Raw genomic sequence first — 57247 nt, 5'->3', positions numbered from 1 at the left:
CCGCGCTATCTGTCCGATCCCGACGGCGCCGACCGGGCCGCGCTGGAGGCCGGGCTGCGGGTGTGCGCCGGATTCGTCGGCCAGCCCGCGCTCAAGAGCGCGCTGGGGCCGCTGATCTACCCGCCGCAGGCGCCCGAGGACCTCGAGGGCGCCATCGCGCTGACCATCGAGAAGTTCTCACACACGCTCTACCACCCGGTCGGCACCTGCCGGATGGGCACCGACGAGGCCAGCGTCGTCACGCCGGACCTGAAGGTGCGCGGGGTGGAGGGTCTGCGCGTGGCCGACGCCTCGGTGATGCCGCTGATCATCCGCGGCCACACCAACGCGCCCGCCATCTTCATCGGTGAGCAGGCGGCGTCGTTCATCCTGGCCGACGCCTGACCCCGTGCGGTGAGGGCGCGTCGCGGCGCGCCCTCACCGCACCGCACCGATCAGAGCGCGGGTACCCGCGCGAATCCCAGCGGCGGCGTCGGCAGCGGGCCCGAGCGCAGGTCGTGCCGGAAATCGGGCAGCAGCGGCAGCATCTCGACATTGCGGGCGGCGTAGCAGCGCACCATCGGCAGCGCGCGGGCCACCTCGGCGCGTTCCACCGGCTCGGCGTCGAGGAACGCCAGCCCGTCCAGGCCGAGGCCCAGGGTGTCGGCGATGCGCACGATCGAGGCCGATTTGCGGCCCCAGCCGATCTCGACCGCCGAGAACATCTCGTAGAGGCCGTGCCGGTAGAGCGTGTGCAGCGTGCGCGCGCGGTCGCCGCGGGCCGCGACGGCATGCAGCACGCCGCGCTCGCTCAGCTTCCGCAGCGTGCGCACCGCGGGTGGGCGCGGCGCGGCGCTGGTCCCGTCGTGGACCACACCGTCCCAGAGGGTTTCGTCCAGTTCCCAGACCAGACAACGGACGGCAGGTCGCATCATGGGTGCCCCTATCGGTTCGTTCCGGCGCGGTGAACTCTACAACCCCCGATAGCGATCGACCAGACTTGTGAAGGGTCACCAAGGCTGCCCCGGCGCCTGTGCCGCCGACCTATAAGCAAGCAATCCTTTCCACTCCGCGCACCGGTTGGCTAGGGTGAAGTCGCTGGACGGCGGGGGGTACAGCCCGGAAACAGGCGAAGGGAACACAGATGTCCGTAGACAACCCACCCCGGCAATCACTGACGATCTCCGGGCGGCCGATGTCTTCGCCACTCAAGGACGTCCGAGCGCTGTCGCGGCAGATGGTGGGTCACTTCGTCGAGAACGTGGCGCCGTGCGGCACGCTGCCCGGTGACGCCATCTCCGGTGACGTCACCACCATCACCCGCATCTGCCTGGAATTCGCCGTCAGCATGCTCGACGGCCGCGACATCCCCAACACGCTGCAACGGCTGCAGGACGCGGCCAGCGCGTGGGCCAGGGAGGGCGTCCCGATCGACACGATCCACCACTCGATCGCCGAGGGCTTCAAGATCGGCCTGGATCTGGTGGTGTCGAGCGCGTCGGTGAAGGACTACGACAACCTCGTCGACGGCGTCAAGGTGGTGATGGAACTGCTCGACACCATCACCGCGCAGGTCTCGCTGGCCTACGTGCGCGAGTTGCGCGGCGTCGTCAGCGAGCACCACACCGCGGTACACACGCTGACCTCGGCGCTGCTCGGCGGCCACAGCACCTCCACCATGGCCCGCGAGTGCGGGATCGCCATCGCCGACACCTACGCGGTGCTGGCGCTGTCCATCCCCCCGCACCGCGAGGAGGCCAACCCCGCGCTCGACGCCAAGGTGGTGGCCCGGCGCAAACTGCGCCGCGTGCAGGCCGAACTGGCCAAACGCTGCGGCGAGACGGCGTTGTCGCTGCTCAGCGTGGACGGCGGCACGGTGCTCATCCCGGCCGACGCCTTCGATCGCGACGGGCTCGCCGCCCTGGTCGCCCAGCTCTCGCACGCCGCGCAGGTGGGAATCACCGCCGCGATGGTCGAGTCGAGCAGCACCGGCGTTCCCGACGCCGCCGATCAGGCCCACGAGCTGCTCGACATGGTGCAGCGGCTCGAGGTGACCTCGGGGCTGTACCGCTTCGACGAGCTCGCGCTGGAATACCAGCTGACCCGCCCCGGCCCCGGCCGGGAATTCCTGGGTTCGCTGCTCGACCCGCTGGACCAGTACCCCGAACTGCTCGAGACGCTGCAGCGCCACATCGCCAACAATCTCAACCGCCAGCGCACCGCGCGTGTGCTGCACGTGCACACCAACACCGTCGACTACCGGCTCAAGCGGATCGGCCAGCTCACCGGCTTCGACCCCACCCAGCCCTCGGGCCTGTGGTACCTGCGTTCCGCGCTCGTCGCGCGCAGCTACCGCAGCGCCGCCTGACCCCACACACGCCGAAGGCGCTGCCCGCCGATCACGGGCAGCGCCTTCGCGGTGTGTCACAGCGATCCACCACCTCCGATCAGCCAGGGATTGAAGGTGCAGGCGAGCTCGTGGTTGCCCGCCGGGTCCAGCGCGCGCAGCGCGATCGACAGCGCGCGCGGGGAGTACATCATCGTGAGATGGTCGGAGACGTCCTGCTCGCAACCGTCCTGGAGGGTGATGTTGTCGACCGTGGCACCCGGACCGGCCTTCAGGAAGGTCAGGTCGTAGGGGTTGGTCACCTCGTCGTAGCGGGTGCCGACCACCGTGTAGTCGACCCCGGCGACGGTGTCACCGCCCGCGTTGAGCTGGTTGACGAAGTCCGAGCCGATGGTCTGCTGGATGCCCGCGTGCCCGACGAAGATCTCGACCAGGCCGAGCACGTCGATGCCGAGATTGTTGATGGCGCGGCCCAGCGCGCCGATGCCGTCGAGGCTGGTGCCGTGCTGGGTGGCACCGAAGGTGATCAGGTTCTTCACCTTGGCCGCGCCGCCGTCGAACTTGGTGTACCAGTTGGCCATCGCGCCGCCCTGGGAGTGCGCGACGATGTCGACCTCGTCGGAGCCGGTGGCCGCGAGCACGCGGTCGACGAAGGTGGCCAGCTGGTCGGCGGAGTCCTGGATGTAGCCGGTGCCCATCACGCCGGGCAGCACCGAACCCAGGCCGCCACCCTCGACCAGGCTGGAACGGCCGTAGTTGAAGGTGAACGTACACAGGCCCGCGTCCTTGATCGGCTGACCCATGAAGGCGTAGCCGTTGTAGGCGTTCATCCAGGTGCCGTGCAGCAGCACCACCGGGCGCGGCTTGTCGGCGGTGGGCTTGCAGTGCCAGTCGTTGGCGCCGGGCGGGGCGGCGTCGCCGTTGCCCAGTCCGTAGGCGAAGGCGCCGAGGAACGAGGTCTGCGCCGGGCCCACACCGACGGTGTCGGTGGACTTGCCGCCCGAAGACCCCGAGCTGGAACCGGATCCGCCGTAGCAGTTGCCCGATCCGTTGCCCGAGCCCGCGCCGCTGCCGGAGGTGCACGCCGAGCCGGTGCCCGCGATCGGGCTGCCCGCCATCACCTCGGCGAGATCGTGTTCGGTGGGCGCGGGCGCCGGGGCCGCGCTCGCGCCCGCCCCGGACAGGGCGACGGCGAGTGCGCTGACGCCGGTGAACACCGCTGTCCGCACCGCGCGTCGGCGACTGGGAGATTTCATCGTCTGGTGTATCTTCCTGTGCGATTCGATAATTCGAGCGAATGGCTTGTCGAAACCGGACCGAACATAAGTCGCGGAATTCGGACCGATCCGGACCTCGCCTTTGTTCTGGGCAGGTCACCACACCTCACGAACAACCCCCATGACCGCACACAGGATTTTTTGCGCTCCCCGGACCGCCGCCGCACCCGGATCTTTGCCGGAAAACTAGTGGAATGGTCACACTTCACAGTCTGTGCGGGCTACGCTCGTGACCGTCGCCAACGACGGCGAAGAATGTTCGAAGGGCTGCACCACCGATGAGCGTCACGCGCGAAAAACTGGAAGAACTCCGGGGCCTGCTGGAACTGGCCGAAGAACCGGCCGGCGAGGTCGGTATCGCGAAACGCAAAACGAAAGACATTCCCAGCGCCAGACAGCGGGTGCGCGCGCTCCTCGACCCCGGCACGTTCGTCGAGATCGGGAAACTGGTCCGGCAGCCCGGCCGCACCGAGGCCATGTACGGCGACGGGGTTGTCACCGGCCGCGGCGAGATCGACGGCAGGCCGGTGGTGGTGATCGCGCACGACCAGACCGTGTTCGGCGGGTCGGTCGGGGAGATGTTCGGCCGCAAGGTCGCCGCGGCACTGGATTTCGCGCTGGCGAACCTGTGCCCGGTGGTCGCGATCAACGATTCCGGCGGCGCCCGCATCCAGGACGCGGTCACCTCGCTGGCCTGGTACGCGATGATGAGCCGCCGTCAAGAGCAGCTCTCGGGACTGGTCCCGCAGGTCTCGATCATGCTGGGCAAGTGCGCGGCCGGGTCGGTGTACGCGCCGGTGAACACCGATGTGCTCATCGCGACCGAGCAGTCCTACATGTTCGTCACCGGGCCGGAGGTGATCAGGGAGGTCACCGGCGAATCGGTGACCATGGAGGAACTCGGCGGCGCGCGGGTGCAGGCCGACAACGGCACCATCCACCATGTCGCGGCCGACGAGGCGGCCGCCTTCGCCTGGGCGCGGGCGTATCTGAGCTATCTGCCGAGCAGCTGCAACGAGCCGCCGCCGATCGTCAACCCGGGACTCGAACCCGGGATCACCGACAGCGACCGCGAGCTGAACACGATCATCCCCGACGCCGACCGCACCGGCTACGACATGTACGACATCCTGCTCCGCCTGTTCGACGACGGCGATTTCCACGAGATCGCCGCCGCCACCGCCGCCAATCTGATCACCGGATTCGCGCGCGTCGACGGCAGGCCGGTCGGTGTGGTCGCCAATCAGCCGATGGTGCTCGGCGGCGCGCTCGACGCCCGATGCTCGGATAAGGCAACGCATTTCATCCGGATCTGCGACGCCTTCCGGATCCCGCTGGTGTTCGTCGTCGACACCCCCGGCGTGCTGCCGGGTGTCGACGAGGAACGCAACGGGGTGATCAAGCGCGGCGGCCGGTTCTTCCGCGCGGTCATCGAGGCGACCGTCCCGATGGTGACCGTGGTGGTGCGCAAGGCCTACGGCGGCGGCTACGCGGTGATGGGCTGCAAACAGCTCGGCGCCGACCTGAGCCTGGCCTGGCCGACGGCGCGCATCGCGGTGATGGGCGCCGAGAGCGCGGTCGGCATCGTCGGCAAACGGCAACTCGAGCAGGTCCCGGCCGCGGACCGCGCGGGCGCCCGCCAATTCATGATCGACCAGTACAACGCCACCGTCGCCACCCCGTGGATCGCCGCCGAACGGGGCTACATCGACGCCGTCATCGAACCCGCCACCACCCGCCTCGAGATCCGCCACGCCCTCCGCCTCCTCCACGAAAAAGAGGCAGTGTCCCGCCCGAACCCCCGCAAACACGGCCTGTTCCCGGTCTGAGGGCCCTCCCGTCCGAGAAGGATCGAAATCGGGCGGCCAGAATATGCCTCCAGGACGAATTCAATAATCCACCGAGAGAGCGACTGGATAGAAAGGCCTACAGGAATCGCCGTACAGCACGCTCCCCCTCGGCATCGGATGGGCAATAGCACTGATATGAGTTTTAGGCGAGGCCGCCGTGGCCGCAGCCGAGTGCGGGGATGGCTACGGACCGGCGGTCAGCATTCGCTGTGGGCCGGGAGGCCCTGTAGGCGTTCGTCGAGCCACAGCATGGCTTCGGGGTAGCCGGTGACCGCGCCGATGACGTGTTCGCCGAAGACGCTGCGGTAGACCGCGTTCGCGCCGAGGGAGCACTGTTCGTTGTAGAGATTGCGGGCGCCGGCGGCGGGGATCCAGAATTCCTGTTCGCCGTTGTAGATGTAGAGCGGTGTCGCCGAGCGCATGCCTGACATGCGGGTGATCTCGTAGATCTCGGTGGCCAGGTCCGAGCGCAGTGGGTCGGTGATGTTGGCGCCGATGTCGATGGGCAGGTGCAGGGCGCCGGGCAGGGCGAAGACGCTGATGCACTGGTCCTTCATCGGCGAGGTCGCCACCCAGCGGGCGAGATTGTTCATGGCGGCCAGGATCTGTGGGCGTTCGCGGCCGATGGCGAAGGTCGCGGCCATGAAGACCCCGGAGGCCAGGTTGGCGTTCATGCTGCGGGAGAGGATCTCGAAGTCGGCGGGCACTCCGCCCAGCGCCGCGCCGACGATCACCTCGGCGAGTTCGGGTGCGTAGGACTCGATGAGTTTGGCCGCGCCGTGGGTGGCGATGGCGCCGCCGGAGTAGCCGGTCATCGCGACCGGGCTCGCGCCGTAGGCCGCCGGATCGTAGCCGCGCATCGCCCGGATGGAGTCCAGGACGGCGTGACCGGCCATGTAGGGCTCGGCGTAGGCCATCCAGGGGCCCTCGTGGTCGGGCACCAGCACCGCGTACCCGCGCAGCGCGGCCAGCTGGGTGGTCGGCGGGAAGAAGTCGGTCATGTTGGTGTCGAGCGTGAGCCCGTGCGAGAGCGTGTATCCCGGCGTGCAGGCCCGGCCGAGCGCATCGATGGGCAGGTTGTTGACCAGTACCGGGCGGTCCCCCGGCCCGGTCCAGTCGGCGGCGGGCACGATCAGGGTGGCGGTGGCGAACGACGGCCTGCCCTGGGCGTCGGAGGTGCGGAATTTCAGCAGGGCGGCCGAGCGCAACGGGACCAGGGTGAGCAGGCCCGCGGTCGCGGTGATGTCGCGGACCTCGATCAGTTCACCGGGTGCCAGCTCGGCCAGCCCGTCGGGCCACTGATCGAACATCGTGTCGCCGACCGGTGACGGCAGCACCGCCGCGTGCAGGGCGGCCAGTTCGGCCTCGGAATCCCCGGCCGCGGCGTCGGTCTGGATCGGGGACGGCAGGATCTGGTCGATCCAGCGCTGGATATCGGGCAGGAAACCGGGCGAACCGGGTTGTGGCACCGGGAATTCCGGCGTCGGCGGCGGATCGGCCGCGGCGGTGCCGACGGTGACCGAGCACAGTAATACGAGCGAACCGAGGAGAACACGCACAGATCTCATAGCACACACGCCTTCGGGTGGCGACGGAATCGTCGACAGACGTGACGCGTTGCGGTGCTTCGATTTCCGCCGAATCTCCCCCAAGAACGCCCGCCGTCAGTGCACTCACGGTAGCCCGCGCGGGCGCGCGGTCCGGCCATCGTGCCCGACTCGTGTGCGCACCGCCGCCCGATCGCAACCTCGGGCGCGCCCGATCAGCAGGTGCTGGGTGCGGGTTCTCCGCGCAGGCGCGCGTCCAGCCAGCCCACCGCCGCGGGCAGGCCGAGCACGGCCGCGGTGAGATGGTCCGGGGTCGGCGTGGATTGGGTGACCACCGGCGCGCCCGACGCACACCAGCGGCGCATGGTGTCGGTGATCGCGTCGACGGGGATCAGGCCGTCGATGGGCGAATGCCATTCGAAGACCGGCATGGTGGGCGCGCCGTCGTAGAGCGCGAGGCTGTTCTCCTCCACCACCGCGCGGGCCTGCGGGTCGTCGACCAGGGAGGTGGTCGCGGCGAAGTCGAGAATGCCGTGCCCCGCACCGGTACTGAGGATGTCGTTGGTGCAGGCGTTCGCGATGGCGGCGCGGGCGGCCAGGCCACGGGCGTTCATCTGGTCGCTGATCGGGAACCGTTCGGGATACTCGCGCTCCAGCCCGATCCCCGCGGCCAGCGCCAGCCCGAACACCGGGTGCGAGCCGAAACCGAGCCCTTCCAGCATCGAGACCAGGTTCATCGGCACCCCGCCCATGGCCGCACCGGCGATCTCGACCTCGGGCGCGTAGGTGGGTTGCAGGGCCGCCGCCCACGCGGTCGCCATGCCGCCGCCGGAGTAGCCCGCCATCGCGACCCGGCTGTGCTGGACGCGCAACTGCTCCACCTGACGGATGGCGCGGATGCCGTCGAGGGTGACCTGTCCGCCCAGCTTCGCCGCGCCGTAGGCGTAGTTCGGGCCGAGATGGTCGGGCAGGGCCATCGTCCAGCCGCGGCGCAGGGCCACGTTCCAGAACACCGCCTCGCGCACCATGAGATTCGGGTCGTCGGTGTAGAGCACCTTGGACACCGAGCACTGCACGCCGAGCCCGTTGATGATGTGCTGATACGACAGCACCGGTGCGTCGGGCTGCTGGTTGTTCGGCTGCAGCACGGTGGTGGTGGCCGCGATCGGCTCGCCCGCGGAGTTGGTGGAACGGAACTGGATGAGCGTGACCGTGGTGTCGGGGAACATCGCCAGCGGCGGCATCGACCGCACCGCGAGCACGTCACCGGGCCGGTGATCGGCCAGGCCGGCGGGCTGACCGTACATCGGGTCGGGATCGGCGCTCGGGTAGAGCGGGGTGCCGTGGCTCGCGGCAGGGGTCACCGCGAGCAGCGCCGCCACCATCGTCGCGAGCAGTGTCCGGCGCGGCCGACTACGTCGCGCCGCGGCAATCCAGGTCATCCGGCTGTCCCTCCCGTGTCGCTGCCGTCACCGCCGATCCTGACCGGTACCGTGGCCCGTCGGAACCCCATTCCGGCAAGATCGGCGCGGCTCACAATCGCCGCCCGGCGACGCTGTGGCCGGAAGCAAGCCCTGTACCGCGCCCGCTGGGGTCGACGCACGCGACCGGCCGGGCGAACTGTGAGATCTCCAGGCGAAGACCAGAACATGTTCCACTCGATGGCCGGGGTCCTACCGTCGAGTAGGAAGGCGCCCACCAGCGCCGGGGCAGAAGGAGCACGCCATGATTCGCACCGACGAGAACATCGCCGCGACCTCCCAGCCGGTCGACCGGAGCGAAATACCCACGCGGCGGATCACGGTCTACTTCGACGGCCCCACCCCCGCGGACGTGCTGGTGCTGCGCTACGCCGCCACCCAGGCCGAAGCCTGGGAGTTCACCTCCGCGGCGGTCGCGGCCGGGCTGCTGGTCACCGTGGACGGCCAGGTCGGCCCCGGTTTACGCCGCCTGCCCTGCCGCTCGCTCTGGCACTGAGCCCGCGCGAGCACCGGCACGGCCGCGGCCGCCGCACTAGGCTGGCCGGGCGGCCCGTACCGGTGCCGCGGGAACAGGAGGCGTTCGTGATCCGGTGGTACCACCCCGCGCTGGCCGTCTGCGCGGTCGCCGCGCTCGCCGGCTGCGGTCCCGCCGAGGAGCCCACCGCGTCCGCCTCGACCACGACCACGACCACCACGCCGACGCGCACCACCCCGCGCGTCCCCGCCACCATCGCACCGCCGACCACCACGGTCGATCCCTATGCCGGACAGCCGCTCATCGATCACGTGAGCTGGACCGAGAACGTCGACGGCCCCCGCCTGCAGATCTTCCCGACCGTGGCGGGCCGCAAGACCGCGGCACCGGGTGCCGATCAGCTCGCCTGGGGCGAGGTCCTCGCGGCGGACGCCACCGCGGACTCCCCCGGCATGTTCGACCAGTTCCGCTGCCACTGGGTCTGGGCCAGGATGGTGGCACCGGACAAGCCGAGCTGGAACCTCGAACCCTGGCGACCCGATGTCGGCTACCCGGCCACGGTGTCGGCCAACTGCAATCCCGGCGGCCCGGAACGCTGACCGCCCGAAAGGAGCACCTCGCATGCGCATCGTCATCGCCGGTGGACACGGCAAGATCGCTCTGCTGCTCGCCCAGCGGCTCACCCGCCGCGGCGACCGGGTCCATGCCCTGATCCGCGACCCCGCGCAGGCCGCCGACGTCGCCGCCACCGGTGGCGTCCCGGTGATCTACGACCTCGAACGCGACACCACCGACGACCTGGCCGCCGCCCTCGACGGCTCCGACGCGGTGGTCTACGCCGCGGGCGCGGGCCCGGGCAGCGGCGTCGAACGCAAGTACACCGTGGACCTCGGCGGCTCGGTGGCCTTGGCCGACGCCGCCGAGCGCACCGGCGTGCGCCGGTTCGTGCAGATCTCCACCATGGGTGCGGGTCAGCCACCGGCACCCGGCACCGACGAGGTGTGGGCGGCCTATCTCGACGCCAAGACCCGCGCCGAGGACGATCTGCGGGCCCGCACACTGGACTGGACCATCGTGCGGCCCGGCCGGCTGACCGACGCCGAAGGCAACGGTCTGGTCACGCTCGGTCCGCCGCCGATTCCGCGCGCCGACATCCCGCGCGCCGACGTGGCCACCGCGCTCGCGTCGATCTTGGTCGCGGACAACACCTTTCGGCACACCCTCGAGCTGGTCTCCGGCACCCAGCCGATCGACACGGCGGTCGCCGCGATCGCGATAGCCGAAAATTAACTATCGCAACAGTATTCGCCGGTCGGAGCCATTCCGGATTCCACCGGCGGGCATTCCGGCGACCAAGGAATACCTATGAACCGCCGGTCACGCCATCGCCCGGGAGATCCGCCCGGCCCGCACCGCGGGGCCGCCGCGGATTCGCCGCTCAGAAGCCGGGAAATGCAGCGCATCGAGACGGAATCGATCGTGCAGATGTGCTTGCATCTGAAAGTGTCCCCGTCCTAAACTCAGGGCCGCAACACAATTCAGGGGATAGTCAGGGGAGGCCGCGAGCGGCTCACCCGGGGTATTAGTTGCCCTGGGTTTGCCACTGCCTAAACACAGGGGCGCTCAATATGAACAACACCAAAGGCCGTTTCGGTCTCGCCGATCGCGCGGGGACCACCTTCCCGATCACCACCGGGTGCTCCAGGGAGACCGCGGTCGCCTTCGTCATCGACGCCGTGGAATCCACCGGCGCGGCGACTCGCAACGACTTCGACATCGACCGGATCGTGACCACCGCGCACGAGATGGCCGACGACTGGGACCTGCAGACGCTGGCCCCCGACACCTTCTGGCGCATCGCCGCAGGCTGTATCCGCTACTGACGACAAACGCCGACCGGCTCCTTGCCGGTCGGCGTCAGCGGTTCCCCCGTCGCTCAGTCGCGCTCGGCGTACTCCAGCAGGATCTCGCGCGAGCGGTCCGGCCGGGCGGCCTGCACGCTGAGCTGGTCCATGACCGACAGGTACAGCGCCAGGTCCTGCCTGCGCTCGAGGTACAGCGCGCTGGTGAGCTGCTCGAGGTAGACGATGTCGGGCAGCTCGGGTTCGGCGAAGCGCAGGATCGAGAAAGAGCTGCCCGCCGCCGCGTGCCCGCCCGCCGCGTACGGCAGGACCTGCACGGTGACATTGGGCAGCTCGGAGAGCTCGGCCAGGTAGCGAAGCTGCGCGCGGTGCACCTCGCGACCGCCGACCGGGCGGTGCAGCACGGCCTCGTCGATCACCGCCCACACCACGGGCGGGTCGACCCGGCGCAGGATGTCCTGACGCAGCTGACGGACCTGGACCCGGCGTTCGGTCTCGGCGTCGTCGAACCCGAGGGTGACCATCGCCCTGGTGTACTCCGGGGTCTGCAGCAGACCCGGCACCAGTTGCGCCTCGTAGGTCCGGATCTGGCTGGCGGCCTGTTCGAGCCCGAGGTAGGTGCTGAACCACGACGGCAGCAGATCGCTGTAGCGATGCCACCAGCCGGGTTCGCTTGCCTGCCGGGCGAGTTCGAAGAACGATTCCCGCTCGGCGACATCGTGCACCCCGTAGAGGGTGAGCAGGTCGCGGATGTCGCGTTCCTTGAATCCGGTGCGGCCCAACTCGAGCCGGCTGATCTTCGCGTGGGAGCCACGGATCGCGTCGCCCGCGGCCTCACGGGTGATGCCCTTGCCTTCGCGGAGCTTGCGCAACTGGCCACCGAGTGCGATACGCAGCACGGTGGGGCCACGGTCGACAACCGGTTGTACGCGACCGATCTCGTCGGGTTCAGCCGTCATGGACGCCGATATTACCGATCACTGGGTCAGATAGTCGAACTCTCCGGCCTTCGCGCCGCGGATGAACGCGTCGATCTCGGGGCGGGTGTAGAAGATCACCGAGCCCTTCGGATCGCGCGAGTTGCGCACGGCCACCGAACCGTCGGTCGCCTCGGCGAGCTCGACGCAGTTGCCGCTGGGGTTGCTGAACGTGCTCTTGCGCCACGCGCCGACGCCCGGGCGTTCGCGCTGATCATGCTGGATTCCGGACACGCCACACTCCTCGTTCTCGAATGATGCCCATCGGTACGAAATTTGCAGATGCACGCTCAAACGTTCTTGCATCTGCATGATTCGACGCGGACACTAACACGCGGCGGCACCCGGCGCACCGGTCGGTACTTACCCGACCTCAGGACCAGCCAGGCCCCGCCCACAGGGTTGTCCAGCCCCCTGAATTCGCAAGCGCCACAAGCCGATCGGTGACGCGACACGCCGCGAACGGGCGTGCAGATGTTCTTGCATCTGCAAACGAAGCGACCGTAGACTCAGCCCTCGAGATCACCGGAAGGTCGACGGCACACCGGCCGGACCGACCCACCGGCGCCGGATGTGAGGGGCCTCGGATGAGCAGTCCGTTTCGTACACCCCGCCGGATCTCGGCCGCCACCACGGTGGGCCTCGAGATCCCGCGACACCTCGGCGCGGCGGTAGCCCCGCCCACCGCCTGCGGCGACGAGCCGCACAGCCTCACCTATCGCCAGGCGCGCGAGATGCTGCGCCAGCACGATGTGCACGGTCCCCAGTGCAGGCAGTGGCTGGCCGCGGCGGCCTATCTCTCGGCCGGCCTCGACGACGAATAGTCCGTAACTTCTCCGTGCTGGTCAGCGCCGCGTTCGCGGGGCATGCTGGTAGTCGTACGGCCCGTGCGACCCGAGTGAGTGGCCCATGCGGATAGCGGAGATCCTGCGGAACAAGGGAGCGGCGGTGGCGACCGTGCCACCGCAGACCACGGTGCGCGCCCTGCTCGGCGTCCTGGCCGGGCACAATATCGGCGCGGTGGTGGTCTCCCCCGACGGCGCGACGATCAGCGGAATCGTCTCCGAACGCGATGTGGTGCGCCGCCTCGACCGTGACGGCGCGGCCCTGCTCGATCGCCCGGTCACCGAGATCATGACCGTGCGGGTGCGCACCTGCGGGCCCGACGACCACGTCTCCTCGCTGCGCCACATCATGACCGAGCACCGGATCCGGCACATGCCGGTGGTGCGCGAGGACCGCCTGGTCGGCATCGTGAGCATCGGCGACGTGGTCAAGAGCGAGATCACCGAACTCGCCGAGGAACGCGGGCACCTGGTCGACTATCTGCAGGGCAGATACTGACCACCTCGACCGTTGTCGAGGCCGAAATGTGTTGTCCGCGCGTATCGTTGAACGCGTGCACCCCCTCCGGCCCGAGCTCGCCGCCGTTCCGGCGACCCGGCACGCGCCGGTGCCCGCCACGGTCCGGGCGCGCTTTCCCGCGCTGGGCGAGGCGGGAGTGGTCTATCTCGACAGTGCCGCCACCACGCAGAAGCCGGAGTCGGTCATCGCGGCGGTCACCGGCTACCACCGCGCGCGAACGGCCAACGCGGGCCGGGGCACCTACGGCTGGGCGACGACCCTGGCCGCCCGGATCGAGGCGATCCGGGCGCGTGCGGCCGGTTTCCTCGGGGCACGGTATCCCGACGAGATCGTGTTCACCGGCGGGGCCACCGCCGCCCTGGGCACGGTCGCGCACAGCTGGGGCCTGACCGGGCTCGCCGACGGCGACGAGATCCTCTACAGCCCCGCCGATCACGCCGCCAATGTGCTGCCCTGGCATCAGTTGCGCGACACCCTCGCGCATTTCGGCCGCCGGATCGTGCTGCGGCCGTATCGCAGCACCCGCGCCGGCGAGTCCGACATCGACGACATCCTCGCCCAGGTGAGTCCGCGCACACGGTTGATCACCACGACGCACCTGCATCACGTGTACGGCGGGCTGACCACGCTCGAGGAGCTGCGCGGGCGGATCGATCCGGAGATCCTGCTGTGCTTCGACTGCTCGCAGAGCGGCGGTCACCTGCCGGTCGACCTCACCGCGCTCGGTGCCGATTTCGCCGTGTTCGCCGGGCACAAGATGTTAGGCGCGCCCGGGGTCGGGCTGCTGTACTGCCATCGGCGCGTGCACGAGCGGTTGCGGCCGTTCCTGCCCGGGGGTGGGTCGGGCGTGCGGGTCACCGAGGCGGGTCTGCGGGGGTCCGGGATGCCCGCGCTGCTGGAGGGCGGGACGCTGAACCTGCCCGGAATCCTCTCACTCGCACCGGCTTTCGATCTGCTCGACGAGATCGGCCTGCCCGCGATCGCCGCGCACAACCAGGAACTGACGCTGCGTCTGGTCGAGGGCCTGCGCCCGCTGCCCGGGCTGGAGTTCCTGCCCGGACCCGCCCACGCGGACTGTGCTGTCGGCTACGGGATCGTCTCGTTCACCCTCGACGGGATCAGCGCGGCCGATCTCGGATTCGTGCTGGCCGAGGACGGTTTCCTGGTCCGCACGGGTGCGCACTGTGTGCCCGCGGCCGAGGACGGGGCCGGTTCGGTGCGGGTGAGCACCCATCTCTACAACACCCTCGACGAGATCGACCGTTTCCTCGACTGTGTGGCCGGTATCGCCGGTCACCGGCGCTGAGCCACGACCTGTCCCCGAGCCGAGGAGCACTGATGGGTACGCCTCCCGCGCAGAACTACGATCGCCGCGCCACGGCCCGGATCCTGGCCCGGCTGGCCGAGCCCGGACTGTTCGCCGCCACCCAGGCCGCTGTGACGGTGCGGATCACAGTGCGCGCCAGTGCCTTACGGCCGGAACCCGGGCGGGCGCTGACCGAATCCCAGCGGCTGTATCTGGAACGGTTCATGCGGCCGTGCCTGCCGGAGCAGGTCACCAGCGCCACCCACCGGCTCACCTGGACCGATTCGGCGGGTATCCCGAACACGGGGTACGTCCACGCCGCGGGTGCCGGGCCCGAACTCGCCGTCGTCGCCAGGGAGACCGTGCTGGCGCTGTGGCGCGCGGTGGCCGGATCGGGCCTGGCCGAGCGGGCCGCCGCGCTCCCGGCGCCGGACCGGGCGGTGCTGCTGGGCACCACGACCGATCACGAGCCGGTCGAGATCGTCCGCGTCGGGATCGAGGCGGCGGGGCGGGCGCTGGTGCAGCACGGGCTCATCGCCGGGGACACCCCCTATCGCGGCATCGTCGAATTCGCCACCGGCCTGCGGGATTCGGGGATCTTCGCCGCGGTCGCGACGCGGTGGTTCTGGGAACTGCAAGCCTCCACGTTCCGTCGCGGGATGATCCCGGTGCGATTGGAGACCCTGCCCGGCGGCCGGGTGCGCTACACCGCCGAGTCGCTCGCGCTGCTGCGTGCGATGAAGGACACCACCGTCGCCGACGCCCATGCGGTGATGCGCCGCGCCACGACCGAGGAGGGACTCGACACCGAGGCCGCCGTCGCGAAGTATCACGACGACCTCGATCTGATCTCGCGCCAGTACGCGCTGCTGGCGCCCGGCACCGTCCCCGCGTGCCCGGCGGCGGCCGACACCGGCGGGTCATCGGTGCTCGCGGCGGTCGTGGACCGTTTCGTCGAGACCTTCGCCGACCTGGCGGGCACGGTCGAACTCGTCACCGACACCTCCCCGGCCCCACCGGCCACGTCGCACGGCGACGACGGTGTCTTCTTCGTGCCCGACATGAGCTGCAAGCACTGCGTGCGCACCATCACCGCGCTGCTGGAGTCGATGCAGATCCCGGTGCTCGAGATCGATCTGGAGTCCAAGCGGGTGGCGGCGCGCATCCGCAGCCCACGGCATCGGTCCCGGGTCTTCGAGGCACTGCGCGACGGCGGCTACAACCCCGTCGACGAGGCGCCCGCGCCGCTGCCCGGCGCGTCGGTGGGATGACCCCGCCCGCCGTTCCCGCCGCCCTCGCCCCGCTGGTCGCCGCGTTCGTCGACGACCGGGCCGCGGTGCGTGAAGCGCTGCGCCGGTTCGGGTCACCGCTGCACCTGGTGTTCCCGCAGGTGTTCGCCGCCAATCTGGCCGCCCTGCGCGGCGTGCTCGACGCCGCCGGACTCGGCTACCGGATCTGCTACGCGCACAAGGTGAATCGCTCCGCGGCCTTCGCGCGGACCGCGGCGCAGGCGGGCATCGGTATCGATGTCGCGTCGGTGCCGGAGCTGCGGTCGGCGCGGGCGGCGGGGTTCGCGGCCGAGCGGATCGAGGTCACCGGACCCAAGGGCATCACGCTGCTCACGGCGGCAGGCGCGGCGGGAGTGACGGTCAATGTCGACAATCTCTGGGAGCTCGAGACCCTCGCCGGGCTCGGTCCGGCCGCGGTGCTGGTGCGGGTGTCGGGGTTCGCGGGCAGCGCGCCGAGCCGGTTCGGGATCGACCTCGCCGAGATCGACAGCGCGCTGGATCTGCTCGTGCGGCATCGGGACCGGCTGCGCCTGCGCGGGTTCGCCTTCCATCTCGACACCGCCTCGACCGCGGAGCGGGTGCGCGCGGTCGCGGACTGCCTGGAACTGGTGGAGCGTGCCTACGCGCGCGGCCTGGCACCGACGGTGCTCGACATCGGCGGTGGGCTGCGCCAGGTCTTCACCGGCGACCCCACCGGGTACGACGCCTACGACACCGCCCTGCGCGCGGGCCTGCTCGGTCAGGGGCCCGCGCTGCACTGGGGCGGCAACACCTTCGGCTATCACGTGAGCGACGGCGCGGTGCACGGGCGCGCGGTGTTCCACAAGTACGCCAATATCGATCCGGCTCCGGCCCTGCTCGCCGAGCTGCTCGCGGCGCCGCTGCCGGGGCACGGCGGCCGCGCGTTGAGCCGGGTGCTCGCCGACAACCTGCTCGAACTCTGGCTCGAACCGGGCAAGGCGCTCGTGGATCGGGCCGGGATCACCGTGGCCCAGGTCGAATTCGTCAAATGGACCGGTGCCGGCGCGACGCTGGTGCATCTGAATCTGAGTCGCGACACCGTCACCGCCGCCGATCAGGAGGTGCTCATCGACCCGATCGTGCTCACCGAAGCGACCGGAACCGGTCCCGCCGGGGTGTATTTCGCCGGACACCTGTGCCTGGAACGGGACCTGGTGACCCAGCGCCAGGTCCGCGTCGAGCAGCTGCCCGTGCCGGGCGACGCGGTGGTGTTCGCCAATACCGCCGCCTATCTCACGGACCTGTCGGCGGCGAGCGCCGCGATGCATCCGATCCCGGTGAAGGTGGCGGTGACGCGCGCGGACGCCGGATACGTGCTGTGCCCCGATGCCGGATACCGGCCCGGGGAGCGGTGATGATCTACTCCCACATCACCGAGCTGATCGGTGACACTCCCCTGCTCCGGCTCGATCCGGCGGTGCACGGGCTCGCCGAGGTCGAGCTGTACGCGAAGCTGGAGTCGCACAACCCGTTCGGTTCGGTGAAGGACCGGGTCGCCTGGGCGATGATCCGCGACGACCTCGCCGGGATCACCGCCGAGGGCCGATCGCTCATCGAGGCGTCCAGCGGCAATACCGCCAAGGCGTTGCGGGTGCTCGGTGCCCTGCACGGGGTGCCGCTGCGCGCGGTGACCAATCGCATCCGGGTCACCGAGGTCCGTCAGCTGTTGCAGCTGCTCGGCACCGAGATCGTGGAGCTGCCCGGACTGTCGGAATGCCCCGATCCGCAAGCGGCCGACGATGTCTCGGCGGTGATCGAGCAGACGATCGGTCAGGCGCCGGGGCGCTGGTTCCATCCCTCGCAGTACACCAGCGAGCGCAATGTGGCGGCCCATCACGACGGCACCGGCGCCGAGATCGCCGCCGACCTCGCCGCGGCCGGGATCGCCACCCTGGACTATCTCGTGGGCGGCCTGGGCACCACCGGCTCGACCCGCGGCACCGCGACCGCGTTGCGCGCCCACCATCGCGCGCTGCGCACCGTCGGGGTGGTCTCCGACCGGTTCGACTTCATTCCCGGCATCCGGTCCGAGCGCGAGATGTGGGAGGTGGGGCTGTTCCAGCCGGGGTTCTACGACGAGATCGTCACCGTCGATTCCGCGACCGCGATCGAGGCCACCCTCACCCTGGCCCACGGCTTCGGGGTCCTCGCCGGACCGACCAGCGGCGCGGCCTACGCGGCGGCCCTGCGCGCGCTCGCGGCCGCGCCCCGGCCCGCGGGCAGGCCGCTGGTGGCCGTGCTCATCGTCTGCGACCGGCTCGAACCGTATCTGTCCTATATCGCCCAGCGCAGGCCCGATCTGTTCGGCAAGCCCGCCGCGCCCGCGGCGCCGGGTCCCGGGGACGCCGCCCCGGCGCTGTCCCCCGCCGAACTGGCCGAGCTCGACCGCACCGGCAGGCCCACCGTCGTCGACACCCGCGGCGCGATGGCCTATCGGGTCGGGCACGTCCCCGGCGCGGTGAACATTCGCGACGACCAGCTCGACGACCTGCTCACCCAGGGCATTCCGTTTCCCCGGTCGCGGCCGGTGGTGTTCGTGTGCCCGGTGGGCGAGACCTCCCAGCGCTTCGCCGCCGTGACGCGGCGGGCCGGATTCGACGCGTTCAGCCTCGACGGGGGCATCGTCGCCTGGCGTGACGCGGGGCTGCCGCTGGAACGGGGCTGATCAGAGCAGTATCCGGGCTGCCCGGCGGGCGGTGCCCACCGACCGGCGACGGCCGGTGGTGGCCGGCAGCGCGGTCAGCGGGCCGCGGTAGCCGTCGGCCAGCAGCGCGACCACGCCACGGAAGCGGTCGACGAACCGCGCGGCGGTCTCCTCGTCGAAGCGTGCGAGCGGATAGCAGAACGAGCCGTCGATTCCGGCGGGCGCGCCGAGCGGGTCGTAGTGGTCGGTCAGGCCGAACTCGAGATCGTGTTTGGCCCGCACCACGCCCGTGGGGATCTCGGTTATCGACAGTGCCTGTGCGGCAGCGGGTTCGGCGGAGGCGACAGCGGGCGTCGCGGCACGCTGCAGGATCAGTGTCGCCTGGAACAGCGGGAGGGCGGCGTCCTGGAGCAGGCAGCGCTCGAGCCTCGGGTTCGGGGTGTCGGGGTGGGCGTAGGCGGCCAGCGCGACCCGCCGGACCTGCTCGAGCAGCTCCTCGACATCGGCGGCGCGGTCCAGGCGCACGCGCATCAGTACATCGTCGGAGAAGTTGCCGACCAGCTCGTCGAGCAGCCGGTGCTCGCGCCCGGACACCGCGGTCGCCACCGTCACGTCGGCGCTGCCCGCGAACGCGCCGACGGTCACCGCGAAGGCCGCCTGCAGCACCATGAACAGGCTGGCCCGGCCGTCCTGGGCCAGCCGCAGCAGCCCCACGTGGGTGCGCGCGTCGAAGGACAGTGCGATCAGCGCGCCCGCCGCCGGGTCCGCCGGTGGCGAGAGGTGTTCGCGCGCGGGCAACCTCAGCGGCGCGGGCCTGCCCGCCAGCGCATTCGCCCAGTAGCGCAGCTGGTGGGTGGCCCGGCTCCACTCGTCGGTGAAGTCGCCGAGCCGGTCGTGCTTCCACAGGGTGTAGTCGATGTAGCTGAACGGCAGCGGCGCCCAGGCGGGGGCGGTGCCCGCGCGGCAGGCCAGGTAGGCGGTGACCAGATCGCGGATCAGCGGGCCCATCGACCGGCCGTCGACCGAGATGTGGTGCACGACCAGCACCAGCACCACCTCGTCGGGACCGAGGACGAGCACTCGTGCCCGCACCGGCAGGTCGCGGGTGAGGTCGAAGGCCCGGCCCGCGAGATCCGCGATCGTGGCGGCGAGTTCGGCTTCGGTGACGGCGCGTTCGGCCACGTCGAGGTCGAGCGCGGCGGGGTCGGCGACGACCTGGGCGGGACCGGCAGCGGTCATCGGATAGCGGGTGCGCAGCGGTTCGTGCCGCAGCACCAGGAGCTCCAGCGCCGATCGCAGCGCGGCCACGTCGATGCCGGTGCCGCGCAATCGCATGGCCCGCGCGACATTCCAGTCCGCCGAGCGGCCCAGGCGGGCGGCGTGCCACATCCGCTCCTGGGCCGGTGCCAGCGGCACGTGTGCCGGGCGCGGTCGCGGCACGGGTACACCGGGGTCGAACACTCGCCTGCAACCTCCACGCCACGCCGAACAGATTCGGAACGCTAACGAGTGGAGATCAACGCAAAGTTACCCGATTGTGACCGCCGTCTGTCGGCTGACCACTTTCCGGGTAAAACGCCCAAATGCCACGTTAGAGTAGGCGTCGGGAAGCGGAGCTGAGGAGCTGGTTGGTGTCCATCGGGAAATTGGTGTCGTTCGACGGGTCACGGGGATTCGGGTTCATCCGGCCCGACGACGGCGGGCCCGACGTGTTCGTCCATGTCAACGACATCGGCCTCGACGAGGACGAGCTGCGCCAGGGCCGGATCTTCGAGTTCGATGTCACCGAGGGTGACCGCGGGCCCAAGGCGATCAATCTGACCGCGGTCGGTCAGGCGCCGTCGACGGCCAAGGGCCGCAAGGCCGGTGGCCAGCGGCTCGGGTCCGAGGACATGCGCAGGCAGATCACCGAGCTGCTGCTGGAGGCCTCCCCGGCGCTCACCGCCGCCGAGATCATCACCATCCGCGACCGGTTCACCACCTTCGCCGACGAACACGGCTGGCTCGACAGCTGAGCTCCCGGTTCCTGTCGGTCCTCGGCCCTACGATCGGATCCACACCGATGAATCGGGCGTGCTCGCATCGTCGACACGGGTGAACCCCACCCGCGAGGAGGATCGATGGATCTACCGGTGCTGCCGCCAGTGCGCCCCATGCTGGCCAAGTCCACGCCGTCGCTGCCCCGCGATCCCGGCCTGAGCTACGAGCCCAAATGGGACGGGTTCCGCTGCATCGTGTTCCGCGATGGCGACGAGATCGAACTCGGCTCGCGCAACGACCGCCCGCTCACCCGGTACTTCCCCGAGCTGGCCGAGTTGCTGAAAGCCGCACTTCCGCCGCGCTGTGTCGTCGACGGGGAGATCGTCGTCGTCACCGACCAGGGCCTGGACTTCGACACCCTGCAGCAGCGCCTGCATCCGGCGGCGTCGCGGGTGCGGAAACTGGCCGCGGAGACACCGGCCAGTTTCGTCGCCTTCGACCTGCTCGCCCTCGACGACCGCGACCTCACCACCGCCCCGTTCACCGAGCGCCGACGCGCCCTGGAATCGCTGCTCGACGCCGCGCCGGGGCGCATCCACCTCACCCCGATCACCCACGACCCCGACATCGCCCAGGACTGGTTCACCCGGTTCGAGGGTGCCGGTTTCGACGGGGTGATGGCCAAGGCCGACGACCTGCCGTATCTGCAGGACAAGCGGGTGATGCTCAAGGTCAAGCACGAGCGCACCGCCGACTGCGTGGTCGCCGGGTACCGGATGCACAAGGACGGCGAGGGCGTGGGCTCGCTGCTGCTGGGGCTCTTCGACGACGAGGGCAACCTGCACCACGTGGGGGTCGCCTCGAGTTTCACCGCCGCGCGCCGCCGCGAACTGCTGGGTGAACTCGCGCCGCTGCGGGACAACGCGCTGGAGAATCATCCGTGGCGCGACTGGGCCGACGCGGTCGCCCAGGCCGAGGCCGGTGGCAAGATGCCCGGCGGGCTGAGTCGCTGGTCCGGCGGCAAGGATCTGTCGTGGGTGGCGTTGCGCCCGGAGCTGGTCGCCGAGGTGCGCTACGAGCACGTGCAGTCGGGGCGGTTCCGTCACGGCGGCAGGCTGGTCCGCTTCCGCGCCGACCGCACCCCCGAGTCGTGTACCTACGCCCAGCTCGACGAGGTCGCCCCGGCCGAACTCGACGCGATCTTCGGAGCGCACCGGTGAGCGCCGCGGTGGAGATCGAGGTCGACGGCCGCACGCTGTCGATCAGTCATCCGGACAAGGTGTACTTCAGCAAGCGCGGGGAGACCAAGCTCGACCTGGTCCGCTACTACCAGGCCGTGGCCGGGCCGTTGCTCGCGGTGATCGGGAACCGCCCGCTGCTGCTGGAGCGCTATCCCGACGGCGCCTCGGGTAAGTCGTGGTTCCAGAAGCGGGTGCCCAAGTCCGCGCCGGACTGGCTGCGGACGGTGGAGGTGTCCACCCCCAACGGCACCACCAGCGACGCCCTGGTCGCCCACGATCTCGCGCACGTGCTCTGGGCGGTGAACCAGGGCTGCCTGGGCTTCCACGTGTGGCCCAACCACGTGCCCGACCTGCGGATCGCCGACGAACTGCGGATCGACCTCGATCCCTCCCCCGGCATCGGCTTCGACGATCTGCGCCTCGCCGCGGTGCGCACCCGCGAGCTGCTGGCCGAACTCGGCATCGAGAGCCGGGTGAAGACCTCCGGCTCACGCGGTCTGCACATCTACGCCGCGCTCGAACCCCGCTGGGACGGCTACGAGGTGCGCGCCGCGGCGGTGGCCATGGCGCGCGAGCTCGAGCGGCGCTATCCCGAGGAGATCACCGCGCAGTGGTGGAAGGAGCAACGCGGGTCGCGGGTGTTCGTGGACTTCAACCAGAACGCCCCGCACAAGACGGTGTTCGGCGCGTGGTCGGTGCGGCCGAAGGTCGGCGGGCAGGTCTCGACGCCGATCGACTGGGCCGAACTCGACACCGTGGTGCCCGACGAACTCACCCTCGCGACGGTGCCCGCGCGCCTGGCCGAACGTGGCGACCCGTGGGCCGACCGCCCACCGCAGTCGATCGCCCCGCTGCTGGAGATGTCCGAGCGCGACCTGGCCGGTGGCCTGATGGACGCGCCGTGGCCGCCGCAGTATCCGAAGATGCCCAACGAACCCCCGCGGGTGCAGCCCAGCCGGGCCAAGAAGTCCGACTGAGCTATTCGGTCGTCCAGGGCACCCAGCTGCCGCTGCCCGCCTTGCCCTCGCACACCAGTGCGTGGTCGTCGGCGGTGCGGCCGGACTTGTCCACCGACGGATCGCAGCGCGCGCCCGCCTCGTAGTACGCGCCGGAGACCCGGAACGGGCCCGACCAGCTGTGGGTGTCACCCGAGCGCAGGCACAGCAGCGTCGCGCCGTCGGCGGAAACCCCGAGCAGGCCCGCCTGCTCGGCCGCGCACGGCGTGCCCTTCAGGACCACGCTGTTGGCCGCCGGGCTCGGCACCACCGCGGGCACCGCACCGGTCGCCGCGGGCGTGCCGTGTGCCGAGACCACCGGTGTCGGTGCCGTCGTCGTCGCGGTGGACTGGGCGAGGTTGGGCAGCGAGACCTCGAAGCCCCCGTACACGGCCAGCCCCACCGTCGCCACCGCGGCGACCTCAGCGATGCCGAGCAGCAGCGCCAGCACGGCGATCCCGCGTCCGCGCGGATGCCCGAACGACAGCAGCCCGAACACGATGGCGATCGGGAACAGCAGCACCAGCGCGGCCGCCAGCGCCACCATGGCGTACGGGTTCACCCGGGGCTGGTCGGCCGCCCGTCCCCCGTGGCCGTCGTCGGTGCTCGCGTGCGGCCAGCGCTGGCCGTTCCACCGGCGATCGTCCACGTCCTCCTCGGGGTCGTCGTCCCATTGCTCGTACCGTGCCATCAACCCCGGGTCCCTCTGTCGAAATCTGTCCCCGGCCACGCGAACGAGCCCGCTCGCGACGCCGGGTTACGCGACGAGGATAAGGACTGGTGATCGGTGAGTTCAGCACAACCGGCAAATGTGTCAGCGCGGGCACACCACCGGCTCGACAGACATCGACCCGGGTAACGAACCGGCAAACCCCTTTGCCCGACCAGCGGGTACGGGTCCATGCTGGTCATCAGGGGGACCGGCGCGCAGCCCGAGATCGCGAGGAGGACCCCATGTCCGGCAGCACCCCTTCGGCAGACCAGCGGGCCTGGCACGCGCAGGCGGGCGATCTGCTCGCCGACGACTACAACGTGCCCGGCATCATCGCGTGCGCGATCGGCGTCGTCGGCCTGGCGTGCACGCTCGTCGCCGCGGGCTCCGGCAATATCGGCTGGGCCGTGGTCGGCGCGATCGGGACCGCGGTGTTCCTGCTCGGCGGGGCCGGGGCACTGCTGTTCGAGCACCGCCGCGAACAGCACATCGAAGTGGCCTACGGCCGCAGCGGGCACGCTCCCGGTCATCGCGGACCGCAGCGCTACAGCGTCCGCGACATCGAGATGCCGCCGACGCGCGGGCACGACGGCTAGCCGCGCACCACCGGCATCGTCTCGGTCATCACGGTGAGCAGGGTGTCGGCCAGCAGCCGGTGCACCTGCTCCCTGGTCAGCGTGCCGCGGGTGATCCACTCACGACCGGCGACCTTCACCATGCCCGCGTAGGCGAGGATCAGTGCGCGCAAACGTGCATCGTCTGCCATATCGGCACGGCCGATCATCATCAGCATGCGTTCGGCGGCGGCGTCGTCGGCCTGGTCGAGGATCTGCTGGACCTCCGGGTCGTCACCGACGCCTTCGTGGCTGGTCACCTTCACCCAGGTGGTGCCGTGCTCGGCGATGGTGTCGAGCAGCCAGCCCACGATCGAGTCGACCCGTTCGCGCGGGGTGCCCTGCGGGATCGAGACCTTCTCCGCGCGCGGCAGGGTCACCATGCGGCGCACCACGGCCAGATACAGGTCACGCTTGTTGCCGAAATAGTGGTTGATCAGGCCGCGCGCGACACCGGCGCGCTGCGCGAGTTCCGCGGTCGACACCGCCGCGTAGGGGCGTTCGCCGAACATGTCGATGGCACAGGCCAGGATCTGCGCGCGGCGCTCGTCGGGTTCGAGCCTGCGCCTGCGTGGCGCGTCTGCGGTGTCGGTATCCAGCGGGGAAATCGGGCTGCTCCGTCGCGTTCGTCGGGGTGCCGCGCGGTTGCGGCAGCGGCAGACCACGATACCCAGCGGGTACGGCACGCGGCCAATGCGACAATAGAGGGCGCCCACGCCCCCGCACGAAGGAATGCCGCAGTCCCCGATGACCGAGAAGACGATCGATCCGGACGAGTTGGCGACCTGTTTGCGGGTGCTGGAACAGGCCGGACACCTGGAGAAGGAACACCCTGACTCGATCGCGGTGCAGCGCGCCGTCGGGCACATGTTCAAAAAGCTCAAGCAGCGGCGCCGCATCGAGGCGCGCGAGCAGGTCGCCAGCGCCGATCGCGCCGTGATCGCCGCCACCGCGACCGGCTCACCGCAGCGCATCGACGACGAGACCGCGGGCATCCCGATCAGCTCGGCCACCACCGGCGCGAGCGCGGGCACACTGCTCAAGCCGCGCCCCTGCTACATCTGCAAGCAGCGCTACACCCAGGTCGACGCGTTCTACCACCAGCTGTGCCCCGAGTGCGCGGCATCGAGCCACGCCAAGCGCGACGCGCGCACCGACCTCACCGGCAAGCGCGCCCTGCTCACCGGCGGCCGCGCCAAGATCGGCATGTACATCGCGTTGCGCCTGCTGCGCGACGGCGCGCACACCACCATCACCACCCGCTTCCCCAACGACGCCATCCGCCGCTTCGCCGCCATGGAGGACAGCGCCGACTGGCTGCACCGGCTGCGGATCGTCGGCATCGATCTGCGTGATCCCGCGCAGGTGGTCGCCCTGGCCGACGATGTAGCCGCCCAGGGCCCCCTGGACATCCTGATCAACAACGCCGCCCAGACCGTGCGCCGCTCGGCGGGCGCCTACAGCGCCCTGGTCGACGCCGAGACCGCGCCGCTGCCCGCGGGCACGCTGCCCGAGATGGTCACCTTCGGCAAGACGATGCAGGCGCATCCGACCGCGCTGACCGCCTCGCTGACCCCGTCGCTGTCGGCCGGTGACGTGGCCGAACTGGCCCTGGTCGCGGGGTCGGCGACGCCCGAGCGCATCGCGCGCGGCGTGGCGATCGACGCGGGCGGGCTGGTCCCGGACCTGGCGCACACCAACAGCTGGGTGCAGACCGTCGGCGAGGTGGAGGCCACCGAACTGCTCGAGGTGCAGCTGTGCAACTCGGTCGCGCCGTTCATCCTGGTCTCGCGGCTGCGGCCGGCGATGGCCGCGGCGGCGGGCAAGCGCAAGTACGTGGTGAACGTCTCGGCGATGGAGGGCCAGTTCGGCCGCGGCTACAAGGGTCCGGGCCACCCGCACACCAATATGGCCAAGGCCGCGCTGAACATGCTCACCCGCACCAGCGCGCTGGAGATGTTCGAGGCCGACTCGATCCTGATGACCGCCGTCGACACCGGCTGGATCACCGACGAGCGCCCGCACTACACCAAGATGCGCCTGGCCGAGGAGGGCTTCCACGCCCCGCTCGATCTCGTCGACGGCGCGGCCCGCGTCTACGACCCGATCGTGCAGGGCGAGAACGGCGTCGACCTGTACGGCTGTTTCCTGAAGGATTACCGGCCCTCGCCCTGGTGACCCGCGATCCAAGCGATGCCGAACCGGAATGTCGATCATGATTCCGGTCGGTGACGGCACACATATCCTGAACAGGTGCCGTACCGGGTGTTGGCCGATCTGATCGCCGTCACCCACGTCGCGTTCATCGCGTACGTGGTCGCCGGTGGTTTCCTGGCGTGGCGGTGGCCGCGCACGATCGGCGCGCACGCGATCGCCGTGGCCTGGGGGTTCGGCACCATTCTGATCGGCTTCGACTGCCCGCTGACCCACGCCGAGAACTGGGCGCGCAGGCAGGCCGCAGTGTCGGAACTGCCCGCGGCGGGGTTCATCGACCACTACCTGACCGGGGTGATCTATCCCGACAGCGCGCTCGGTCTGGTCCGGCTGCTCGCCGCGACGGCGGTGCTGGCGTCGTGGATCGGGTACGCGCGCCTGCACCACCGGCAGCGCCGGATCAGCTCAGGTGCGGTGTGATCGCCTCGGCCACCGCGCCGGGCTGGTCGTCGAGGTAGAAGTGCCCGCCGGGGAAGGTCCGCAGGGTGAAGTCGCCGTCGGTCACCTGGGCCCACTGTTGGGCCTGGGCCACCGTGGTGGTCGGGTCCGCGGTGGAGATCAGGGCGAGGACCGGGCAGCGCAGGGCCGGTGCCGGACGCTGCCGGTAGGTTTCCACCGCCTGATAGTCGGCGCGCAGCGCGGGCAGTACCAGTTCGGCGAGGCCCGGTTCGGCGCGCAGGACGGCCACCGACGCCGGGTCGGTGGCGAGGCGTTCCAGATCGTCGATGAGCACGGCGTCATCGGCCCGGTGCAGGGTGCCGGTTTCTTCGTAGGCGGGCGCGGGTCGCCCGGAGACGATCAGCGCGTGCGGCGGTTGCCCGGCGGCGTCGAGGCGCAGGGCCGTCTCGTAGGCCACCGTGGCACCCATGCTGTGGCCGAACAGCACCCGTGCCGGACCCGGCTGGGCGAGCAGGGCCGCGGCGATGTGGTCGGCCAGTTCGTGCAGGTCGGTGACGAGCGGGGCGCCGAGCCGGTCCTGGCGGCCGGGGTACTGCACCGCGCTCACCTCGGCGCCGGGCCCGAGGCGCGCGCTCAGTGTCCGGTAGTACGGGGCCGATCCGCCGCCCGGCGGGAAGCACACCAGTCGCCGGTGCGGCGCGGGCTCCGGCCGCAGCACCCGAACCCATTCCCCGGCAGCGGTATTCACGCCCACCTCACACTCCTCACCCGTTGTCGCGGTCGCTAGGCTGGTCGGGGTGACCGCCGCGCGAGACCTTCTGCACGCCTACGAGGCCGGGCTGGGCGTGCCCGCGTCGGACCTGCCCGACGGGCCAGGTCCCGGCGCCCGGCTCGCCGCCACGCTACCGGTCTGGGCACTGGCCGCGGGTTCGGTCGGCGCGCTGCAGGCGGCTGCGAACCGCTTGCGCGCGACGCGAGGTCAGGCGAGTGTGCCGATCCGGCTCGATCCCGACCGGATCGCCGCGGCGTTCTCCAGCGAGCGGCTGTTCCGCCACCACGACACCGCACCCCAGGTCTTCGCCCCGCTCTCCGGGTTCTTCCCGACCGCCGACGGCTGGGTGCGCACCCACGCCAACTATCCCCACCACCGCGACCGGCTGGCTGCGGTACTCGAGCTGCCCGCCGACGCGACCGCCGAGCAGGCTCGCGCGCGGCTGCGCACCTCGGCGGCGGCGGAGGTCGAGGCGGCCGCGGCGGAAGCCGGTGCCATCGCCGTGCGGCTGCGAACCGAGGACGAGTGGGCCGAAAGCCCGATGGGCCGGGCGGCCGCGAGCGGCGCGCTCGTCGCGATCGAACACCGCGACCCGGCAGTCGGGCCGTCACCCGGCTCCTGGACCGAACGCCACACTCCGGAATCCCCGCTGCCGCTGCGCGGTCTGCGAGTGCTCGACCTGACGCGGGTTCTCGCGGGCCCGGTCGCCACCCGCACCCTGGCCCTGCTCGGCGCCGATGTCCTGCGCGTCGATCCGCCCCGGCTACCCGAGATCGACTGGCAGTTCCTCGACACCTGCCAGGGCAAGCGGTCGACGCTGCTGGATCTGCGCACCGATCTCGCGGGATTCGAGACCCTGCTCGACGCCGCGGATGTGCTGGTCACGGGGTACCGGCCGGGCGCGCTCGCCAGGGCCGGGGTCCGCGCGGCCGGGCGCCCCGGACTGATCGTGGCCTCGGTGTCGGCCTGGGGCGCCGCCGGGCCGTGGGGTGAGCGGCGCGGGTTCGACAGCATCGTTCAAGCGGCAGCCGGGATCTCGCTCATCGAGGGCGACACGGATCGTCCCGGCGCGCTGCCCGCGCAAGCGCTCGACCACGGCTCCGGTTATCTGCTCGCCGCGGGCGTGCTCGACGCGCTGGCGGCGCGTTCCGGCGACGGGCTCGGCCGCACCGTCCGCGTCTCGCTGGCCCGCACCGCGTCCTGGCTGCTGGGTGCCGGTGGACGCGAGCCCGACCACCCCGCACCGGCCGCGCCGTCCGCCTCGGCGACCATCACACACGCGATGACGACAACGGCGGCACCCGCACTGCTCGGCTACGACGATTACCGCTGGCCCGCACCGCCTTACGGGTCCGCGCAGCCGTACTGGATCGACGCCGCGGACCACCGCCACTGACCAGCCGACGCGGATCCAACCCACATCGCGCAGGCGTTCAGTTGCCCGCGAGCGCCCGCACCGCCGTAGCCAGCTGATCTCCGTCGGGCCCCTCCCCCGGCGTCAGCAGCCAGAGCACGCCCAGCCCCTGGACCAACGCGAAATACAGCTGACCGAGGGCGGTGGCCTGGTGCTCGTCGAGTTCGGGATGCGCGGCCCGGACCGAGGCGGCGATGTCGGCGACCGCGCCGCCGAGCTGATCGCCCAGCTGGGCGCGCGCCTCCTCCGAGCGCACGATCCGCACGATGTTCTCCAGGCTGGCCAGCATCGCCTCGTGGTTGCCCGCGAAGACCTCGGGCATCCCGTTCCACAGTGTGGTGAATCCGGCCAGCGGTGACGTCCCGGCGCCCGCGGCGATCAGCGCGTCCATGCCGTCACCCATGGCGGTGCCGAGCGCGTCGGCGAGCGCCTCGGTGACGAGCCGGTCCTTCGACCCGAAGTGGTAGCCGATGGCGGCCAGGCTCACGCCCGCCGCCGCGGCGATGTCGCGCGCGGTCGCCTTGGCCACGCCGCGCTCCAGGATCACTTTGCGCGCGCCGGCCAGGAGATCTTCTCGATTACCCATGGTCACCACCCTACCCGAGCGTCTTAGACATTTGTTCTAGACATTCGTGCCAGCCGTGTGTTAGACATATGTCTAAGACATTCGTTCATCAGATGGGAACACATCATGACCACCACCTCCCTGCACGTCCTGGTCTCCGGCGGCGGGATCGCGGGCAACGCGGTCGCACTCCAGTTGCTGCGCAGCGGTATCCGCACCACGGTGGTCGAGCGGGCCACAGCCCCCCGCCCGGGCGGCCAGGCGGTGGACCTGCGCGGGCCCAGCAAGGACGCGGCCGAGCGGATGGGCCTGCTCGACGCCATCGCGAAGCACCAGCTCGACGAGCGCGGGATGTCCTACATCGGCGACGACGGCGAGCCGTACGCGCGGATGGCGATGGAGGACTTCGACGGCGCGGGCATCGTCGCCGACATCGAGATCACCCGCGGCGATCTCAACCAGGTACTGCTCGACGCGGTGGCCGCCGCCGACACCGGCCTGCTCGACTACCGCTACGGCGAATGGATCGAGCACATCGAGCAGGACGGCACCGGCGCCACCGTCACCTTCGCCGGCGGCGGCACCGAACGCTTCGACCTGGTGATCGGCGCCGACGGCGTGCACTCGGCCACCCGCAGGCTCGTCTTCGGCCCCGAGGAGCAGTTCAGCACCAATCTCGGTGGCTACGGCGCGTTCTTCACCATGCCCAGCCCCGACGGCATCGAACCGGGCTGGTTCCAGATGCGGATGCTTCCCGGCACGATGATCGGCATCCGGCCCGACGGCGACCCGGCCACCAGCAAGGCCATCATGACCTTCCGCACCGAGGTCGATCCGGCCCTGCGCCGCGACACCGGCGCGCAGAAGGCGCTGATCCGCGCGAAGCTGGCCGACGCGGGCTGGCGCGCACCGGAGATCCTGGCGGCCATGGAGACGGCCACCGACTTCTACTTCGACGAGGTGGCCCGCGTGGACGTGCCGGAACTGTCGGCGGGCCGGGTCACCCTCATCGGTGACGCGGGCTACTGCGGCTCCCCGCTGACCGGCATGGGCACGGCCATGGCCATCGTCGGCGCCTACGTCCTGGCCGCCGAGATCGCCGCCACCCCCGGGGATCTGGCCGGTGCGCAGCAGCGCTACCAGGCCGCGATCACCCCGTTCCTGGACAAGGCCAAGCAGATCCCCGGTGGCAGCATCAAGACGATGCTGCCCAACACCCGGCTCATGGCCGCGCTGGCGAAGGTGAACGTGCGGGTCATGATGTCGCGGCCGATGCGTCCGCTGACCAAGAAGATCTTCTTCGGCCACACCGAGGACTTCGCCCTGCCCACCTACTGATCACCCCGGGCGGGTGGCCGGGTCCGCCCGGCTACCCTCGGTGCGTGCCCCAGAAGATCTTCCTCGACGTCGACACCGGCATCGACGACTCCCTGGCCCTGCTCTACCTGCTGGCCTCGCCCGAGGCGCGCATCGTCGGCATCGCGGCGACGGCGGGCAATGTGCCCACGGCGCAGGTCGCGGCGAACACCCTGGCCATCCTGGATCTGGGGCGGGCACCGCAGATCAAGGTGGCTCTCGGCGCGGCCGGGCCGCTGGAGATCCCGCTGCGCACCACCGAGGACACGCACGGCCCGCAGGGTCTGGGCTATGCCGAACTGCCCGCCTCCGAGCGCCCGCTCTCGGCACACACGGCGGCCGAACTCTGGGTGGCGACGGTGCGGGAGTCGCCCGGGGAGGTGATCGGCCTGTGCACCGGCCCGCTGACCAATCTCGCGCTGGCCCTGCGCCTGGAACCCGAACTCCCCCGGCTGCTGCGCCGCCTGGTCGTCATGGGCGGCGCGTTCAACCATCCGGGCAATACGACCCCGACCAACGAGTGGAACATCCACGTCGACCCGGAAGCCGCCAAGGAGGTGTTCGACGCCTTCTCGGCGGCACCGGCCGACCGGCGGCCGCTGGTGTGCGCGCTCGACATCACCGAGACCATCGAGATGCGGCCCGAGCACCTGGTGGCGCTGGCGCAGGCCGCGGGCAGCCTGCCGCTCGAGCCGGTGGGGCACACCCATCCGCCCGAATGGCGTTCGGCGGCCACCGATCCGGTGCTGCGCTATCTCACCGACGCGGTCCGCTTCTATTTCGATTTCCACCATCTCTACGACCTGGGCTATCTGGCGCACATGCACGATCCGTTCGCCGCCGCCGTCGCGCTGGACCCCGGGCTGGCCGTCACCCGCCCCGCGACCGTCGACGTCGAGCTCACCGGCACGCTCACCCGGGCCACCACCGTGGCCGACTGGGCGGGCATGTGGGGCCGGGAACCCAATGCCGACATCGTGATCGGCACCGACCCGGCCGCCTTCTTCGACCGTCTCGTCACCCGCGTCGGCGCCCTGGCCCGCCGCCTGAGCCAGGAGCCCGCATGACCGTCGACACCGCCACCTATCTCGCCGACTTCCGCCGGCGCCTGGACCTGCCCGCGATCGTGGACGTGCACACCCATTTCATGCCCGACCAGGTGATGCGCAAGGTGTGGGCCTACTTCGACGCGGCGGGCCCGCTCACCGGCCGGCCGTGGCCGATCACCTACCGCGACGACGAGCAGGTCCGGCTGAAGACCTTGCGCGAGTTCGGCGTTCGCGCGTTCACCTCACTGGTCTACCCGCACAAGCCCGACATGGGTGCCTGGCTCAACGAGTGGACCGCCGAGTTCGCCGCCCGCACCCCCGACTGCCTGCACACGGCCACGTTCTATCCCGAACCGTCGGCGCCGGACTACGTCCGCGAGGCGCTGGACCGGGGTGCGCGGGTCTTCAAGGTGCACATCCAGGTCGGCGCCTTCTCCCCGCTCGATCCGCTGCTGGACCCGGTGTGGGCGATCCTGGCCGAGTCGCGCACACCGATCGTCATCCATTGCGGATCCGGGCCCGCCCCCGGCGAATTCACCGGCCCCGCCCCGATCGCCGAACTGCTGCGCCGCCATCCGTCGCTGCGGCTGATCATCGCGCACATGGGCACGCCCGAGTACACCGAATTCCTCGACCTGGCCGAGCGGTACCCGGACCTGTTCCTCGACACCACCATGGTCTGGACCGACTTCAGCGAGGGCGGTGCCCCGTTCCCGCCCGCCGAACGCGAGCGCCTGGTGCGCTTCGGCGACCGCATCCTGTTCGGCAGCGATTTCCCCAACATCCCCTACCCGTACGCCGAGGCGATCACCGCGCTGGAACGGCTCGACCTCGGCCCGGACTGGCTGCGCAAGGTGTTCCACGACAATGCGGCACGGCTGTTCGAACTGGACTGATCAGGCGGGCATCTCCATGCCCTCGGCCAGCAGCGGCCAGGAGTTCTTGAACGCCTTCTGCCAGTAGCCCCACGAATGGGTGCCCTGGGTGGACAGGTCGAAGGTGGCCGGGATGTCGAGTTCGGCGAGACGATCCTGCAGGTTCTGGGTGCACCAGTTGGTGGCCGCCTCGATCACCCCGCCCACCACGATCTGATTGGCCAGGCCGACCGGACCCCAGGTGATCAGGTGCGGGTCGCCGAGCTTGTCGTACTCGCCGGGCAGACCGTTGCCGTTGGAGATGTAGAGCTTGGTGCCGCGCAGGCCCTCGGCATTGACCACGGGATCGTTGGCGGCCCAGGCGGGATCGCCGGGCGGGCCGTACATGTTCGAGGCGTCACCACCGCCGGTCCCGACGACCACGTTCACGAACTGCCTGCCCACCGGATCGCTGATCTGCGCGCACCCGCTGTAGGCGGCGACCGAGCGGAACAGGCCGGGCTTGGCGATGGCCAGCTGCAGCACCGAGGTGACCGTCATCGAGTTGGCGGCGATGGCATTGCGGCCGGTGGTGTGGAACATGGCGTCGATCAGGGTGGGCAGTTCGTCGAGGAAGAAGGTGCGCCACTTGTTCACGCCGAGAGTGGGATCGGGTTCGCGCCAGTCGGTGTAGTAGCTCCACGCCCCGCCGATCGGCATCACGACATTGACGTTCTTGGTCGCCAGGAAGTCCACCACATCGGTGTTGTGTTCCCAGGTGGCGGTGTCCTCGCCGCCGCCCGCGCCGTTGACCAGATACAGCGCGGGACGCGGCACCGAGGCGTCGGCGGGGCGCTGCACCTTCACCGAGACGTCGCGGCCCATGGCGGCGGAATGGATCCGCACCGTCACCTGGCGCCCGGCGACCGAGACGACCTCGGCGCGGGACCCGTCGATGGCGATGGCCCGGTTCGACACGGTGACACCCGGCCCCTCGGCGTGCGCCGCACCGGCCACCGCCGGACCCATCGCGACGACCATCGCCGCCACCACCGACACCGCGCTACGGCACCTCATCGATCGAACCTCCACACGCCACACTGAAAACAGACCGCTCAGTGCGGCCGGTCACAATATCGGGGCGGATCACACTGCCGTTACCTGTTTCACACCGATTCGTCACCATCGCGGCGAGCTCTGTGGTGGATCACAAAGCAACGGCCCGATTTTCAGCCTTCCGTGAGCTTGGAGGCGTACACCGCCAGGCGGATGCGATTGCCGGTGCCGGTCTTGTCGAGCAGGTTGGCGACGTGGGTCTTGACCGTGCTCACCCCGAGGTGCAGACGCTCGGCGATCTCCTGATTGCCGTACCCCTGCCCGACCAGCCGGAGCACCTCGCGTTCGCGGGCGGTCAGATCCGGTTGCGCCGGGGTGGATTCGGCGGTGGGTGCCTCGATCGCGCGGGTGATCAGGCGGCGCAGCAGGGCCGGGGAGAACATCAGGTCACCGTCGACGGTGCGCCGGATGGCGTCGAGCAGCACCGCGGGCTCGGTGTCCTTGACGAAATAGCCCGCGGCACCGGCGGCGAGGGCGGGGAGCAGGTGCTCGTCGTCGTCGAAAGTGGTGAGTACCAGGACTTTCGCGCGCGGTGCCGTCGCGAGGATCTGCCGGGTGGCCGCGACACCGTCGAGTCCGGGCATCCGCAGGTCCATGACGACGAGGTCGGGCGCGAGTTCGGCGTACTGCCGGACCGCGTCGGCTCCGTCGGCCGCCTCGCCGACGACGGCCAGATCGGTGGTGTCCTCGATGAGCATGCGCAGCCCGGCACGCACCAGGCGCTGGTCGTCGGCGAGCAGGATCGTGATCATGCGAGTTCCTCGTCTCGTGCGGTGCCGGGCAGCCAGGCGTGGACCGCCCAGCCCTGCCCGTCGGGCCCGGCCGACACGGTGCCCCCGGCCAGGGCGGTGCGTTCGCGCATCCCGACGATGCCGTGCCCGACGACGACCGCGGGTCCGTGACCGCCGCTGGCGATGTCGACCGCCAGTCCGCCCCCACGCGCGCCGATCGAGAACCGCACCGGCACCGTGGGATCGGCGTGCTTCATGACATTGGTCAGTGACTCCTGGACCAGCCGCAGCAGGGTGAGCCGGGTGATCGCGTCGAGCCCGCCGAGTTCGGCCGCGATCGTGGCCTCGACGGTGAACCCGGCGGCGCGGGTGCGGGTGAGCGCGGCGGCGATCTCGGTGCCGACCGCGTCGGTGTCGACGAGGGCGACGGTGCCGAATGCCGGATCGCGCAGGGCCGCGAGCAGGCGGCGGATATCGGCGAGCGCGGCCGCGGCGGTCGTGCGCACATCGTCGAGGACGGCGACCACCCGCGGGTCGGCGGTGCGGACGACATGTCCGGCCACCGAGATCCGCAGGATGATCGAGGCGATGTGGTGGGCGACCACATCGTGCAGTTCCCTGGCGAGCGCGGCGCGTTCGTCGACGCGGGTGCGGGCCTCGGCGTCGGCCGCGCGCATCCGCAGGTTCGCCGCCAGATCGCGCTGCCCGCGCAGGTACAGCCCGAGCAGCAGCGGCAGGCCCACATAGGCCGCGGCCTCGACCACCGTGGACGCGCGGCCGATGGAGGTGTCGTGCAGCCCCACCCGGCCCAGCACCACGGCGGCGGTCCAGCCCGCCGTGGCCACCCACACCGTCGACCTCCGGTGGGTGCGCGCGACGACGTCGACCAGCGCGACGGCCCCCAGATACGGCACCAGCCCGGACACGCCCCACGCGGGCGTCCGCAGCATCGGCACGGCCAGCGCCGACAGCGTCAGTGAGGTGACCAGCGGCCATCGCGCCCCGGCGAGGAACACCACACCCGCCGTCAGCGCCAGCGCCCAGTAGTGCGCGGGCACCCGGTACTGGCCCGGATACGTGCTGGCCAGCAGCAGGACCGGGATCAGCACCAGCGGCAGCACACGCAGCAGCCGGGCGGCACGGGTCGGGGTCTCGATCACGCCCCCACGGTAGGTGACCTGGTGACCTGATCTCGGCGCTAGGGGGTGTCTGACAACTCCGGTCTGATCAGCGAGATTCGGCTGAGCCGGCAATACGGAGGTGCGCCGATCGGCTGGGGGGGACTAGGCAGTGGCTACGAACGGCGGGCCAGTAGATGGGCGTCGAGGAAGCCCCGATCAGAGGATGGATTGTGGAGCAGCCGGGCGAAGGGATCGAGCCCAGCATCGCCCAGCAGTTCGGCGAGGCGATCCACCGGCCAGCTGTAGGCGGGCGCCACCTTGTGGTCGAACCGGACCGGTTCTTGTCCGTCAGTCCCGAAGAAGGAGACCAGGAGCAGACCGTCCGGTGCCAGGACGCGTACCTGTTCGGCGAGCAGCTCCGGTAGTTCTCCCGGAGGGGTGTGAATCATTGAGTAGTGGGCCAGTACGCCGCCGAGCGCGGCGTCCTCGATCGGCAGGGATTCCATCCGCGATTCTTGGAAGCGCAGCGCCGGATGGGCCTGCCGAGCGTGGTCGACCATGCCGGGGGCGAGGTCTAGTCCGAAGGCGTCCAGGCCGAGTTCGTGCAGCATGGCTGTCAGATGTCCGGGCCCGCACCCGACGTCCGCTGTCCGCAGGTTGCCCGTCGCGCGCACCAGTTCGGCGAAGGTGCCGATCATGGCCCGGGAGAAGGGCTGTGTCTCCAGCCGGTTTGAGAACAGCGACGCGTACAACTCAACGACACCGTCGTAGGCCGTCCTGGTCTCGTCCTGATGATTTGCCACGGGCAGGACTCTATAGCCGGTCTGATAATTGATCTTGTGGCAGGTCGAGGTGAGTTGACGGATGCGGCATGGAGGCGGATAGAGCCCCTTTTGCCTCAGGTGGACCGACGGGGCCGTCCGTAGCGTGATCACCGGCAGGTGGTCAACGGGGTGCTGTGGCGGCTGCGGACCGGGGCTCCGTGGCGGGATCTTCCCGACCGGTTCGGGCCGTGGCAGACCGCCTACCGAGTCCACCAGCACGCAGTCGGCGCCCGCAAAAAGGGGATGCGAACGGGGACGAACTGGAAGATCCGGGGCGCTCGCAGGCGCGTCAGGCCCTCGGCCGCTCCCGAGGCGGACTGACCACCAAAGTCCATCTCGCCGTCGATGGCCGGGGCCTGCCCCTGTTGATTGTGCTCACGCCCGGCAACGTCAACGACGCGACGGCGTTCGGCCAGGTCCTCGACGGCATCCGCAACCCCGCGCCTCGGCACGGGCCGCCCGCGCACGACACCGGACCGTGTGCTGGGTGACAAGGCGTATTCCGGCAGGGCCATCCGCCATCTGCTGAGGCGCCGGGGCATCGCTGCCACGATCACCGAGCGCCGCGACCAGGCGGCGAACCGCCACCGACGCGGAGCCCTCGGCGGCCGGCCGCCGGCCTTCGACAAGGTCACCTACCGCGACCGCAACGTCGTCGAACGATGCTTCGCCCGCCTCGAGCAGTTCCGCGCGATCGCGACCCGGTTCGACAAGCTCGGCGACCGCTACCGTGCCGAAGTTGTCCTGGCTTCCTTGATCCTCTGGCTCCGCGAGTCCACGGGTAATCATTTGTCAGACAGGACCTAGCACGCAGTCGGCGCGTCCGCAAGGGCCGGGCGGGCGGAATCCGGCACGGGAACCGGGCCACGCGGCGGAGTTTCCGGCGTCGCGCCTGGTCCAGGCTGGAATCTCCCCTCTGGATCGTCGGTATACGAAGGAGTACGCGTGGTCTCGCGACGAGGTTTTCTCACCGGTATGGCCCTGGCACCGGTGATCGCGGCGACGGGCTGCGCGGTGCGCACCGCGGCACCCGCCGCTGCCACGCGTCCACTGCCCGTTCCGCCGCTCGCCGCCCCGGTCGTGGGCGCCGACGGAGTTCGTCGCTTCACCCTGCGAGCCCAGCAGGGCGGGACCGAGATGGTCCGCGGGACGCGCACCCCGACCTGGGGCTACAGCGGTGACGTCCTCGGGCCCACCCTGCGTGCCCGGCGCGGGGAGCGGGTCGCGGTCACCGTCACGAACGCGCTTCCCGAAGCCACCTCCGTGCACTGGCACGGCATGCACGTTCCCGCCCGGTTCGACGGCGGTCCGCATCAGATGATCGCGCCCGGGGCGACCTGGTCACCGGAGTGGACCATCCAGCAGCCCGCCGCCACGCTCTGGTATCACCCGCATCCGCACGGTGCCACCGAAAAGCATGTCCAGCGGGGGCTTTCCGGGTTCTTCCTGATCGACGACGAGGACACCGACGCGCTGGACCTCCCGCACGACTACGGAGTCGACGACATTCCGCTGGTCGTCCAGGACCGCCGGTTCACCGCCGGTGGCGCGCTGGACGAATCCGATCCCACCGATGTCGGCCTGCTCGGCGACACCATCGTCACCAACGGCATCGCCGGCGCCCACTTCACCGTCACCACGCAGCGGGTCCGGCTCCGGGTGCTCAACGGGTCGTCGGGACGGCTCTACCGGCTCGCGCTCGCCGACGGACGGGGGTTCGATCTGATCGGCACCGACGGCGGATTGCTCCCGGAACCCGTGCGGCTCACCGATATCCAGCTGAGTCCCGGTGAACGGGCCGAGATCGTGGTGACGATGTCACCCGGCAAGAACGTCACGGTACGGTCCCTGCCCATCACCGAGCGCGCGGGTATCGACCGGGCGCGCGAGTTCGGCTTCGACGACGCTTTCGACATCCTGGTGCTGCGCGCCGCCGAAACCCTGCGCCCCGCACCGGCTCTCCCCGCGACCCTGATCCCCCTGCTCCCCCTCGTCGCCCCGGACAGTGCGCCGAACCGATCGTTCGACCTGCAGTGGTTCATGATCAACAACCGCCGCATGGACATGAACCGCATCGACATGACCATCCCGCTCGGCGCGACCGAGGTCTGGACGGTCCGCAACAAGGACAACTGGCCACACAACTTCCACGTCCACGACGTGCGATTCCAGATCGTCGCCGTCGACGGGAACCCGCCACCCCCGGCCCTGTCCGGCTGGAAGGACACCGTCTACACCGAGCCCTACCGCACCTACACCCTGGCCATGCGCTTCACCGATCACGCCGACCCGACGTTCCCGTACATGTACCACTGCCACCTGCTGCACCACGAGGACCAGGGCATGATGGGCCAGTTCCTCGTCCTGGCCCCCGGTCAGCAGCCCGCACCCATGGACATGAGTGCCATGGGCCACGGCTGACCCGCGACCTCGAACGATGCCGCCGGGTCCGGGCATTCAGGCCGAGGCGGCGGGCGTGAGACGCAGGCGGGTCAGCACGAGGGCGCACAGGGTCAGGGCGGTGAAGGTGCGCTTCCACAGGCGGATGACGGCCTGTTCGAGGATGATGCCGATGCGGTCGGCGCAGCTCGTGGCCTCGGCGATGGCCATGCGGTCGTTGACGAGGGCGGGGTCGCTGATGATCTCGTCCAGGCGCAGGCCCGCGATGGCCTGCTCGCGGGTGAGGGGGCGCTCGGGGAGCCAGGTGAGCCGCCAGCGGCCGTCGTCACCTCGCGTGGCGTACTCGGGGGTGCGATCGCTGCCGATCGTGCGGTCCCGGTGGAAGATCGCCATCGGTGCCTCCTAGAGCGCAGGCTGTCACTTCCACCTTCCACGGTCCACGAATTTCACCGCAGGCAACAGCTGGCAAATCCGGAGAGCGCGGTCTATCATGCCGTGCCAACTGGCCTGATGCCCGATCACCGGTCCGCGAACAGGCAGTGATCGGACGATTCAGCAAACCGGATCAGGAGTCGAAGGCTTCGAGAATCCGCTGCGCGGCGAGGGCGGGTGTGAGGGTGCCCTCGCGGACCGCGGATTCGATCCCGGAGCGCACGGCGGCGACCTCCGGATTGTCGGCCAGGCGGCGCAGGATCTGATCGTGGACCATGGTCCAGGTCCAGTCGACCTGTTGCCTGCGGCGCTTCTCGGCGAACTCGCCGGCGTCGGTGAGGACACGGCGGTGGTCCAGGACGGTGTCCCAGAACTTATCCAGCCCTTGGCCTTCCAGGCCGCTCATGGTGAGAACCGGTGGGCGCCACAGGGCGTCGTGCGGGTGGATCAGGCGCAGCGCGCCCTGGAGTTCGCGCGCGGCGCTCTTGGCTTCCATCTCGTGCTTGCCGTCGGCCTTGTTCACCGCGACCAGCTCGGCCAGCTCGAGGACACCCTTCTTGATGCCCTGCAACTGATCTCCGGTACGCGCCAGGGTGAGGAAGCAGAACACGTCGACCATATTGGCGACGGTCACCTCGGACTGGCCGACGCCGACGGTCTCCACCAGGATCACGTCGTAGCCGGCGGCCTCGAGCAGCACGATGGTCTCGCGGGTGGCCTTGGCGACACCGCCGAGCGTGCCCGCGGTCGGCGAGGGCCGGATGAAGGCGTCGGCCTCGAGCGACAGCCGCGCCATCCGGGTCTTGTCGCCGAGGATGGACCCGCCGGTCCGGGTGGAGGACGGGTCGACCGCGAGCACGGCCACCCGATGTCCCTTGCCCAGCAGGTACATGCCGAGCGCGTCGATGAAGGTCGACTTGCCGACGCCGGGCACTCCGGTGATGCCGACCCGGTTCGACACGACCGTGCCCGCCTCGGTGCCCAGCGCGAGCAGCAACTGCTGGGCCAGCTCCCGATGGTCGGCACGGGTCGACTCGACCAGGGTGATGGCCCGGGCCAGCGCCGCGCGCTGCCCGTCCCGAATACCCTGGGCGAGCGCACCGACGTCGATGGTGCGGACTGCCCTGGTCACGGCGCGTCCTTCGTTGCGCGGGGCGCCGACGCCCGCCGTGGTACCGAGCCGGGGATGCGCGTCCCCGCGCTGAGCGCTCATTCCGGGTTTCCGCCGCCGATCTCGTGGCCGAGCGAGGCACCCAGCTTACGCAGCAGATCGATGGCCGCGTCGGCGATGACGGTGCCGGGCGGGAAGATCGCCGCGGCGCCCGCCTCGTACAGCTCGTCGAAGTCACCGGGCGGGATGACCCCACCGACGATGACCATGATGTCGGGGCGGCCGACATCGGCCAGCGCCTGCCGCAGGGCGGGCACCAGCGTGAGGTGACCCGCGGCCAGCGAGGACACACCGACGATGTGCACGTCGTTGTCGGCCGCCTGGCGCGCCACCTCTTCGGGGGTCTGGAACAGCGGGCCCACATCGACGTCCATACCGAGGTCGGCGAACGCGGTGGCGATCACCTTCTGGCCGCGATCGTGGCCGTCCTGACCCATCTTGGCGACCAGGATGCGCGGGCGACGGCCCTCGGCGGCGGCGAACTCCTCGACCAGCTCGATGGCGGCGCCGATATTGGACGCCTTGCCTGCTTCGTCACGGTACACACCGGAGAGCGTACGGATCTCGGCCTGATGGCGGCCGTAGACCTTCTCCAGGGCATCGGAGATCTCGCCGACGGTGGCCTTGGCGCGGGCGGCCTCGATGGCCAGGGCGAGCAGGTTGTTCTCCATGCCGCCCTCGGAGGAGGCGGCGGCGCGGGTCAGGTCGGCCAGCGCCTGCTCGACCGCGACCGAATCCCGTTCGGCGCGCAGGCGTTCCAGCTTCTCGATCTGCTCGGCGCGCACGCGCGAGTTCTCGACCTTGAGGACCTCGACCTGCTGGTCTTCTTCCACCTGGTACTTGTTGACGCCGATCACCGGCTGCTGGCCGGTGTCGATGCGCGCCTGGGTGCGCGCGGCCGCCTCTTCGATGCGCAGCTTCGGGATGCCCTCCGAAATGGCCTGGGCCATACCGCCGTGCGCCTCCACCTCGGCGATGTGCGCGCGGGCGCGTTCGGCGAGCTGGTGGGTGAGCCACTCCACGTAGTACGAGCCGCCCCACGGGTCGATCGGGCGGGTGGTGTTGGACTCCTGCTGGATCAGCAGCTGGGTGTTACGGGCGATGCGGGCGGAGAAGTCCGTCGGCAGGGCGAGGGCCTCGTCGAGGGCGTTGGTGTGCAGCGACTGGGTGTGGCCCTGGGTCGCGGCCATGGCCTCGATACAGGTGCGCGCCACATTGTTGTAGGCGTCCTGCGCGGTGAGCGACCAGCCGGAGGTCTGCGAATGGGTGCGCAGCGACAGCGATTTCGCGCTCTTGGGCTCGAACTTCGAGACCAGTTCGCTCCACAGCAGCCGGCCCGCGCGCAGCTTGGCGACCTCCATGAAGAAGTTCATGCCGATGGCCCAGAAGAACGACAGGCGCGGGGCGAACTTGTCGACGTCCATGCCCGCGGCGATACCGGCCCGGATGTACTCCACGCCGTCGGCGAGGGTGTAGGCCAGTTCCAGATCGGCCGTGGCTCCGGCTTCCTGGATGTGGTAGCCGGAGATGGAGATCGAGTTGAACTTCGGCATCTTGGCGCTGGTGAAGGCGAAGATGTCGGAGATGATCCGCATCGAGGGCTTGGGCGGATAGATGTAGGTGTTGCGGACCATGAACTCCTTCAGAATGTCGTTCTGAATGGTTCCGGCCAGCTGCTCGGAGGTGACGCCCTGCTCCTCGGCGGCGACGACGTAGAGCGCCAGGATGGGCAGCACCGCGCCGTTCATGGTCATCGAGACCGACACCTGATCCAGCGGGATCTGGTCGAAGAGCTGGCGCATGTCGAGGATCGAGTCGATCGCGACACCGGCCATACCGACATCACCCTGCACGCGCGGATGGTCGGAGTCGTAGCCGCGGTGGGTGGCCAGGTCGAAGGCGACCGAGAGGCCCTTCTGGCCCGCCTGCAGGTTGCGGCGGTAGAAGGCGTTGGAGTCGGCGGCGGTGGAGAAGCCCGCGTACTGGCGGATGGTCCACGGCTGGTTGACGTACATGGTCGGATAGGGACCACGCAGGAACGGCGCCACGCCGGGCACCGTGTCGAGCGGATAGCCCTGCGCGACAACGGCGTCCCGGTCGGCCTTGGTGAACACCGGCGGCACGTCGATGCCCTCGGGAGTCGACCAGACCAGCTGTTCGGGGGTGGTGTGGTTGGCCGTGGCGGCCCCGGCCACGAACTCGCGCACCTGCTCGGCGCCGACCTCGGCCGCGATGGGCGCGTGCTCGGTGAGCGGGACCTCGGCGAAACTGCCGACGATGTGCTCGATATCGGACGTGGTCATCAGGCTCCCACCTTCTCCAGCAGCTGCGACAGGACCGCGACCGCGTCGATGCGCAGGGTCAGGTACCCGTCGGGCAGCTGCGCGCCACTGAACTGCGCGACCGACTTCTCCGGTCCGGCCAGCAGCACGGTCTCGACTCCGGCACCGCGCAGGGCGTCCACGGCGGCACCGGCCTGCTCGCCGTAGCGCTTGTCGGCACCGCACAGCACCGCGATGCGCGCGCCGGATTCCGTGGCGGCGGCGGCGATCGCGTCGACGGCCAGCGGGCCGGGATTGACCGACTCGATGCCGCCGGAGGCGAGCACATTCGCGGTGAAGATGGTGCGCGCGTTGTGTTCGGCGACCGCGCCCAGCGGCACGATCAGCGCCTTCGGGCGGGCGCCGGTGGCGGCCAGGTAGGCGTCGGACCGGTTGCGCAGATCCTCGAAGGCCGCGCCGTAGCGGGCATTCGGGCCCGGCTCGCGCGCCTGCTCCGACAGCGGCGCCTCGGCCAGGTTGGGGAACTCGTTGACGCCGGTGACCGCGGCGCGCCGGTGGGCGACATCGGCGGCGCGGGTGGCGGCGGTCTCGGCGATGCGCGCCGCGAGGACCCCGGACTCCAGCGCGGCGAGATAGCCGCCCGCGGCCTCGAGTTCCTGCATGAATTCCCAGGCCTTGGCGGCGAGTTCGTCGGTGAGCGCGTCGACGTACCAGGAACCGGCGGCCGGGTCCTGGACGTGTCCGAGATGGGATTCCTCGAGCAGCAGCAGCTGGGTGTTGCGGGCCATGCGCTGGGAGAACGTCGTCGAGACGCCCAGTTCGCCCGGGGGCAGCGCCGAATCGAAGGGCAGCACGGTGACCGAGTCGGCACCGCCGACACCGGCACCGAAGGCGGCGAGGGTGGTGCGCAGCAGGTTCACCCACGGGTCGCGCTGGGTCATCATGGCGGCCGAGGTGATCGCGTGCTGGGGTGCGGCACCGAAGGCGGGGGCGCCGCACACCTGGGCCACGCGCGCCCAGAGGCGCCGGGCCGCACGGAATTTCACGATGGTGGCGAACTGGTCGTCGGTGGCGGCGAAGCGGAACTCGAGCTGACCGAACGCGTCGGCGATGTCGACCCCGGCGCCGGTGAGCAGCCGCAGATAGGCCAGGCCCGCGGCGACGGCCGCGCCCACCTCCTGCGCGTCGGCGGCACCCGCGTTGTGGAAGGCGATGCCGTCGACCGTGATCGCGCGCACCGTCTCGGGCCGGGCGGCGGCCTGCACGGCCAGGGCGAGGGTCTCGGCCTGGTCCAGGTCGTCGGCGCCGGTGAACGCGCTGGTCAGCGGGGCGGCGCCGAGGCCGACCCGGATCTGCGCGCGATCGGCGATCGAGTAGCCGTCGAGGATCTCGAACACCTTCGCGGCGGCGGCGGCCGTGGCGGGCCCGGCGACGAGAGTCAGCGGGGCCAGCTCGTACAGCAGTCCGCGCAGCGCGACGGGGATGCCGTCCACGGCCACGCCGTAGGGACCGACGCCCAGCGCGACCGCGCTGACACCGTTCTCCAGCCCGGTCAGGATCGCCCGGTTGGTGGCCTCGGCGTCGTCCTCCCCGGCGAACGCGCCGACGAACCAGCCGCGCTGCGGGTCGCGGGTGGCGTCGCCACCACGCACATAGGGGAAGGCGCCGGGCAGCGGCTGCTCGGGCAGCTCGTCGCGGCGGGTGTAGAGCGGGGCGATGGTGAGCCCGTCGTAGGTGGTCTCGTCGAGCAGGTGCTCGGGCTCCGCGGGAAGCTCGGACGCCTCGACCCGCCGCGCCTTGGCCAGGACTCCGGCCACACCTTTGCGCCATGCGGGGTACTCGGGCACCGGATCCGGTGCGAGTCCCGCCCCGGACTCTGAACCAATCGGCATAGCTGCTGCTCTCTCCTCCATCGACGAACCGGGATGAGGCCGGTTCGTCCTCGATGCTAACTGTGACACTGTGTCCGCTCGCTCGGGCCATCCCCTACCGGCCGGTACGCTTACCCGGGTGTCCCGACTGATCCGCTCCCCGCGCCTGCTCCTGGCCCTGGCCGGGGTGGCCGCGCTGTTCGTGGTGGCGATGCTGGTCCCGCTGCCCGGCCCGCAGCAGATCAGGGACTGGGCCGGGGGCGCGGGTCCGCTGCTGCCGGTGCTGTTCTTCCTCTTCTATTCCCTCGTCGCCGTCGCGCCGGTACCGCGCACCGTCCTCACGGTGACCAGCGGCGTGCTGTTCGGCCCGGTCCTCGGTTCGCTGCTCGCGCTGTCGGCCACCGCGGTGAGCGCCACGATCGCACTGCTCGGTGTGCGAGCGCTCGGGCGCGACCGGGTCGCGGCACATCTGACCCATCCGGCGGTCCGCGCGATCGACGCGCGGCTGGCCCGGCGCGGCTGGCTGGCGGTGGCGGCGTTGCGGATGATCGCGCTGGCCCCCTTCTCGGTGGTCAACTACTGCTGCGGACTGTCCTCGGTGCGGGTGCTGCCGTACCTGGTCGCCACGGTGGCCGGCTCGGCGCCCGGCACCATCGCGACGGTGGTGCTGGCCGGATCGCTGGCGGGTGACACCCATCCGATGGCCGTCACCATCTCCGCGGTGTGCCTGTCGATCGGGGTGATCGGCCTGTTCGTCGACGCGCGCATGCCGCTCGACGACGACCCCCTCGCGCCCACAGCGCAGCCGGTGGCCATTACCCGCTGACCCGGCGCGCCTGCCGCCGCCCGCCGCCGCCCGGCCGGATAATCCCCGGTCATGGCCATCATCGTGGGGCGCCGATCGGTTCTCACCCTGCTCGCCGGACTGCCGCTGCTGGCAGCCGCCCCGGTGCGCGCGCAGTCCTCGCTCGGCCCCGGCGTCGGCCCCGACCAGGACCGCGCGCCGGTGCGCTACACGATGACCGGCTTCCGCGCCGACGACGACACCGTCCTGGCGGTGTACGAGTCCTTCGACGGCACCACGTTCACGCCGGTCAGCGAGCACGCGTTCACCCCGCCGGTCGGCCTGGTCCGCGATCCCAGCATCCTGCTGCACACCGACGGCTGGTACTACCTCACCTACACCGTGGCCGGGGACGCCACCGCGATCGGCGTGGCCCGCAGCCGCGACCGGATCACCTGGACCTTCGTGGCGAACGTGCCGATGCTGGTCGCGGGCAGGCTGGAGGGTGCCTGGGCACCGGAGTGGTATGCCGACGCCGCGGGCCGCGTCGGCATCATCGTCTCGCTGACCTGGGGTCACGGGTTCACCCCCCACCTGCTGATCCCGCTCGACGCCGGGCTCACCCAGTGGGCGCCCCCGCTGCCGATGCTGGGACTGGGCCCCAGCGGGCCGGGCTCGCTCGGCTACATCGACACCACCCTCGTCCGCCGGGACGGACGCGTGTTCGCCTTCGTGAAGAACGAGGACACCAAGCTCGTCGAACTGGCCGTCGCCGATCGCCCGCTCGGCCCGTACACCGTCATCGCCCGCGGCGACTGGGCGGGCTGGGGCGGCCCGCGCGAGGGACAGTCGGTGGTCCGGCTGGGCGACGGCGGCTATCGCCTCTACCTCGACGCCTACACCGAGGGCCGCTACCTGTACAGCGACAGCTACGACGGCTTCCGCACCTGGACCCCGCCGCGCGAGGTTCCCGGCCTGTCCGGCGTGGTCCGCCACGGCACGGTGCTCGCCGAGTACGGCGGCTCCGCACCGGCCTGAACAAAAAGCCCCATACGCCAGGGGCCCCGGGTTAGTGTGGCATTCCGAAGCAATCAGAAGGTGAGTTACTTCACATCTCTAAATTCTGACTAAGACACGTTTCAGAAAACTCTCAGAGTTATAGACTCCGAGGTAGCCCAGGGTTCGCCGGCGATATCCGGTGCGGGATCCAGAGCAACATTCCCGGTGACGCAACCGCGTCCACCGCATCTCCGTGCGCGCCGTTCGCGGCTCGCAGTGCGTCATGAGGTCAGTCCGCATGGAATACACCCATCTCTCCGAATTCCAGATCCGCTCCGGCGACCTGTCGCTCTGGACTCCCGAAGTCACCGCCCCCGACGCCTGGTGCGACGACGATCGGCCGCTGGCCAGCGTGCACGAGCAGTACCTCGGCTTCCTCGATCCCGAGGACGCGCGCCCGGGACGTGGCCGCTGGATCGGCACGATCTTCGAGATGGACGCCCCGCTCGACGCCGCGGCCTGGGCTCGCACCCTCGAGCTGTGGCACGACCGCCACGAAGGCTTCCGCACCACCGTGGCCCCCACCGGCGACGGCGGCTACCACCGGATCACCACCGACCCGGGGACCGTGCGGGTCACCGCCACCGCCGTGCCCGATCTCACCGAGGGTGAGCTGATCAACGAATTCCTCTGCGACACACTGGAACTGCGCCTCTCGCCGCTGATCTGGCCGCACCTGCTGGTGGCCACGGTCGCCCACGACACCGACGACTTCACCGTCCTCGTCGGCGCCGACCACTCCGTCCTGGACGCCTACTCCCAGGCCGTGCTCATCCTCGAACTGCGCACCCTCTACACCGCGGTCACCACCGGCGGCGAGATCCGCGACTCGGCCACCTTCGGCAGCGCCGCCGACTACGCGGTCTTCGAGCGCGCCGCCGCCGAGGAACTCGCCCCCGACTCCCCCGCCGTCGGGGTGTGGCGCGAGTTCCTGGGCACCCCGGGCTCGCCCATGCCGCGTTTCGCCGCGGGCCAGGTCGCCGAGCTCGACGGCGAGCACGCCCAGCCCAGCGTCTCGCGCACGCTGCTGGACCTGGCGCAGCTCGAGGAGGTCGAGGGCGCGCTGGACCGGATCCGGCACCGGCTGTCGGTCGCGGTGTTCGCCGCGCTGGCCACGGCGAGCCGGGAGGTGTTCGGCGAGGACCGTTTCCGGACCGTCATGCCGATCGCCACCCGGCCGGATCTGAGCTGGCTGGAGTCGATGGGCTGGTTCGTCAATGTCGTCCCGGTCGACGTCACCCTGCCGCCGGGCGCCGACATGGGTGTCGCGCTGGAGGCCACCCGCGGCGCGCTCAAGCGCGCGCACCTGTGCAACGACGCCTCCTGGGGCCGTTCGCTGGCGATGGTCGGCGCGGTGGAGGGCCCGGTCTACGGCGCCTCCTTCCTCGACATCCGCATGCTGCCGGACTACGAACTGGTCGCCGACCTGCGCGGACGGACCCTGCGCGCGGTGTCCTACTCCACCGACGAGGTCTACTTCTGGGTGGTGCGCGGCCCGGAGGGGCTGTATCTGTCCACCCGCTACCCGGCAGGTCTGCCCGCCGAGGTGATGGACCGCTTCCTCACCGAATTCGCCCGCGCGCTCTACGCGGTGACCACGATCGCGGCACCCGTCGCCGACGCCACCTCCGCCGGGACCGCGACCGCGGCGGCGATCGCGGGCTGATGCGCGCACTGCTGGCCTTCACCGGGAGCCGGGGCGACGCCCAGCCCGGCATCCTGCTGGCCCGCGAGCTGCGTGCTCGCGGGCACGCGGTGACCCTGGCCCTCTCGCCCAATCTCGTCGGTTTCGCCACCGCGCACGGCATTCCCGCGGTCGGTTTCGGCCGCGACAGCGCCGAGTTGCTGCGCACCCAGCACGAGGATCGCCGCTTCCGCAGCATGTCACCGCGTCAGCGGATGCGCGCGGTGCTGGATCTGCAGCGGCGCGGTGTGGCCGAGGCGGTGCGAGATCTGCTCGCGCTGGCCCCAGGACACGATGTGCTGGTGACCGGGATGGCCGGGGAGGAAGCGGCCGAGAAGGTGGCGCGGCGGGTCGGATTGCCGTTGGCCGCAGTGCATTTCTTCCCGATCCACCCGAGCCGTTCCGTGCCGGTGATCCCCACCGGCTGGGGCGCCCGCATGCCGCGGGGGCTCAATCGCCGGATCTGGTCCGGGTTGCGGTGGGCTCGTGACGCCGCGCTGGCCGAGCCGCTGGCCGAGTTCGGGATCGTCGAACATCCGCTGCCGGACCGCGTCTCCATCCAGGCCTACGACATCGATCTGTTCCCCGGCCTGGCCGCCGAACTGCCCGGTCGTCATCCGGTCACCGGGTTCGCCGTGGACGGCGACGGATTCCTCGCCGGGCCCGCCGATCCCGCGCTCACCGCCTGGCTCGACGCGGGGACCGCGCCGATCTATGTCGGCTTCGGGTCGATGGCCGTCGACGATCCCGCCGCCCTGGTGGCCATGCTGCGCGCGGTGTGCGCGCGGCGTGGGCGCAGGCTCCTGCTCGCGGCGGGCTGGGCCGGGATCGCCCCGGAGGTGTCGCCGGAGGTGGCCGTCGTCGCGCAGGTCGACCACGCGGCGGTCTTCCCACGCTGCCTGGCCGCGGTGCACCACGGTGGCGCCGGAACCACCGCCGCCGCGTTGCGAGCCGGTGTGCCGCAGGTGATCTGCTCGGTGCAGGCCGATCAGCCGTACTGGGGTCGCGCGCTCACCCGGCTCGGCCTGGCGGTCACCCGGCCCGCCGCCGCGCTCGACGCGGAGGCGCTCTCGGCGCTGCTGGACCAGGTCGCCGAACCCGCCGTCCTCGCGCGGGCCGCCGCCTACGCGCGCCACTTCCCCGCCGACGGCACCGCGCGCGCCGCCGACGCGGTGGAATCGCTGCTGCCACTGCGCGTTCCGACACCCGAATTCGACCACGCGGGGAGGCCGCAATGAGCACCGACATCGCCGTCCGCACCCGCGGACTGGGCAAGTCCTATGGTGATTTCACCGCCGTCGGCAGCGTCGACCTCAGCATCGAGGCCGGGACCGTCTTCGCCGTGCTCGGCCCCAACGGCGCGGGCAAGACCACCACGGTGCGCATGCTGGCCACCCTGCTGCGTCCCGATCGGGGGAGCGCGGAGGTGTTCGGCTACGACGTGGTGCGCGACGCGACCGCCGTGCGGTCGATGATCGGGCTCACCGGCCAGTACGCCTCCGTCGACGAAACCCTCTCCGCCGGAGAGAATCTGCGGCTGTTCGGCCGGTTGCTCGGCCTGTCCCGGCGAGCGGCCGCCCGGCGCAGCGACGAACTGCTCGAGGAGTTCGAGCTCACCGCGGTCGCCCGGCGCAGCGTCAGCGCGTTCTCCGGTGGCATGCGCCGCCGCCTCGACCTGGCCGCCACGCTCATCACCGTGCCGCCGCTGATCTTCCTGGACGAGCCGACCACCGGCCTGGACCCGCACACCCGCGATCGCATGTGGGGCATCGTGCGCGGCCTGATCGAGCGGGGCGCCACCGTCCTGCTCACCACGCAGTACCTGGAGGAGGCCGACGCCCTGGCCGACCGGATCGCGGTCATCGACCGGGGCACGCTGGTCGCCGAGGGCACCGCCGCCGAACTCAAGTCCTCGATCGGGGACCAGGTGCTGCGCCTGGACGTCCCCGAAACCGCCGACCAGCGCCGGGCCGAGGCACTGGTGCAGGAACTGACCGGCCGGATTCCCGACGGGTCCTCCACCGGCACGCTCACCGTCGCCCTCACCGATGTGGCCGTCGCGGCCGATATCGTCGCGGCCTGCCGGGCGGCGAACATCGGCCTGCGCGGTTTCGCGGTGGACCGGCCCGATCTCAACGAGGTGTTCCTCGCCCTGACCGGCCACGCGCACACCGCCGACGCGGCCTGAGGAGAACCATGACCGTCACCACCGAGACCGCTCCCGCGCCCACCCGGGTCGTGCGCGCCCCGCGCGTCACCCGCATCGGACCCGTTGCCGCCGTGACCCATTCGCTGATGATGGCCTGGCGCGGGCTGCTCACCTTCCGGCACAGCCCGCAGCTGCTCTACGACGCGCTGCTGCTGCCCATCGTCGGGCCGGTCCTGTTCGGCAGCATCTTCGGCACCGCCATCGCCGGGAGCATGCAGGCGTACCTGCCGATCATGATCCCGGGCGTGCTGGTGCAGATCGTGCTCACCTCCTCGGTCGCCACCGGCGTGCAATTGTCCGAGGACATCCACTCCGGAGTCTTCGACCGCTTCGTGGCCATGCCGATCGCCCGCTCCGCACCCGTCGCCGGTGCGCTGCTGGCCGGGATGGTCCGGTACCTGATCGCAGCCACCACGGTGGTGATCGTGGGCCTGTGCATGGGCTATCGCCCCGAACACACCGCGGGATTCCTGGCCGGGGCGGTGCTGGTGGTGCTGGCCACCACCGCGATCAGCTGGCTGTTCGCCTTCATCGGCGCCACCATCGCCCGGCCCGCGGCCGTGCAGGGCATGTGCATGCTGGTGCTGACCTTCCTGGGTTTCGCCTCCAACGCACTGGTCCCCGAGGAATCCATGCCCACCTGGATGCAGCACGTCTCGGACGTGAACCCGGTGTCCTATCTGGTCTCGGCGGTGCGCACCCTCGCCGCCGACGGCACGGTGGGCAGCGATGCCTGCTGGTCGCTGGTGGCCTCGGTGGTCGTGGTCGCCGTCTTCGCGCCGCTGACAGTGCGCACTCTCCGTTCCCGCTGAGGAGTTCTCCATGACCGTCACCTCCCCCGCCGTCGCGGTGGCCGCCGGGCCCGCCGGCCTCAACCGGATCACCGCCGACGACGACCTGTTCTTCAAGCTGCACAGCCTCTACCCGAACGCCCTGGTCAACCAGCTCGCCTACCGCTTCGACGAGCCGCTGGACCGCGCGCTGCTGCAACGCTGGCACGCGCACCTGGCCACCGGGTTCATCGCCCGCCGCGTGCGCACCACGCGCTTCCCGTTCGCGCGGGCGCACTGGGAACCGGCGACCGAAGCGCTGCCGCTGGTCTGGGCGGACGCCCCGATCCCCGACGAGCGGGTGCTGGACTGGTTCCTCGAGCAGGCCGCGGTGGAGTTCGATCCCGAACGCGGCCTGGTCTGGCAGCTCGCGGGCGCGCACACCGCCTCCGGTGGCACGGTCGTCACGCTGGTGGCCTCGCACGTCGCCTGTGACGGCGGCGGGATGATGCACGCCATCGTCGATTCCCTCGACCGGCTCGCCCGCGGCGAGGAGCCGGATCGAGCGAGCAGCGCCGGACGGCTCGTCGGTCCTGTGGCGGGTGCGGGCCGGTGGGCCGCCGATCTGGCCGACGCCCGCGGTCAACTGCGCGCCGTCGCCCGCGGGGTGCGGGCCGCGCGGCGGGCGCGCGGCGTCAGCGAGCCCGCGCGCAATCCGCGCCCCGCCGAGCCGCGACTGCCGCACGCCGAGACCTGGCAGGCCGCCGAGACCATCGTCCAGCTCGATCTGGACGCCTGGGACGCCGTCGCCGCGGCCCACGGCGGCACCACCAACGGCCTGCTCATCGGGGTGGCGGTGGGACTGCTCGGGCGCAGCGGCCGGGTCGCCGACGGCGCGCGGGTACGCGTGGACATCCCGCATTCGATGCGCGAGGCCGACGATCCGCGCGCCAATGCCACCACCGGCCTGCCGATCAGCGTCACCCACCGCGCCGGGCAGCGCGCCGACCTGCCCGCCGTCCGCGCCGCGCTCAAGGCCGCGGGCCTGGCCTATCGCGACCCGGCGACGATTCCGCCGATCCAGCACCTGCAGCCGGTGCAGATGCTGTTGCCGAAGGTGGTGCTGCACAAGTTCGCCCGCACCGCCAAGGCGCCCGAATGCCTGTGCACCAATATGGGCCGCACCGCCCAGAACATCGCGCGACTCGGGCCGCACCGGGCACGCGATGTCATCATGCGGCCGGTGGTGAATCCCGGGCCGGTGGAGTTGTTCCGGCAGGTGGAGGTCGGGGTGAATCTGGCGTTCTCCTGCGACGACGACACCGTCACCCTCGTCGTCACCGGTGCCGACCCCGACCGGTTCCCGACCCGCGCGGCCCTGCAGGACCTGCTGTCCGCCGAGTTCACCGACTGGGGGCTCACGCCGCGATTCTGGTAGCCACACCGGGTACCCACCGCAAGCTTAGGCTAACCTTCATTCTGCATGTTTCGTCTGAAGGGCAGTGGCACCATGAGTTCGTTCGGCCCCGCGCAGGAAGTCCGGCCGCTCAGCGCGGCACAGCGGGAGGTCTGGTTCGCCCAGCAGTTGCTGGGTGAGGTGCCGCTCACCATCGCCCAGTACGTCGACCTCACCGGGCCGCTGGATCTGGTCGCCCACCAGGAGGCGGCGCGGCGTACCGGCCGGGATCTGGGCATGCATCAGCGCTTCGTGGTCGTCGACGGCGAGCCCGGGCAGATCCACGATCCGGCGGTCCGCGACGAGATCGAGGTGATCGACCTGCGCGAGCAGGCCGACCCCGAGGCCGCCGCGCTGGCGTGGATGCGCGCCGACCAGCAGACGCCCCTCGATGTCACGGTCGATCCGCCGATGTACACCACGATTCTGCTCGTCGGTGACGACCGCCGTTTCCTCTACACCCGCGCCCATCACATCGCCCTGGACGGTTTCGGCGGCATGCGCGTGCACGAACGCCTGGCCCTGCACTACGCCGCCCTGGTCGAGGGCACCGAGCCGCCGCGCGACACCGTCGACTCGCCGTCGCTGCTGGCCGCCGCCGACCTGGACTATCGCGCCTCGCGCCGCTTCGGAACCGACCGCGAGTACTGGCGCGCCCAGCTCGCCGAGCTGCCCGAGCCGGTGACCCTGGCCGCCCGCGCCGGCGATCCCGACCCGCTGCCGCGGCTGACCGGCGCGGACCTGCCCGCCCCCCTGGTGACCGCGCTGCGCGAACGCGCCGACGGTCCGGGCAACGCCCCGATGATCGTGGCCGCCTTCGCCGCCTACCTGGCCAGGATGACCGGCACCGGCGCCGTCTCGCTGAGCCTGCCGATGACCGCGCGCACCACCGCCGCGCTGCGCGGATGCGCGGGCATGACCTCCACCATCGTGCCGCTGCACTGCCCGGTCGACGGCACCGTCGGCAACGCCGTGACCGCGGCGCGCGCGAGGCTGACCGGCGCACTGCGTCATCAGCGCTATCGCGGCGCGGACATGTGGCGCGACGCGGGCCGCTCGATGCGCTCGCTGGGCTTCGGCCCGGCCGTCAACATCATGAACTTCCAGCCCGAGGTGAGCTTCGGCGCCGCGCACGGCACCCTGCACGTGCTGTCCACCGGCCCGGTCGAGGACCTCGCGCTGAACCTGTACCCCGGCGCGGCAGGGCGGCTGCGCATCGACCTCGAGGCCAACCGCCACCGCTACCGCGCCGACGAACTCGACACCCACCTGCGCCGGTTCCTGCGGTTCCTCACCGCTTTCGTCACCGCCGATCCGGCGACCCCGGTCAGCGCGCTGCCGCTGCTCACCGATGCCGAGACCGCACAGCTGGTCCCGTGGCGCGGCGCCGAGCCGGTCACGCCGTCGACCCTGGCCGCCCTGATCGAGACCGCGGTCGCCACCAATCCGGACGGTGTCGCGATCGTCCACGGCGACCGGCGCTGGACCTACCGCGAGTTCGACGCCGAGACCACCCGGCTGGCCCGTGCGCTGCTGGCCGCGGGCGCCGGGCCCGAGACCCTGGTCGCGATGGCGGTGGAGCGCTCGGCCGAGTCGGTCGCGGCCGTCTGGGCGATCACCAAGGCTGGTGCCGGGTTCGTCCCGATCGACCCGAACTATCCGCCCGAGCGCATCGCCCACATCCTCGGCGACTGCGGTGCCACCCTCGGCGTCACCACCGGCGCGTACCGCTCCTCGCTGCCCGGCACGATCCAGTGGCTGCCGCTCGACGAACCCGCGACCACCGCGGGCCACCGCGCCGATCCGGTCACCGATGCCGACCGGCCCGCCGCGCTGCGCGTCGACCACCCGGCCTACCTCATCTACACCAGCGGCTCCACCGGCCTGCCCAAGGGCGTGCTGGTGACCCACGGCGGTCTCGCCAACCTCGCCGCCGAACGCCGTGACCGCTACGACCTGGGCCCGCACGCGCGCACCCTGCACCACGCCTCCCCCGGTTTCGACATGGCCGTCGGCGAGATCCTGTGCGGGCTGGCCGGGGCGGCGACCCTGGTCGTCGCGTCCCGCTATGTGATGGCGGGGCCCGACCTGTCGGATCTGATGCGGCGTGAGCGGGTCACCAACGCGATCATCACCCCGGCCGTGCTGGCCACCCTCGATCCGGCCGAGCTGCCGGATCTGGCGGTGCTCGGTGTCGGCGGTGAGGCCATCCGCGCCGACCTGGTGGACGCGTGGTCGCCGAACCGGTTGATGCGCAACGGGTACGGGCCCACCGAGGCCACCGACATCGCCACCATCGCCGGACTCACCCCGGGCACGCCGGTCACCATCGGTGCCCCGCTGCGCGGTTTCCACGCCGTGGTGCTCGATGCCGCGCTGCGTCCGGTGCCGCCCGGCGCGATCGGCGAGCTCTACGTCGGCGGCCCCGCCCTGGCCCGCGGCTACCACGGCAGGCACGCGCTCACCGCGGCGCGCTTCGTCGCCGATCCCTTCGGTCCGGCGGGTGGGCGCCTGTACCGCACCGGCGATCTGGTGACGCTCACCGCGGGCCCGGACCCCGCGCTGATCTATCACGGCCGCAGCGACTTCCAGATCAAGGTGCGCGGGCACCGCATCGAGCCCGGCGAGATCGAGACCACCCTGGCCGGACTGCCCGGTGTCGCCCGCGCCGTGGTCACCGCGCACACCGACCGGCGCGGCGCCCACCTGGTCGGCTACCTCGTGCCCGACCCCGGCCACCCCCTCGACACCGCCGAGGTGCGCGACCGGATCGCCGAACTGCTGCCCGCCTACCTGCGGCCCAGCGCCTACGTCGTGCTCGACACCCTGCCGCTCACCCCCAACGGCAAACTCGACACCCGCAAGCTGCCCGCACCCGACTTCGGCCGCACCGGATTCCGGTCACCGGGCACCGCGGCCGAACGCGCGGTCGCGGCGGCCTTCGCCGAGGTCCTCGGCGCCGAGCAGGTCGGGGCCGAGGACGACTTCTTCGACCTCGGCGGCACCTCGCTCACCGCCACCCAGGTCGCCGCCCGGCTCGGTGTCTCCGTGCGGGCCGTCTTCGACGCGCCCACGGTGGCCGCACTGGCCGCCGGTCTCGCCGAGACCGGCACCACCGCCGCACCGGTGGCGGGCCCACGGCCCCGGCATCTTTCGCTCGCGCCCGCGCAGACCCGGATGTGGCTGCTCAACCAGCTCTACCGCGAGTCGGCCGCCTACCACCTGCCCCTCGAACTGCGGTTGCGCGGCGACCTCGACCACGACGCGCTCGTGGGCGCGGTGCGCGCGGTGGTCCGGCGCCACGAGGTGCTGCGCACCATCTACCCCGCGAGCGAATCCGGGCCTCGCCCACGCATTCTCGATGTCGACGAGGCGCTGGCCGGTCACGACTTCGCGCCGATCGCGCTCACCGAGGACGGCCTGGCCGACGCGCTCACCGCACAGGTGGCCGCCCCGTTCGACGTCACCACCGACATCCCGTTCCGGCTGACCCTGTGGCGGCTCGGCGCCGAGGACCACGTGCTGGCGCTGGTCGCCCACCACATCGCCGCCGACGGCTGGTCGCACGGCCCGCTCGTCGCGGACCTGTCGCTGGCCTACGCGGCACAGGCGAATCGGCGCACCCCCGACTGGGAGCCGCTGCCGCTGCAATACGCCGACTACACCCTGTGGCAGCTCGACCGGCTCGGCGACCGCACCGATCCCACCTCCCTGGCCGCACGCCAGCTCGAGCACTGGGTCCGCACCATCGCCGGCGCACCCGACCGGCTGACCCTGCCGGTCGACCGGGTCCGCACCGCAGGCACCGACGGCGCGGGCGCCGCGATCGACTTCACCGTCGACGCCGCCACCGCCGCCGCGCTGACCACCCTCGCGCGCGAGCACCAGGCCACCGCCCACATGGCGGGCCACGCGGCCTTCGCCGTTCTCCTGCACCAGCTCTCGGGCAGCCACGACATCACCGTCGGCACCCCGGTCGCGGGCCGCGGGCACCCGTCGCTCGACGGCCTGGTCGGCATGTTCGTCAACACCCTGCCGCTGCGCACCACCGTCGACCCGGACGAGCCCTTCACTGCGCTGCTCGCCCGCTCCCGCGCGGTGACCCTGGCCGCGCTCGAGCACGGCGATGTCCCCTTCGACCACATCGTCGAGGCGGTGAACCCGCCGCGCGACGACACCCGCAACCCCCTGTTCCAGGCGGTGTTCTCCTTCGAGAACCTGCCCGCCACCGGGGATCTCACCCTCGGTGACCTCGCCGTCGACCTGCTCGACCTCCCGCAGGCCACCACCCACTTCGACCTCGCCCTCACCCTGCGCGAACGCCCCGGCCACGGCTTCACCGCGAGCCTGCGCTACGCCACCGATCTGTTCGACGCGGCCACCGTCGCGGAATTCGCCGAGCAGTACCTGCGGGTCCTGCGCGCGGTCACCGCCCGTCCCGAGGCGACCGTCGCCGAGCTGCGCGACCCGGCGCTGGTCCTGCCGCGCCACCGCGTCACCGAGACGGCCCCCGCCGGTGACGACACCGCCGCCGCCGACCACCACCCGAGCGTGCGCGAACTGGCCGTCGCCCAGGTGTTCGCCGATGTGCTCGGCCTGGACTCGGTCGCCGTCGACGACAACTTCTTCGACCTCGGTGGCACCTCGCTGCTGGTGTTCGGTCTGCGCACCGAACTCGCCCAGCGCCTGGGCCTCGACGTCGAGGCCCGCACCCTCTTCGAGGCCGCCACCCCGCGCGGGATCACCGCGGCC

At 71.0% G+C, this 57247-nt stretch carries 51 protein-coding genes and 1 pseudogene (2 of these 52 only partly in view); 33 read left to right on the top strand and 19 right to left on the bottom strand.

Translation table 11 applies throughout. The annotated features are described in order from the left end of the window. Positions 1-384, top strand: partial view of a GMC family oxidoreductase gene (locus ACFC06_RS03050; protein WP_375927281.1) — the end only. Its footprint begins 1206 nt before the window's first position; 384 of the gene's 1590 nt are visible here — the last part of the coding sequence; its start codon lies off the left edge, out of view; it ends in the stop codon at positions 382-384. A gap of 50 nt (positions 385-434) precedes the next feature. Here ACFC06_RS03050 and ACFC06_RS03045 read toward each other — a convergent pair whose 3' ends face one another. Next, positions 435-914, bottom strand: coding sequence for a hypothetical protein (locus tag ACFC06_RS03045; RefSeq protein ID WP_278262193.1), 480 nt, complete (start codon positions 912-914; stop codon positions 435-437). Between the two features lie 260 nt (positions 915-1174). On the opposite strand from ACFC06_RS03045, the gene ACFC06_RS03040 reads away from it, so the two are divergent. Then, positions 1175-2347, top strand: coding sequence for a PucR family transcriptional regulator (locus ACFC06_RS03040; protein WP_375927279.1), 1173 nt, complete (start codon positions 1175-1177; stop codon positions 2345-2347). Positions 2348-2403: 56 nt separating this feature from the next. Here the strand turns inward: ACFC06_RS03040 and ACFC06_RS03035 are convergent, their stop codons facing one another. Further along, positions 2404-3582 carry an esterase/lipase family protein gene (locus ACFC06_RS03035; protein ID WP_375927277.1) on the bottom strand — a complete coding sequence of 393 codons (1179 nt, stop codon included), beginning with the start codon at positions 3580-3582 and terminating at the stop codon, positions 2404-2406. 299 nt (positions 3583-3881) lie between these two features. Here ACFC06_RS03035 and ACFC06_RS03030 point away from each other — a divergent pair, with 299 nt between their 5' ends. Beyond that, positions 3882-5432 (top strand): acyl-CoA carboxylase subunit beta, encoded by a 1551-nt coding sequence (locus ACFC06_RS03030; RefSeq protein ID WP_375927275.1) that lies wholly within the window; start codon positions 3882-3884, stop codon positions 5430-5432. Positions 5433-5650: 218 nt separating this feature from the next. Here ACFC06_RS03030 and ACFC06_RS03025 read toward each other — a convergent pair whose 3' ends face one another. Both ACFC06_RS03025 and ACFC06_RS03020 read right to left on the bottom strand, forming a co-directional pair. Beyond that, entirely contained in the window at positions 5651-7021 is a 1371-nt protein-coding gene (locus tag ACFC06_RS03025; protein ID WP_375927273.1) for a lipase family protein, read from the bottom strand. A 194-nt stretch (positions 7022-7215) separates the two neighbouring features. Then, entirely contained in the window at positions 7216-8442 is a 1227-nt protein-coding gene (locus tag ACFC06_RS03020) for a lipase family protein (protein ID WP_375927271.1), read from the bottom strand. Between the two features lie 283 nt (positions 8443-8725). Between ACFC06_RS03020 and ACFC06_RS03015 the strand changes: the two genes are divergently transcribed. From ACFC06_RS03015 to ACFC06_RS03000, 4 genes are all read left to right on the top strand, one after another. Continuing rightward, positions 8726-8977: a hypothetical protein gene (locus ACFC06_RS03015; protein WP_375927269.1), complete on the top strand. Its 252-nt coding sequence runs from the start codon at positions 8726-8728 to the stop codon at positions 8975-8977. Positions 8978-9063: 86 nt separating this feature from the next. Next, the gene (locus ACFC06_RS03010; protein WP_375927267.1) at positions 9064-9555 is read left to right on the top strand and encodes a DUF2599 domain-containing protein; all 492 of its coding nucleotides are present in this window, start codon (positions 9064-9066) and stop codon (positions 9553-9555) included. Between the two features lie 22 nt (positions 9556-9577). Beyond that, entirely contained in the window at positions 9578-10246 is a 669-nt protein-coding gene (locus ACFC06_RS03005) for an SDR family oxidoreductase (protein WP_375927265.1), read from the top strand. A gap of 338 nt (positions 10247-10584) precedes the next feature. Further along, positions 10585-10839, top strand: a complete 255-nt coding sequence (locus tag ACFC06_RS03000; RefSeq protein WP_375927263.1) for a hypothetical protein — start codon at positions 10585-10587, stop codon at positions 10837-10839. A gap of 53 nt (positions 10840-10892) precedes the next feature. Here the strand turns inward: ACFC06_RS03000 and ACFC06_RS02995 are convergent, their stop codons facing one another. Both ACFC06_RS02995 and ACFC06_RS02990 read right to left on the bottom strand, forming a co-directional pair. Continuing rightward, positions 10893-11777, bottom strand: coding sequence for a helix-turn-helix domain-containing protein (locus ACFC06_RS02995; protein WP_375927261.1), 885 nt, complete (start codon positions 11775-11777; stop codon positions 10893-10895). 18 nt (positions 11778-11795) lie between these two features. After that, positions 11796-12029 (bottom strand): DUF397 domain-containing protein, encoded by a 234-nt coding sequence (locus tag ACFC06_RS02990; RefSeq protein WP_375927259.1) that lies wholly within the window; start codon positions 12027-12029, stop codon positions 11796-11798. A gap of 353 nt (positions 12030-12382) precedes the next feature. Here ACFC06_RS02990 and ACFC06_RS02985 point away from each other — a divergent pair, with 353 nt between their 5' ends. From ACFC06_RS02985 to ACFC06_RS02960, 6 genes are all read left to right on the top strand, one after another. Then, positions 12383-12619 (top strand): hypothetical protein, encoded by a 237-nt coding sequence (locus ACFC06_RS02985; protein WP_375927257.1) that lies wholly within the window; start codon positions 12383-12385, stop codon positions 12617-12619. 85 nt (positions 12620-12704) lie between these two features. Beyond that, positions 12705-13139 carry a CBS domain-containing protein gene (locus tag ACFC06_RS02980; protein ID WP_375927255.1) on the top strand — a complete coding sequence of 145 codons (435 nt, stop codon included), beginning with the start codon at positions 12705-12707 and terminating at the stop codon, positions 13137-13139. Between the two features lie 55 nt (positions 13140-13194). Next, positions 13195-14466 (top strand): aminotransferase class V-fold PLP-dependent enzyme, encoded by a 1272-nt coding sequence (locus ACFC06_RS02975; RefSeq protein ID WP_375927253.1) that lies wholly within the window; start codon positions 13195-13197, stop codon positions 14464-14466. 32 nt (positions 14467-14498) lie between these two features. Then, positions 14499-15737 carry a copper chaperone gene (locus ACFC06_RS02970; protein WP_375927251.1) on the top strand — a complete coding sequence of 413 codons (1239 nt, stop codon included), beginning with the start codon at positions 14499-14501 and terminating at the stop codon, positions 15735-15737. Further along, positions 15734-17131, top strand: coding sequence for a decarboxylase (locus tag ACFC06_RS02965; protein ID WP_375927249.1), 1398 nt, complete (start codon positions 15734-15736; stop codon positions 17129-17131). The genes ACFC06_RS02970 and ACFC06_RS02965 overlap by 4 nt, the downstream gene beginning before the upstream one ends. Continuing rightward, positions 17131-18441 (top strand): pyridoxal-phosphate dependent enzyme, encoded by a 1311-nt coding sequence (locus tag ACFC06_RS02960; protein WP_375927247.1) that lies wholly within the window; start codon positions 17131-17133, stop codon positions 18439-18441. Before ACFC06_RS02965 ends, ACFC06_RS02960 begins: the two co-directional genes overlap by 1 nt. Here ACFC06_RS02960 and ACFC06_RS02955 read toward each other — a convergent pair whose 3' ends face one another. After that, positions 18442-19881 (bottom strand): condensation domain-containing protein, encoded by a 1440-nt coding sequence (locus ACFC06_RS02955; RefSeq protein ID WP_375927245.1) that lies wholly within the window; start codon positions 19879-19881, stop codon positions 18442-18444. A 167-nt stretch (positions 19882-20048) separates the two neighbouring features. Here ACFC06_RS02955 and ACFC06_RS02950 point away from each other — a divergent pair, with 167 nt between their 5' ends. The 3 genes from ACFC06_RS02950 to ligD all read left to right on the top strand — a co-directional run bounded on the left by ACFC06_RS02950 (position 20049) and on the right by ligD (position 22618). Then, on the top strand, positions 20049-20435 hold the full coding sequence (locus ACFC06_RS02950) for a cold shock domain-containing protein (protein ID WP_375927243.1): 387 nt from the start codon (positions 20049-20051) through the stop codon (positions 20433-20435). Positions 20436-20540: 105 nt separating this feature from the next. Continuing rightward, positions 20541-21620, top strand: a complete 1080-nt coding sequence (locus ACFC06_RS02945) for an ATP-dependent DNA ligase (protein ID WP_375927241.1) — start codon at positions 20541-20543, stop codon at positions 21618-21620. Next, complete coding sequence (ligD, locus tag ACFC06_RS02940; protein ID WP_375927239.1) at positions 21617-22618, top strand: non-homologous end-joining DNA ligase; 1002 nt, start codon at positions 21617-21619, stop codon at positions 22616-22618. Before ACFC06_RS02945 ends, ligD begins: the two co-directional genes overlap by 4 nt. A 1-nt stretch (position 22619) precedes the next feature. On the opposite strand, the gene ACFC06_RS02935 is transcribed toward ligD, so the two are convergent. Next, the gene (locus ACFC06_RS02935) at positions 22620-23327 is read right to left on the bottom strand and encodes a hypothetical protein (protein ID WP_375927237.1); all 708 of its coding nucleotides are present in this window, start codon (positions 23325-23327) and stop codon (positions 22620-22622) included. Between the two features lie 263 nt (positions 23328-23590). Between ACFC06_RS02935 and ACFC06_RS02930 the strand changes: the two genes are divergently transcribed. Beyond that, positions 23591-23944: a hypothetical protein gene (locus tag ACFC06_RS02930; RefSeq protein ID WP_375927236.1), complete on the top strand. Its 354-nt coding sequence runs from the start codon at positions 23591-23593 to the stop codon at positions 23942-23944. On the opposite strand, the gene ACFC06_RS02925 is transcribed toward ACFC06_RS02930, so the two are convergent. Next, positions 23941-24570: a TetR/AcrR family transcriptional regulator gene (locus ACFC06_RS02925; protein WP_375935165.1), complete on the bottom strand. Its 630-nt coding sequence runs from the start codon at positions 24568-24570 to the stop codon at positions 23941-23943. The two genes, ACFC06_RS02930 and ACFC06_RS02925, sit on opposite strands and share 4 nt — an antisense overlap. Before the next feature lie 139 nt (positions 24571-24709). On the opposite strand from ACFC06_RS02925, the gene ACFC06_RS02920 reads away from it, so the two are divergent. After that, on the top strand, positions 24710-26140 hold the full coding sequence (locus ACFC06_RS02920) for an SDR family NAD(P)-dependent oxidoreductase (protein ID WP_375927234.1): 1431 nt from the start codon (positions 24710-24712) through the stop codon (positions 26138-26140). Positions 26141-26215: 75 nt separating this feature from the next. Beyond that, positions 26216-26596, top strand: a complete 381-nt coding sequence (locus ACFC06_RS02915; protein ID WP_375927232.1) for a DUF2784 domain-containing protein — start codon at positions 26216-26218, stop codon at positions 26594-26596. On the opposite strand, the gene ACFC06_RS02910 is transcribed toward ACFC06_RS02915, so the two are convergent. Next, complete coding sequence (locus ACFC06_RS02910) at positions 26577-27329, bottom strand: thioesterase II family protein (RefSeq protein WP_375927230.1); 753 nt, start codon at positions 27327-27329, stop codon at positions 26577-26579. The two genes, ACFC06_RS02915 and ACFC06_RS02910, sit on opposite strands and share 20 nt — an antisense overlap. 43 nt (positions 27330-27372) lie before the next feature. Here ACFC06_RS02910 and ACFC06_RS02905 point away from each other — a divergent pair, with 43 nt between their 5' ends. Beyond that, positions 27373-28743: a CoA transferase gene (locus tag ACFC06_RS02905; RefSeq protein ID WP_375927228.1), complete on the top strand. Its 1371-nt coding sequence runs from the start codon at positions 27373-27375 to the stop codon at positions 28741-28743. A 37-nt stretch (positions 28744-28780) separates the two neighbouring features. Here the strand turns inward: ACFC06_RS02905 and ACFC06_RS02900 are convergent, their stop codons facing one another. Then, entirely contained in the window at positions 28781-29347 is a 567-nt protein-coding gene (locus tag ACFC06_RS02900; protein WP_375927226.1) for a TetR family transcriptional regulator, read from the bottom strand. A 105-nt stretch (positions 29348-29452) separates the two neighbouring features. On the opposite strand from ACFC06_RS02900, the gene ACFC06_RS02895 reads away from it, so the two are divergent. Genes ACFC06_RS02895 through ACFC06_RS02885 form a run of 3 tightly spaced genes read left to right on the top strand, consistent with a single transcriptional unit; the run spans position 29453 to position 32627 of the window. Next, positions 29453-30664, top strand: coding sequence for an FAD-dependent monooxygenase (locus tag ACFC06_RS02895; protein WP_375927224.1), 1212 nt, complete (start codon positions 29453-29455; stop codon positions 30662-30664). 44 nt (positions 30665-30708) lie between these two features. Continuing rightward, the gene (locus ACFC06_RS02890) at positions 30709-31749 is read left to right on the top strand and encodes a nucleoside hydrolase (protein WP_375927222.1); all 1041 of its coding nucleotides are present in this window, start codon (positions 30709-30711) and stop codon (positions 31747-31749) included. Further along, positions 31746-32627: an amidohydrolase family protein gene (locus ACFC06_RS02885; RefSeq protein WP_375927220.1), complete on the top strand. Its 882-nt coding sequence runs from the start codon at positions 31746-31748 to the stop codon at positions 32625-32627. Before ACFC06_RS02890 ends, ACFC06_RS02885 begins: the two co-directional genes overlap by 4 nt. Here ACFC06_RS02885 and ACFC06_RS02880 read toward each other — a convergent pair whose 3' ends face one another. From ACFC06_RS02880 to ACFC06_RS02865, 4 genes are all read right to left on the bottom strand, one after another. Then, positions 32628-33662, bottom strand: coding sequence for an alpha/beta hydrolase (locus tag ACFC06_RS02880; RefSeq protein WP_375927218.1), 1035 nt, complete (start codon positions 33660-33662; stop codon positions 32628-32630). 152 nt (positions 33663-33814) lie between these two features. After that, complete coding sequence (locus ACFC06_RS02875; protein ID WP_375927216.1) at positions 33815-34453, bottom strand: response regulator; 639 nt, start codon at positions 34451-34453, stop codon at positions 33815-33817. Continuing rightward, positions 34450-35592 carry a sensor histidine kinase gene (locus ACFC06_RS02870; RefSeq protein WP_375927215.1) on the bottom strand — a complete coding sequence of 381 codons (1143 nt, stop codon included), beginning with the start codon at positions 35590-35592 and terminating at the stop codon, positions 34450-34452. Before ACFC06_RS02870 ends, ACFC06_RS02875 begins: the two co-directional genes overlap by 4 nt. 134 nt (positions 35593-35726) lie before the next feature. After that, the gene (locus ACFC06_RS02865; RefSeq protein ID WP_375927213.1) at positions 35727-36356 is read right to left on the bottom strand and encodes a class I SAM-dependent methyltransferase; all 630 of its coding nucleotides are present in this window, start codon (positions 36354-36356) and stop codon (positions 35727-35729) included. A gap of 21 nt (positions 36357-36377) precedes the next feature. Between ACFC06_RS02865 and ACFC06_RS02860 the strand changes: the two are divergent. Continuing rightward, a pseudogene (locus ACFC06_RS02860) lies at positions 36378-37184 on the top strand (IS5 family transposase). A gap of 168 nt (positions 37185-37352) precedes the next feature. Then, positions 37353-38798 carry a multicopper oxidase family protein gene (locus ACFC06_RS02855; protein WP_375935162.1) on the top strand — a complete coding sequence of 482 codons (1446 nt, stop codon included), beginning with the start codon at positions 37353-37355 and terminating at the stop codon, positions 38796-38798. 36 nt (positions 38799-38834) lie between these two features. On the opposite strand, the gene ACFC06_RS02850 is transcribed toward ACFC06_RS02855, so the two are convergent. From ACFC06_RS02850 to ACFC06_RS02835, 4 genes are all read right to left on the bottom strand, one after another. Beyond that, entirely contained in the window at positions 38835-39170 is a 336-nt protein-coding gene (locus tag ACFC06_RS02850) for a hypothetical protein (RefSeq protein WP_375927211.1), read from the bottom strand. A gap of 172 nt (positions 39171-39342) precedes the next feature. After that, a complete protein-coding gene (meaB, locus tag ACFC06_RS02845; protein ID WP_375927209.1) occupies positions 39343-40422 on the bottom strand; it encodes a methylmalonyl Co-A mutase-associated GTPase MeaB in 1080 nt (359 codons plus the stop codon). Further along, on the bottom strand, positions 40419-42683 hold the full coding sequence (scpA, locus tag ACFC06_RS02840; protein ID WP_375927207.1) for a methylmalonyl-CoA mutase: 2265 nt from the start codon (positions 42681-42683) through the stop codon (positions 40419-40421). The genes meaB and scpA overlap by 4 nt, the downstream gene beginning before the upstream one ends. Next, positions 42683-44554 (bottom strand): methylmalonyl-CoA mutase family protein, encoded by a 1872-nt coding sequence (locus tag ACFC06_RS02835; RefSeq protein WP_375927205.1) that lies wholly within the window; start codon positions 44552-44554, stop codon positions 42683-42685. Before ACFC06_RS02835 ends, scpA begins: the two co-directional genes overlap by 1 nt. A 118-nt stretch (positions 44555-44672) precedes the next feature. Here ACFC06_RS02835 and ACFC06_RS02830 point away from each other — a divergent pair, with 118 nt between their 5' ends. The 8 genes from ACFC06_RS02830 to ACFC06_RS02795 form a co-directional block, all read left to right on the top strand. Beyond that, positions 44673-45359 (top strand): TVP38/TMEM64 family protein, encoded by a 687-nt coding sequence (locus ACFC06_RS02830; protein ID WP_375927204.1) that lies wholly within the window; start codon positions 44673-44675, stop codon positions 45357-45359. A 51-nt stretch (positions 45360-45410) separates the two neighbouring features. Further along, positions 45411-46355 (top strand): hypothetical protein, encoded by a 945-nt coding sequence (locus ACFC06_RS02825; RefSeq protein WP_375927202.1) that lies wholly within the window; start codon positions 45411-45413, stop codon positions 46353-46355. Positions 46356-46614: 259 nt separating this feature from the next. After that, positions 46615-48042 carry a condensation domain-containing protein gene (locus ACFC06_RS02820; protein ID WP_375927200.1) on the top strand — a complete coding sequence of 476 codons (1428 nt, stop codon included), beginning with the start codon at positions 46615-46617 and terminating at the stop codon, positions 48040-48042. After that, entirely contained in the window at positions 48042-49298 is a 1257-nt protein-coding gene (locus ACFC06_RS02815) for a glycosyltransferase (protein ID WP_375927198.1), read from the top strand. Before ACFC06_RS02820 ends, ACFC06_RS02815 begins: the two co-directional genes overlap by 1 nt. Further along, the gene (locus tag ACFC06_RS02810) at positions 49295-50248 is read left to right on the top strand and encodes an ATP-binding cassette domain-containing protein (RefSeq protein ID WP_375927196.1); all 954 of its coding nucleotides are present in this window, start codon (positions 49295-49297) and stop codon (positions 50246-50248) included. Before ACFC06_RS02815 ends, ACFC06_RS02810 begins: the two co-directional genes overlap by 4 nt. 8 nt (positions 50249-50256) lie before the next feature. After that, a complete protein-coding gene (locus tag ACFC06_RS02805) occupies positions 50257-51081 on the top strand; it encodes an ABC transporter permease (RefSeq protein WP_375927194.1) in 825 nt (274 codons plus the stop codon). Positions 51082-51091: 10 nt separating this feature from the next. After that, positions 51092-52477, top strand: a complete 1386-nt coding sequence (locus ACFC06_RS02800) for a hypothetical protein (protein ID WP_375927192.1) — start codon at positions 51092-51094, stop codon at positions 52475-52477. Between the two features lie 72 nt (positions 52478-52549). Beyond that, a protein-coding gene (locus ACFC06_RS02795) for an amino acid adenylation domain-containing protein (RefSeq protein ID WP_375927191.1) crosses the window boundary here: on the top strand, positions 52550-57247 show its 5' portion. It continues 1200 nt past the right edge of the window; the window shows 4698 of its 5898 coding nt (coding positions 1-4698); the start codon lies at positions 52550-52552; its stop codon lies beyond the right edge, outside the window.

This window comes from Nocardia sp. NPDC056064 (assembly GCF_042266925.1).
In the GTDB taxonomy this organism is placed as follows: Bacteria; Actinomycetota; Actinomycetes; order Mycobacteriales; family Mycobacteriaceae; genus Nocardia.
Note: the sequence above shows the minus strand (reverse complement) of the source record. Positions and strands in the feature narration are given on the sequence as shown.

Bases quoted from the DNA above. Each gene is read 5' to 3' on its own strand.
- ACFC06_RS03045 (WP_278262193.1), bottom strand. From the start codon at position 914: ATGATGCGACCTGCCGTCCGTTGTCTGGTCTGGGAACTGGACGAAACC.
- ACFC06_RS03040 (WP_375927279.1), top strand. From the start codon at position 1,175: ATGTCTTCGCCACTCAAGGACGTCCGAGCGCTGTCGCGGCAGATGGTG.
- ACFC06_RS03035 (WP_375927277.1), bottom strand. From the start codon at position 3,582: ATGAAATCTCCCAGTCGCCGACGCGCGGTGCGGACAGCGGTGTTCACC.
- ACFC06_RS03030 (WP_375927275.1), top strand. From the start codon at position 3,882: ATGAGCGTCACGCGCGAAAAACTGGAAGAACTCCGGGGCCTGCTGGAA.
- ACFC06_RS03025 (WP_375927273.1), bottom strand. From the start codon at position 7,021: ATGAGATCTGTGCGTGTTCTCCTCGGTTCGCTCGTATTACTGTGCTCG.
- ACFC06_RS03020 (WP_375927271.1), bottom strand. From the start codon at position 8,442: ATGACCTGGATTGCCGCGGCGCGACGTAGTCGGCCGCGCCGGACACTG.
- ACFC06_RS03015 (WP_375927269.1), top strand. From the start codon at position 8,726: ATGATTCGCACCGACGAGAACATCGCCGCGACCTCCCAGCCGGTCGAC.
- ACFC06_RS03005 (WP_375927265.1), top strand. From the start codon at position 9,578: ATGCGCATCGTCATCGCCGGTGGACACGGCAAGATCGCTCTGCTGCTC.
- ACFC06_RS03000 (WP_375927263.1), top strand. From the start codon at position 10,585: ATGAACAACACCAAAGGCCGTTTCGGTCTCGCCGATCGCGCGGGGACC.
- ACFC06_RS02995 (WP_375927261.1), bottom strand. From the start codon at position 11,777: ATGACGGCTGAACCCGACGAGATCGGTCGCGTACAACCGGTTGTCGAC.
- ACFC06_RS02985 (WP_375927257.1), top strand. From the start codon at position 12,383: ATGAGCAGTCCGTTTCGTACACCCCGCCGGATCTCGGCCGCCACCACG.
- ACFC06_RS02980 (WP_375927255.1), top strand. From the start codon at position 12,705: ATGCGGATAGCGGAGATCCTGCGGAACAAGGGAGCGGCGGTGGCGACC.
- ACFC06_RS02970 (WP_375927251.1), top strand. From the start codon at position 14,499: ATGGGTACGCCTCCCGCGCAGAACTACGATCGCCGCGCCACGGCCCGG.
- ACFC06_RS02965 (WP_375927249.1), top strand. From the start codon at position 15,734: ATGACCCCGCCCGCCGTTCCCGCCGCCCTCGCCCCGCTGGTCGCCGCG.
- ACFC06_RS02960 (WP_375927247.1), top strand. From the start codon at position 17,131: ATGATCTACTCCCACATCACCGAGCTGATCGGTGACACTCCCCTGCTC.
- ACFC06_RS02945 (WP_375927241.1), top strand. From the start codon at position 20,541: ATGGATCTACCGGTGCTGCCGCCAGTGCGCCCCATGCTGGCCAAGTCC.
- ACFC06_RS02935 (WP_375927237.1), bottom strand. From the start codon at position 23,327: ATGGCACGGTACGAGCAATGGGACGACGACCCCGAGGAGGACGTGGAC.
- ACFC06_RS02930 (WP_375927236.1), top strand. From the start codon at position 23,591: ATGTCCGGCAGCACCCCTTCGGCAGACCAGCGGGCCTGGCACGCGCAG.
- ACFC06_RS02920 (WP_375927234.1), top strand. From the start codon at position 24,710: ATGACCGAGAAGACGATCGATCCGGACGAGTTGGCGACCTGTTTGCGG.
- ACFC06_RS02900 (WP_375927226.1), bottom strand. From the start codon at position 29,347: ATGGGTAATCGAGAAGATCTCCTGGCCGGCGCGCGCAAAGTGATCCTG.
- ACFC06_RS02895 (WP_375927224.1), top strand. From the start codon at position 29,453: ATGACCACCACCTCCCTGCACGTCCTGGTCTCCGGCGGCGGGATCGCG.
- ACFC06_RS02885 (WP_375927220.1), top strand. From the start codon at position 31,746: ATGACCGTCGACACCGCCACCTATCTCGCCGACTTCCGCCGGCGCCTG.
- ACFC06_RS02880 (WP_375927218.1), bottom strand. From the start codon at position 33,662: ATGAGGTGCCGTAGCGCGGTGTCGGTGGTGGCGGCGATGGTCGTCGCG.
- ACFC06_RS02875 (WP_375927216.1), bottom strand. From the start codon at position 34,453: ATGATCACGATCCTGCTCGCCGACGACCAGCGCCTGGTGCGTGCCGGG.
- ACFC06_RS02855 (WP_375935162.1), top strand. From the start codon at position 37,353: ATGGCCCTGGCACCGGTGATCGCGGCGACGGGCTGCGCGGTGCGCACC.
- ACFC06_RS02850 (WP_375927211.1), bottom strand. From the start codon at position 39,170: ATGGCGATCTTCCACCGGGACCGCACGATCGGCAGCGATCGCACCCCC.
- meaB (WP_375927209.1), bottom strand. From the start codon at position 40,422: ATGAGCGCTCAGCGCGGGGACGCGCATCCCCGGCTCGGTACCACGGCG.
- scpA (WP_375927207.1), bottom strand. From the start codon at position 42,683: ATGACCACGTCCGATATCGAGCACATCGTCGGCAGTTTCGCCGAGGTC.
- ACFC06_RS02835 (WP_375927205.1), bottom strand. From the start codon at position 44,554: ATGCCGATTGGTTCAGAGTCCGGGGCGGGACTCGCACCGGATCCGGTG.
- ACFC06_RS02825 (WP_375927202.1), top strand. From the start codon at position 45,411: ATGGCCATCATCGTGGGGCGCCGATCGGTTCTCACCCTGCTCGCCGGA.
- ACFC06_RS02820 (WP_375927200.1), top strand. From the start codon at position 46,615: ATGGAATACACCCATCTCTCCGAATTCCAGATCCGCTCCGGCGACCTG.
- ACFC06_RS02815 (WP_375927198.1), top strand. From the start codon at position 48,042: ATGCGCGCACTGCTGGCCTTCACCGGGAGCCGGGGCGACGCCCAGCCC.
- ACFC06_RS02810 (WP_375927196.1), top strand. From the start codon at position 49,295: ATGAGCACCGACATCGCCGTCCGCACCCGCGGACTGGGCAAGTCCTAT.
- ACFC06_RS02805 (WP_375927194.1), top strand. From the start codon at position 50,257: ATGACCGTCACCACCGAGACCGCTCCCGCGCCCACCCGGGTCGTGCGC.
- ACFC06_RS02800 (WP_375927192.1), top strand. From the start codon at position 51,092: ATGACCGTCACCTCCCCCGCCGTCGCGGTGGCCGCCGGGCCCGCCGGC.